Genomic DNA, 56,422 nt, shown 5'->3' on the forward strand with positions numbered 1-56,422 from the left:
GTTGGCCATGATGGCCTGAGGTCTACTTTTGAACCCCGTTAAAAATGGGGGGATTACCCACTGGCACCCGTAACAATAACGACTTTATTCTTTAGTGTAGTCATGTGTTCGACCTCTTTCTCTCTGTTCTAAATGATTGGTATCTAACCGGAACAGAGGCAATTCTAAGAGGCCCCTCACAGACTGCCGACCCGTATCTTGCTATGTTTATGTTGCATTGACGTTATAAAGCCGCATTAAAGCGCCTTTTTTGGGGAAAGCATCCCCACATCTTTTCTACTAATCACCCCCGAAGCCGCTAATCCAAGCAAACGTCGAAACTTCGGACATTCCATATGGCTTGGGGCAGAACAAACGGCGGCATGCCGGAGACCGTCTCGTACCGTTATCAGGCTTTTGATAGTTTTATCAAGTTCATCTGCCTTGTTCACCAGTAACTCTCTGTCAATATTAGGGTCTCCTTTAGGTCCTATCATTCTGCCAATTTCATCTAGAGAGAATCCCGCTGCACGTCCCAGCGCAATCAGTGCCAGCCGCTCCAATATATTGTCATTGAAAACTCGGCGTAACCCTTGCCTTCCAAGCGATCTGATTAACCCTTTCTCCTCATAAAAGCGCAACGTTGAGGCAGGAACACCCGAACGTCTGGCTACTTCAGCGATATCCATAATTACTCCTTGACCTCAAGTCGACTTTAAGTCGTAGGCTACCCCCAGTTAGAAATCAAGGCGACAAAGGAGGGGCTATGAACCACGTACTATTCATATTAATAATCGGGATTGGAGCTACTGCAGTGATGGACGTGTGGAGCATCGTGCGAAAGCCATTGCTCGGAGTCCCTCTCCCGAACTATGGGATGGTGGGACGCTGGATAGCCCACATGGCACACGGACAGTTTCATCATGACAATATTGCCGCATCCAGCCCCAAACGGGGAGAACGCATTATAGGGTGGACAGCTCATTATCTGATAGGCATCGCGTTCGCTGCCTTATTAATCGGTATATGGGGAGAGTCATGGATTCAGAGTCCAACGCTTGGCCCCGCACTCGCAATTGGCATAGGTACCATTGCAGCCCCCTTTCTGCTGATGCAACCGGGTATGGGTGCCGGAGTTGCCGCATCCCGAACGCCGCATCCTGCCTCTGCCAGACTGCAGAGCCTCATAACACATACAGCGTTTGGGCTCGGCTTATATGCATCTGGCTGGGCAATACAGCTTTTAAACTGAAGTTAATTCATCGCCGTCCGAAGCCTTCTTTCAGAATGATGGGGGAAATCAGTGCGGCGGACAGTACGCTGGTTTCTCGCATCGCGACCCGGCGACGTTTCTGCTTTTGGTGGGCACGTCGGCGGAGGTGCCGAGGAAGAGTAAGTTCATAGCTTGGTTGTGATCCCTCTAGAATCCAGGACACCGGCTGTCAGCATATGGATTTTCAATACGTTCGGCTTTTTGGCCTTTTACGACAGGAGGGTTAGCGACCACAGACGCTTTCGTTAAGCGGCTTCAAAATCCAAAGGGTGAAGATCGTCCAAATTAATTGTGCCGCGTCTGCTTAAATTGCTATTGCTCACCCTCAAGGCCATGCCATACCCGGAGAATAATGATGGCACTAGCATGAATTGAATATCGAACGACGTATTTTCCGAAAACCATATCTCGAATAGAATCAGGCACCGGCGCCATGTCGACCGGCGTACCCATTTTGGGAAAGTCTGGTAGCAATTCGATCTTGCCAACCAGCTCTGAGGCTATCCTGCCTGCCGCAGAGGGGTTGTGCACTAAGATAAACTCCCTGAGGCGCTTCAGGTCTTCAACGGCTTCGTCCGTGTAAACCAGTTTCACTTACCTGACCTCGGCGCGTCCTGCTCGTTTTCGGTTCCCCAACTATTCAGCCAACTATGAACCTCGCTGGCATCAACTATCTTTCCTTGGGCGGCCAACTCCATTGCCTCCAGCGTTTGCTGCCAACGAGCCTGCTCACGCTGTTGCTTTTCAATGTATTCTGATAGTGCCTGATTGATCACCCAACCTTTGCTCCGGTGGAGCCTGCTGGCGATTGCTTCTAGGTGCTGTTCAACGTCTGCTTGAAGACGAACGGTAGTGACGCTCATGACTGTACCCCCAATGCTATCGACTACACTGTATTACATCATAGCCGATGAGGTGCAGCAAAATACTTCAACGCCCGCCATCACCGGTGACAAAACCGGAGCAAAGCGGAGGTTTTGGCATCCGCGGTGCATGGCCTGGTTATATGGTTAAAGGCAAAAACGGCACCACCGCTCGCCGATATTATCTTGTGCTAGTAGCCAGACGCGCGCCCAAGGCAACGAACAAGGCTCCAAGGCCGCGATCCATCCATAAGCCAACTCGCCGATTTTGTCTCAAGAAAACGCCTAACCTTGACCCCAGCATAACCAAAGGTGGCTCTATGCAAGCCGCGACAACAATGATCAGGCTTCCGTGCAACAGCAACTGAACACTGGGCGGGCCAGCACCTTCCACGACGAACTGAGGCAGGAAAGCCAGAAAAAATACGGCCACTTTCGGGTTAAGGGCAGACACCAGCGCTCCCTGCCAATAAATTGAATGCATTCGTTGCTGGCTGACGCTCCCGCTGGGCTCGAAAGAGTCACCACGCGACAGGAGCATTTTGATACCCAGCCATATCAAATAGGCGGCGCCGACCCACTTAACAATAGAAAACGCCAGAGCAGACGTGGCAAGGATTGCGGAAAGCCCCACCGCCGCCATCACGACATGCAACGCTGCCCCGGTCCAAATGCCAAACATCGCAGCGAATCCATGCTGACGTCCGTTACGCAATGTTTGCCCCAAAATGAAAGCAATATCTGGGCCTGGGGAAAGGTTTAGCAGGACCGCCGCACCAAGAAATGTCACCCAGTGAATTATTGTGTAATCAAACATTTTGACACTCCTATGTCCTTAACCAAGGCCAACTCTATCGTGCTACTGATGACATCGGCTGGATCACTTAATAATCAAGCGTCTTTACGCTAGCGCTTCCGTTTCTGGTGTCCAGTACCACCACGCCCTCTGATTCAGCATCCATCTGGGCAAGCAGTTCCCCGCTGACATTCCAGGCGGCCGACTGCCCAACGCTGATAAAGTCGTCGCTAGGCCCGACGCAATTCGCCATGATCACAAGCATATTATGTTTGCTTGCGACCGCAGGATAATGTGTCATTGCCTTGGCAAGACCACCAGCCGGTTTGGCAACACTGGCTAGATACATATCGGCAGACAAGGTGGCTGCACGGTCAGCATGATTCATTTGAAGCGACTCGTAGCAGATAGCAGGCACAAGCCTGGAGCCGCTTCTCTCCACTACAAGCTGTTTGCCACCCGCGACAAAGTAAGGAAGTTCATCAGCGTGCAGCTGTTGTTTCGCGTATAGGCGGCGAGTATCACCAGGCGAGAACCACACCATGCCGATAGACACACCGGAGCCAATGGAGATTGGCATGCCGACGCCGATCAGCATGTTAGTTTTGTCGCTGTGTTCCTGAAACACGTCAAGCCGCTGATCCGCTATATCCATGGCAAGGGCATCCGCGAGCCGGGGCTCGAAACCCGTGAGCGACAACTCAGGGAAAAATACCACATCGGCCTGCTGCGAAACCGCAAGCTCGATGAGTTCAAGATGCTTAGCAACGTTGGCTGCCAGATCACCGGCCACGGGTTGCAACTGAGCGGCACACAGCTTCATGAAAGGACTCCTGACTAATGCTGCTTCTTATGCGCCAGCCTTACGTGAACGATTAACCGTTGTACTAATGAATAATAAGTCATCCGTGGATTCCGACTCGATGACGGAGAAGCCAAGGCTTGAATATAAAGAACGAGCGGCAGGGTTGTCCCGATAGACGCGCAGCGTCACCGTCGACGCGCCTGTTGCTTCTCTGGCCTTTGCTATCAGCTTTTCGCAAAGCAAGCGGCCTGCGCCGCTCCCTCTTACCTCAGGCGAAACAATAATCCTGCCGATATGAACCGCGCCCTGCTTTCCGGGCCAGAACTGGCCGAAACCAACGCAGCGGTTATCGCTATCGGATAAACAATAGCTAGAACACCCTTCAACGGCGAGTAGCTCAGGCAAATTGGCTGCAGCAAAGGGAAACGGCACGGATGGCCCAGCCCAGCGGGAACAGGCTTTCTTATCACTGATCCAAGCCACGATAGCCTTATAATCGGCTTTTTCTGGTGTTCGTAGAGCTGTTTGCATATGTCTAACGCTCGCCATCACCGGTGATAAAACCAGAGCAAAGCCCAGGTTTTGGCATCCGTTGGATAGCTGGATTAGCTACCGATCCTCATGCAAACGACCTTCGACATATTTATGGAGGATGCTAGCAACAAGTGTTTGGTAGGGGATGCCCTCCGCCAGAGCTTTCTTCTGAAGACCACGAAGATCCTTGGAAGAAAGCCTGATGTTGATACGGGCATCCTTCTTAAACATCGCCTCGGCATACTCTTGATGCTGTGCTTTCCTATTCTCACTATCTGGCGACCGCTGCAGCTCTCCTGCATCAAATGCATCCAGAATTTCCTGCTCTTCTTTATTCAGCCTGCTCATTTCGGACCTCCCAAATAGGTTTTGGTCGCTTTCCTGCTAGGGATGATCGTTTTCAGAAAAACCTCATCCTCTGACTCCACAAAGGGTACCAAATACGCATACCCTTCTATCTCAATCACATGAATTTGTTGACCAGAATACCGCTCCTGATTCGGATGCTCGAACGTATCCAGGATACCTCCAACCGAGATGTGCAAAACCACATCCTCGAAAGATATGTTTCTTTCTGCTTGGAGAAGCTTGTTCTTCTCTGGGTTCCATGTGATAGGTTTCATGGGTCAAAGGGTAGCACATTGTGTGCCCTTTGTACTCACTAACTAACGCCAAGCGCACCGGTGGCCTTCATCACACCAGCGCTACGCGCTCCAACCGCTCACCCAACCACTGCTGCCTTAGCCCGCGCTGCTGGTCGAGTAGCAGCGTTAGATACGGCTGTAACGGATGTACGGCGGGTAGTTGGTCGCGGTGGCTCTCAATCCGGCGCCGGTGTTCGAGTTGTTTGGCGGGGTCGTGAAGTGTGGTGGCCTGCTCGGTGAGCCATGCCAGCGGCGGGAGTAGAAGGTGCGAGGCGCCGCTGAAAAGCGCGATGCTGAGGCCTTTGACATCGAAGTCGCCTGCGTAGAGGTGCGGTTTTTGGGTCGCGTTCCAGGCGTTGGCGAGTTGCTTGAAAGCGCCGCCGTAGTGGCTGTCGCCGCGGTACACCACCAGCGGCTGTTTGTAGTCGCTTAGCGCGGGGATTTGCGGTGAAAAGGCGTAAAAGCTGTCCAGGTTTTCGACTTGGATGAGTACGTCGCACTGTTCAATGTTTATATCTCGCCAGTCGACGTCGTGCATCGAGCGCGGCTGGGCCGAGAGCCAAGCGGGGGCGCTGGCGGGCGTGTTCACCAACACCCGCCGGGCGCGCGGGCCCTCGCGGTTGGTTTTATCTTCATTGATGCCCTGCTCCGCTTGCGCCGCACTGGTCAAGCCGCTCTGCCATTGCTCAATGGTGGTGAGTCGCTGGCTACCAAGCGCTTCGTTCACCTGCTGGATAAGGGCGCGATCAAAACGCAGTGATTGATGGTTCACCCGAGGGCCAAGCTCAATTTCCTGCGCATCGCACCAGTGGATGAAGGCTTCTACCCACTGCTGGCTGCGCTTCTTGTCGACCCACGACTGCTTGCGCAGTTGGCGGTCGACATCGCCTAGCTTGCTGTAGACCTTGGCCGTGAGCGTCTGGTCATCCATCGTTACACCGTCAGGCCTAACGACACGTCACGAATCAATTTCACATCGTTGTAGGCGCTCGCCCTTTCTTCCTGCTGATGAAGATGAAACGCGCGCTGCTCGCTATGCGGCAGGCCCTGGTGCTCGGCGATGACCTGGAACAGCCAGATTTCTGGAGGCCACTGCAGCTCGCTTTGGTGCAGGTAGTCCAGGGCGCTGATGGGGGCTTGCTCGGCGCGGTCCACTACGCTGAGGTAGAAGGTTTCGACGTCATCCTTGAGGGCCTGCTGGCGGGCGGCGATGAGCGTGTCTTCGACGTGTTCCGCCGGGCGGGCCGCGGTGACCGACTGGGCGGCACGTAACGGCGTGGGCACGTTTTCCAGCAGCGCGCTAAGGGTTGGCATATCCTGGGCGCGGTCCAGCGCGACGGCCCCGGCGGCGGTGAGGGGCGCTGCGTGATTGAACAGCGCGGGCACCTCGCTGCGGCGGGCGTAGTTGCCGGGGGTGAAGCCGGGGTGTTCGCGCAGGAAGGCGGCCATGCCTGAGACCAGGCGGCTGCGTGCCTGCATGCGGCGAAAACGCGCCATCAACTCGATCAAGCGGTGCTGCACTTCACGCAGGCTGGTGTAGTGCTGGCTGAGCTGTTGTTGCAGTTGGCTGATCAACACCTTGCGCAGCGTGCCGTCGCTGCCCACCAGTTCGATCAACTCGTCAAAGTCGATCAGCGCCAGCCCATCGAGCAGGCGGACCACCTGCTTTTGCGCGCGGTCGTTTTCGCGCACCTTGTCGTTGAGCTGGCTGACAAAGCCAAAGTCGCTGTTGAGCCGCTGCCATAGGCTGTCGATGGCGTCGGCAAAGCGGCCGTTCATGTCATCCACCGCCTGGCGCAGGCGCAACAGTTGCTGCTCCTGCTGCCAGTAGTCGCCGCGGCCGCTGGAGTCGCGATAGCTCTGGATCAGGCTGCGGATCAGCTCAAGCGCCTCGGCCACATCGGCGTTGACGTGGCGCCGGGCTTCATCGGACACCATTTCGGCGATCAGCTCGCGCACCTTGGGGGTCAGCTTGAGGCCGCCCTGCTCGTCGGGCCGCCAGACAATCCGCGCGCTCAGCAGCTTGCGCAGCGCGGTTTGACTCAGCCCTTCCAGAGGGACTTGATCGTTGGCGTAGCCCTGCATCAGCGCCTCGGCGTGGCGGCCCAACAGGGCCAGGCGCTCCACCCCGGTGGTGATCAGACGGCTTTCCAGCCCTGGCGTTTCCGCGTCGTTCACAGCAGCGCCTCCTGGGTATCCTCGCCCTCGTCGTCCACCGGCAGGTGCTCTTCGTCGCGAATAAAGCGCACCAGTTCGAGCAGGTAGTCGACCTTGCCGGTGACCAGGAATACCTGGCGGTCGGCGTGGGGCTGCAGCAGGTAGCCGTGCTCTCTCAACCGCTTGAACACCTGCTTAACCTGGGCATCCAATTGGTCGCTTTGGGAGCCGAAGAAGCTGTCGGTTGCCAGGCGCTCGATGCGTTCGCGCAGGCTGGGGTTGTCTTCGCTTTTGGCCTGTAGCTCGCCGGGCTTGAGCACATCGCCGGGGGACAGCACGCTGTCGCGGCCCAGGGCTTCCTGTACCAGCTGTAGCCATTCCAGCAGCGGCAGCAGGCTGTTGACGGTGTCGCCCAGCTGGCGGGCGAGCTGGTCCCGTGCGGTGTCATCCAACTGACGCCAGGCGAGAAAATACACGCCTTCCTCCTGGCTGCTGGCCACGCGGCGGTTGAGCGGGCGCAGGTAGCTGTCAATGGCCTCCCGCGTGGCGTCATCCTGCAGGCGCTTGAAGGCGCTTTCGTCGCTCACCGCGCAGATAAACTCGCCCGCCAGCAGCCGCTCCAGCAGCGGGCCATGGGGTAGAAGACTCATATCGCTCATACCGGCACCTCCTCATGGCGGGCTTTAAGCCGCTCGGCCAGGCGGCTCTGGCGGGGCTCGATGCGTTTTAGCCGTCGTTTGGCGGGGTCGTCGGCGTCGCGGTCGATCAGGTAGCGGTTATGGAACAGCAGCAGCACGTCGGATTCCGGGTTGGGGAAGGCGCCGACAATATGAATCTGGTTGCTGTCACAGGCGTCAAACAGCTTTTCGACGTTGTGGTAAGCCAGCGTGCCGATCTCGTCGATGGGCCAGTGGATGGCGATCGCCGCCCGGCCGCGCAGCAAACGGGTAAACGCTAGCAGGAACTTGCACAGAATCAGATACGCCATGCCGTGGCTGGACGATTCGAGCAGTTGGCGGTCGTTCTTGATGATCAGGTCGGTGCCGCCTTCGTTGAGGTGCAGCTCCAGGCGCAGCAGGCTTTCAAAGCTGTACTGCTGGTCGCTGCGCAGCAGATCGACCACGTCCGCCAGGGCGTTGAGGTAGTCATCGCTGGGCAGGGTCTGCTCGGAGTCGCGCCACGCCTTGTAGCGCTGGGCGAATAGCTTGAGCGGCTCCCAGAAGCCGAGTTCGTCGATGGTCGACTGGATACGCACCTCGGCCTTGCTGATTCCATCCAGGCGCAGGTCGTCGGCCACTTCATCGGAGAGGCGCTTGCTCTGGGCGCTGATGCGGCGGTTGAGGTCGCGGAACACGGTGAAGAATTTGTCCAGGTCGTCGCTGAGATTGCGCCCCTGCTGAATCAGCTGCTGCTGCTGGTCTTCCAGCAGCTTGAGCATGCCGCCAAGCAGTGGCAGCAGCGCCCGCGGGTCGTCGGGGTCGGCCAGTCGGGCGCGCTCGCTTTCCAGCGCGTCGACAAAGCTGGTGCTGGCCCCTTTGATCAGCTGGCTCTCCGCTTCCTGGCAGCCCTTGCGCAGCGTGTCGCGTTCCTGGGCCCGGCGCGAGAGTGCCTGACGGGTGCGCGACAGCCGCTCGGCGACATCGCCGGGGGCCTCCTGTTGGGGTGTGGCGTCCGAGGTCAGCGTGAGTTCATCGAGCTGCTTGAGCAGCGGCTTGAGGTCGTTGAGCACCTCGTGACTTTCGCGGCGCTTGGTTTCAAACGCGGCAACGTACTGCTGGTGGGCCGCCTTGGTGGCTTTGAAGGCCTGCTGGTGTTCCTCGCGCTTACGCTGGGCGGTGTCTATCTCACGGCTTAAACGCCCTTCCTGCTCGACCAGTTCGGGTTTGCGCTGCCCCCAGCTTACGCGCATAAAGCGCTTGTAGGCGTCCAGCTCGTCCTGACGGGCGGCAGTGTGGCGGATGTGCTCGTCCAGTTGCTGCAGCCGGGTGCGGGTATCACGCAGTTTTTCCGGGTCGACGCCCTGAGCCTTTAACTCCTGATCGAACGCCTCTTCCAGCTCAGCGCACTGGCGCTTGTGCTCGGCCTTCTGCTCGGTGAGCTGGGTCTTGTACTGCTGAATCTGCCGGTCGATGGACTCCAGTTGGCTTTGCGCATCGGCTTTTAGCTCCAGTAGTTCGGCCTGGTGAGCGGCGTTTAGCTTGTCCAACGCGGTCTGGCGTTCGTCGCGCAGGGCTTGCTGCTGCGCTTCCTGCTCCGCCAAGGCGGCTTCGTGGTCGGCCTTGCGCTGGCGTTGCGCCTGGGCATGGCGCGCCTGGCACTGGCGGCGGGCCTCCTGGGCGTATTCGACTTCTTCATCGGCACGCTTCACCGCCAGTTGAGCCTGGCTTAGTGCTTCCTCGGCAGCCTGGACGCGCTCGTTATGTCGCTTGAGCTGCTTTTCGCAGTTGCCGAGCTCGGCCTCGGCGCGCACCACGGCGTCGTCCGCCGCTTCAATAGCGGCCAGCAGGCTGGCTTCATCCTGAGCGTAGTCCGGCGGCTCAATCAGGTGGGTATCCAGCACCAGGCCGTAAAGGTCGTCGCTGGGTTGCTCGGTCAAGGTCGGCGACAGGTCACGGCGCTCCAGCAGCTCGGGGGCAATCACTTTGCCTAGCTGCTGCTCCCATTCGGGCAGGTGGTAGCGCAGGAAATGGCGTAGCGAGCCTTGGGCGGGGTCGCGCTGGCGGTGCAGCGCCTGGCTGGTTTGCTGGGCACGGCTAAGCGTGCGGCGGGCATCCGCGTGGGCCTGTTCGGCGCTGTCGCGTTCGCGCTTCAGGCTATCCAGCTCGCGGCGCTGGCTTTCCCGCTGGCTGCTGGCGGCGTTGTGGTCGCTTTGCGCCTGGTCGATCCGCGCCTGAACCAGGGTGGCTTCTTCGCTTTCCTCCGCCGTGGGGCCGCTGTGGCTAAGCGCGGCTTTCAGCGCTGCCAGTCGCTCGACCCCTTGGTTGAGGCGTTCCTGAAAGTCGGCTTCCGCCTCTTCACGCTGGCTCTGGTAGCGGGCGTCCAGGTGGCGCTGGGCCTCCCAGTGGGCTTCCTGATGCGCGGCCTTTTCTTCGTTGAGGGCATCGACCAGCCCCTGGATCTCCTCGCTTTGGCGGGCCAGCACTTCGCCCAGCTCGCGCAGTCGCTCTTCCTTGCGGATTTGACTTGCCTGGTGGGCCTCTTGCAAGTCGGACAGGTGGCGTTTTAGCTGCTCGAACTGCGCACGCTTTTGGGGCAGCGCGTTGAGGTCGCGCTCAAGGGCGGGCATGTCCGCCGCCTCATAGGCTTCATACTGGTCCTGAAGGTCGCTCAGGTCGCGCTGGGTTTGTTTGAGGCCGCTTTCCAGCTCGCTGAGCTGCTCGTTCAGCTCATCCCGGGCCGCCTCGTAGGCGTTTTTCTCGGCGTCGAAGGCTTCTTGCCGCGTGCCCATCTCGGCTTCGGCATCGGCCAGGATGCGCTCAATGCGGTGGCGGTCGGCTTCCAGTTGCGGTTTCAGCTGCCAGAGTGCCGCCTCCACATCCGCCAACTCGCGGTCAACGTCGTGCAGCTTGGCAAGTGAACGCTGCAGCGGCTCCAGGCGCATGGATTGGCGCATCTGGTCGATCCACTCCCGCGCCTTGGCGCTGCGGATGCGCGTCACCGGCAGCTCGACGCCGTCCTCTTCAAAGATCGCCGCCAGCATGGTCTTGAGAGTGTCCATCTTGCCCTCTTTGGCGTGCACAGCCGAGACCAGCTTTTCGATATGGCGGATACGGTGCTCGGGCTTGACCAGGCTGAACTGCGCGGCCATCTGACGCAGCTTGAGGGCATCCTTGCGATTGCCGTGGGGCATGATGCCGGGCGTGGGGGTAAAGTCGTTCTGGATCACCGCGCGGTATTCGGAGGTGGCCGTGAGCTTGGACGAGACGTTGATGTTCTCACGGCGTAGGCCGTTGGCCCACTGGGCGTACTCCAGCGCCACGGCGCCGTCTTCTCCCTCCACCAGATAATCTTCTGGCCGGTAAGGCGCGGCGACGAAGCGATACTCCACCCCGCCTTCCGATTTGCGGGTCAGCACTACCTGGCAGATGTTGCCCGCTTCGCGGCGGTATTCGTAGACCAAGTAGCTGTTGCGGTGGGGCAGGTAAAACGCATCAAACTTCATGCGCGTCTTGGGGACGACTTTATTGGGTAGCTCGCCGTAAAACACCGGCACCAAGCGCTGAAGCGTGGTTTTGCCCGAGGCGTTGGTGCCGCAAATATTGGTGTGGCCATTCACACTCAGTTCGACCACGCCTTCCAGGTGGCCGTGAATCATCACGATGCGTAGCAGGTGGGCCATGCCGTGTCCTTTCGATGACTATACGGATCGTTTGCTGATCGCTGAAAGGTACTATCTTGCCAGACACTGATCAGAGCGGCTATCAGGTTGACGAATCGCGATAGTTAGAATAACTGAGTAAAGGATGGCAAAATATAGCACCTAGTGCTATAAATAGGGGTATGCACAAGGGAATAAGATGCGAATATTTAAAAATAAGGCGTTCAGCAAATGGGCAGCAAAGGAAGGATTAGACGATGCTGACTTGCTGGCCGCAGTTGATGAAATGGAGCGCGGTCTGATTGATGCCGACCTGGGCGGTCATGTCGTGAAAAAACGCGTGGCAATTGGTGGTCGAGGCAAGCGTGGAGGGGGCAGAACCCTATTAGCTTACAAAGTCGATAATAAGGCGTTCTTTGTTTACGGTTTTGCCAAAAACGCTCGCGCTAATATCAGCGCAAATGAATTGAAGGCTTTGAAATACCTAGCGAGAGAACTGCTAGGTTATAGTGACAAAGCAATAGACGAAGCCATTATGCATGGCGCGTTAATTGAGGTAGAAAACGATGGATAAATCAATCTTAGACATGGTGCATGAAACGGCTCAAGACCTGTACTCAGCTGGTGTAATGAAAGACACCACGCTGCGCGAGTTTGATGCACTCTGTCTGCCGCCTGTCAAAGAGTATACCGCTATACAGATCAAGCGTATCCGCACCAAGAACCATGCCAGCCAAGGCGTGTTCGCGGCCTACCTGAATACCAGTGTGTCCACGGTTCAGAAGTGGGAGCAGGGCCATAAAAAACCCAACGGCCCTTCACTGAAGTTGCTGAATCTGGTGGCTGAAAAAGGCTTGGAAATACTGGCTTAATCGTCAGCGCGTTTTGTTGCCGAGCAGCCCCTCAAAAAAACTAGTCGCATTGGCTTCCAGTCCTTCCAGGTAGTAACCGCCTTCCTGTACCACAAGCGTGGGCAGGTTCAGGCCCGCCACCGTGCGACCCAGTTCTCCAAACCCCGCCGTGGAGACGGCCACTTTGGCTTGGGGGTCGCGCTCGTCGATGTCAAAGCCCAGCGCCAGCACGATCGCGTCCGGCTCAAACAGGCGAATGGCCTGGCAGGCCTGTTCGAGACGGTCAAAAAACACCGATTCTCCTGACCCGTGGGGCATCGGCAGGTTGATGTTGTAACCCAGCCCCGCTCCCTGTCCGCGCTCGTCCTCGAAGCCGGTGACCACCGGGTAGAAGTTGGTGGTATCGCCGTGGATCGAGATATACAGCACATCGTCGCGTTGGTAGAAAATTTCCTGAACACCCTGCCCATGGTGCATGTCCGGGTCCAGCACGACCACGCGGGGGTAGCGCGAGGTAAGGTGCTGCGCGGCAATCGCCGTATTATTGAGGAAGCAAAAACCACCGGCGGTGTCGATGCCCGCATGGTGGCCCGGCGGGCGCGTTAACGCGTAGGCGAACCGCTCGCCGTTAAGCAGGGCCTCAGCACCGGCGACCGCGCTTTGCGCTGACCAGTATGCCGCCTGCCAGGTATGCTGACCCACCGGCGCGCTACCATCGGCCAGGTAGCGCGCGGCTTCCGCCAGGATGCCGCGCAGGGCGTTGGGCGAACGCACGAAGATGTTGGAGATAACCTCGTCTCCCCAATCTTCCCCAAGGGCATGCCAACGTTGATAGGCACTTTCCAGAAAGCGCAGGTAAGCCAGCGAATGCACCGCCCTTATCGGCGCCACGCCATAGTCGGCGGGAGATTGTATTTCGAAGCCAAGCTTCTGCGCAGCGGACAGCAGGTGAGTAGTGCGTTCCGGCACTTCTTGGGGCGTTCGCATCTTCCCGCGGGAGAAGTAGACTTGCGGCCGGTGAAGCATTTGGTCAGCGTGATAAAAGGCTTTCATCCGTTACTCCCCCGTTTCGCCAACGCCCTTGACCACGAAATCCCGGGCCACCCCAATATGGTAATCAATGGCTTCACGGCAAGCCTCGGGGCGGCCGCTATCCAGCGCGTCGAGCAACTTAAAGTGGCTGGTGGCGATGGTCTCGGGGGCTTCATGGGTTTTGGTAATCAAGGTGATGCATAAGCGCAGTTCATGGCTGAGATCATTAAACGCCCGCAGCAGCCGCTCGTTGCCAGCGTAGTGCAGCATCAGGCGGTGAAATTGCAGATCCTCTTCAATGCGGCGGGTGCCATCGTTGCCTTCGGCTGCCTCACACAACACCTCTACCTGTTGCTTGAGCGCGCACTGGGCCTCGGGCGTATAGCGCTCGGCCAGGCGCTGAATCGCGTGGCGTTCCAGGCACAGCCGCAAATCAAACACGTCTTCGAGTTCAACGGCATTCAACGCGCGAACAAAGAAGCCACGCCTGGGTTTCGAGATCAGCAAGCCGCGGCTTTCCAGCAAACGTGCGGCCTCTCGAACCGGTGCGCGGCTAACCCCCAAGTCGCGGGAGAGCTGCACTTCAGAAAGCCGTTCGCCGGGTAAAAAGTGTTGTTGAATAATCGCTTGGGTTAAATAGTCAGCGACCTGTTCGACCAGGTTCTGCTGTTGGATAAAGGCCCTGGGAGCCGCCGTTGATAAGGCCATATAACTCTCTCATGGAGGGTACGCGTTGTCTTCAGTATGGCGAAAAATAGCGTTTTGTCGACGGACGACTGCCGACTGTCGACAGTTTTTTAAAGCGCTGCTATGTTCAAAAAGGCCCCTGACAAACACAACAATTGGGCCGATCCCATCACGCCTCGCTCGCCTAAACCACAACGTCGCTAGATGACGTGCTAATAACCGAGGAGCAGGAAACATGAAAACACCATTGGCTTTGGCAATTTCCGCTGCAGCACTCACCTTGTCATCGGCCACCCTGGCCGAAGACCCCCAACATGGGGGTACCGTCAATACGATTGTCCAACCGGAGCCACCAGGTCTGGTGCTGGGAATGATCCAGAATGCTCCCACCCGCACCGTGGCAGGCAACATCTACGAAGGGCTTTTGCGCTATACCACCGACCTTGAACCCATGCCGCAGTTGGCGGAGTCCTGGGAGGTCAGCGAGGATGGCCGCACCTATACCTTCCACCTTCGTGACGACGTTACCTGGCACGATGGCGAAGACTTTACCGCCGAGGATGTGGTGTTTTCCGCCGATGTGTTCCACCGCGAACTCAACCCCAGCGCACGCGCCGTGTTAGAGCATGTGGAAAACATCGAAGCTACCGATGAGCACACCGTGGAGTTTACCCTGACTCAACCCTTCGGCCCTTTTATGCTCTCCTTTGAAGCGGGCACCTTCACCATGGTGCCTGAGCATCTATACGCGGGCACCGACTTCCGCGATAACGAGCACAATGACCACCCGATAGGCACCGGTCCCTTCAAGTTCTCCAACTGGGAACGCGGCACGGTGATCGAGCTGGTTAAAAACGAGGATTACTACGAAGACGACCTGCCCTACCTGGACGGTGTGAACTGGCACATCATTCCTGACGGCGCTTCCCGGGCGGTCGCGTTCGAAAATGGCACCATTGACGTGCTGCCAAGCGGTACCGTCGAGAACTTCGATATTCCCCGCCTGGCCGAGATGGACAACGTCTGCATGACCGAAGAGGGCCACGAATACTTCAGCCCCTTCGCCATGCTGTGGATGAACAACCGCGAAGGCCCCACCGCCGATAAACGCTTCCGCCAGGCGGTCATGTACGCCATGGACCGCGAATTCGCCCGCGATGTGCTGTGGAACGGCCTGGGCAAAGTACCGCTCTCTGCCTTCGGCTCCAATGCGCGCTTCCAGAACGATGACCTGGAACCCTACGATCACAACCCCGAACGCGCCCGTGAGCTACTGGATGAAATGGGCTACGACGGTGAAGAGATCACTATTCTGCCGCTGCCCTATGGGGAAACATGGACACGCTGGGCCGAAGCCGTCCAGCAGAACCTGCGCGAAGTGGGTATTAACGTCGAAACCCAGGCCACCGATGTGGGCGGCTGGAACCAGCGCCTGGGCGACTGGGATTACGACCTGGCCTTTACCTACCTGTACCAGTACGGCGACCCGGCCTTGGGTATTTCACGCACCTACCTTTCCGACAACATTGCCAAGGGCTCGCCCTGGAATAACGTCGAAGGCTACGAAAACGAGCGCGTTGACGAACTCTTCAACGAGGCGGCCACGGCTTTCCCTGACGAAGAGCGCGAAAAACTTTATCACGAAGTCCAGGAAATCCTTCACGAAGATGTACCCGTTGGCTGGCTGATGGAGCTTGGCTTCCCGACGCTGTACCGCTGTGATGTGAAAAACCTGGTCACCTCCGGCGTGGGTGTCAACGACGGCTTCAAGGATGCTTGGCTAGACCGCTAGTTATTTCACCAAAGCCTAAGCCCTACCCAGGCGACGAAAGCCGCCTGGGTGTTTGAGCCACGTCAGGAAGGTGTCTATGGTTTACGCTCGTTTGATTATCATGCGGTTGATTAAAGCCGTCATTGTATTGTTTTTAATCGTTATTTTTAATTTTCTGCTGATTCAGCTGGCCCCCGGTGATCCCGCTGCCATTCTGGCGGGACAAGCGGGTGCTGCCGACCAGGAGTTTTTAAACCAGTTGCGCGAGCGCTTCGGCCTCGACCAGCCGATGTATGTGCAGCTGTGGCGCTACGTTTCTGGAATCGCCATGCTCGATTTCGGCTACTCCTACCGGTTGGGCGTCCCTGTGTTTGATCTGATCATGGATCGTTTGCCTGCCACCCTGCTGCTCACCGGCACGGCCTTTGTGCTGTCCTTGGTACTCGGCATTGTGGCCGGTTCGATGGCCGCGGCACGGGTCAAGAAGCCCTCAGGCTCACTGATTATGGCGCTCGCGCTGGTGTTCTACGCCACGCCACTGTTCTGGGTCGCGCTGATGTCGGTGGTGGTGTTCTCCGTCTACCTGGGCTGGCTGCCCGCCTACGGCCTCTATACCGTGGGGGCAGGTCACACTGGGTTTGCGCTGGTGCTCGATGTCGCCAAGCACCTGGTGCTACCAGCGACCACCTTAGCGCTGTTTTTTATGGCGATTTACACCCGTATGACGCGCACCTCCATGCTGGATGCCGCCCAGCAGGATTACGTCAAAACCGCCCGGGCCAAAGGCTTGAAGCCCGGCGTTATTCAGCGCCGCCATGTACTACGCAACGCGCTATTACCGATTATCACGCTGGCAGGCCTACAAGCGGGGCAAATGGTCGGTGGCGCCATCCTCACTGAAACCGTGTTTGCCTGGCCGGGCATCGGGCGGTTGATGTTCGAAGCCCTTGAACAGCGCGACTACAACCTGCTGCTGGGCATTTTCTTTTTTTCAGCGGCGCTGGTCATCGTCTTCAATATCATCACCGATTTGGTCTACAGCCTGGCGGATCCACGCATCAAGAAGGGGGCCGCATGAGCTTTTTTGCACGCTTTGCGCAAAACCGTGGCGCCCTCGTCGGGCTGATCATCCTGCTGCTGATTATCGCCATGGCCATACTGGCGCCGCTGCTGTTTCCTGAATCGCCCTGGCGCATGGTGCAGCGGCCGTTTTTGCCGCCACTCTCCCAGGAAGGCTTCCCACTGGGCACGGATACCATGGGCCGAAACGTGGCCTCTGGCCTGATGCACGGCGCCTGGGTGTCGCTGCTCATCGGGCTGGTCTCTACCTGTGTAGCACTATTGATTGGTGTGCCGCTGGGGGCTATTGCTGGTTACTACGGCGGGATCATTGATGATGTATTGATGCGCTTTACCGAGTTCTTCCAGACAATCCCCAACTTCGCGTTGGCGATTGTGCTGGTGGCGATCATGCAACCCAGTGTCACCTCGATCGTGCTCGCTATTGCGATTGTCAGCTGGCCGCCGGTCGCGCGCTTGGTGCGTGCCGAATTCATGTCGCTGCGCAACCGCGAATATGTCGAAGCCGCGCGCCTGGTCGGCCAGTCCAACAGCACGATCATTGTGCGCCAGATACTGCCCAATACGCTGTCGCCGATTATTGTGCTGGCCTCCTTGATGGTGGCCACCGCCATCTTACTGGAATCAGCGCTGTCGTTTCTCGGCTTGGGGGATCCGAACGTGATGTCCTGGGGCTATATGATTGGTGCGGCACGCACGGTGATTCGCCAGGCATGGTGGCTGAGCTTCTTCCCTGGGGTGGCGATTCTGCTCACCGTGCTGGCGTTAAATCTCGTCGGTGAGGGATTGGACGACGCCCTGAACCCCAAACTTTCCCGCGAGCGCTAGGAGCCTCTTATGTCTGCAACAGAGAATCAAAGCGCTGAAACGGTACTCAGCATTCGTGACTTGAGCGTTGCACTGCCCAAAGGTGCCGACCGCGCCCTGGCAGTGGAAGACGTCAGCTACGAGGTCAATCGCGGGGAGATCATGTGCGTGGTAGGCGAGTCGGGCTCCGGCAAGTCGATGGCCGCCAACGCCGTGATGGGACTGCTACCCAAAGGCGTGAACGCCACCCAGGGTGAGATACTGTTCGAGGGGCAGGATCTGCTCGCCCTGACAGAAAAGCAGCACCGCGCCCTGCGCGGGCTAAAAATCGGCATGATATTTCAAGAGCCAATGACCGCCCTGAACCCGCTGATGCGAGTCGGCGCGCAAATCGCCGAAGTGTTCGAGGCCCACGGCCAGCTCACCGCCAAGGAGCGCCAAACCCGCGCCCTGGAGCTGTTGATTGAAGTCGGGATTCCACAGCCGGAAAAGGCCATTCGCGCCTACCCATTCGAGCTCTCGGGCGGCCAGCGCCAGCGGGTCATGATCGCCATGGCCTTGGCGCTGCAACCCGTCTTGCTGATTGCCGACGAGCCCACCACGGCGCTGGATGTGACTACCCAGGCGCAGATTCTGGAGCTGATTCGTGATCTGCAAAGGCGGCGCGGCATGTCGGTGATGTTTATCACCCACGACTTTGGCGTGGTGGCGGAAATCGCCAACCGCGTCTGCGTGATGCGCCATGGCAAGATCGTCGAACTGGGGGAGGCTAAACCAGTGCTTGAACACCCACAGGATGCTTATACCCAGGCGCTGATCGCAGCGATTCCCAGCAATGCAGTACCGCCCCACCGGGAGACCAGCCAGGTAGCGCCGTTGCTGGAAATCAACCATCTGAGCAAGGTGTTCCGCTCACGGGGCGGCTGGTTTAAAGCTGCCCGTGAGGTACGCGCCCTTAACGATGTCTCGCTCACCCTGGCCCGGGGAGAAACCTTAGGCATTGTGGGTGAATCAGGTTCAGGAAAATCGACCCTCGGGCGCTGCGTGGTACGCCTAGAGCACCCCGACAGCGGCGAACTGCTGCTGGACGGGGTGAACCTCTCTCAGCTCAAAGGCACTGCGCTGCGCCGTGAACGCCACCGGGTGCAGATGATCTTCCAGGATCCCTACGCCTCGCTCAACCCACGCACCCGGGTGGGCATGGCGATTGCCCAGGGGCCGATGGCCAACGGTAAGTCAAAAGCCGAGGCACTTAAGCAGGCGGGCGAGCTACTCGACATGGTCGGCTTGGGCGCCAGCGCCGTGGAGCGCTTCCCCCACGAATTTTCCGGCGGCCAGCGCCAGCGCATCGGCATTGCCAGGGCGCTTGCGCTAAACCCTGAGCTGATCGTCGCGGACGAAGCCGTGTCGGCGCTGGATGTGTCGATTCAAGCTCAGGTACTGGAACTACTGGAAGAGCTAAAGCAACGGCTATCGTTATCGCTGCTGTTCATCACCCACGACTTGCGTGTCGCTGCGCATATTTGTGACCGCATTGTGGTCATGCAGCATGGTCGTATCGTCGAGCAAGGCAGTGCCGAACAGATCTTCCTCGCCCCGCGTGAGGCATACACCCAAGATCTGCTCAAGGCGATTCCCGGCCGCGAAGCGCCCGTGGCGGCCACTGCCTAATCACTCGAGAGTTTTTACATCTTGGTAAAGGAACTCCCATGCAGATAACCCTGGAGGCATTAGGTGCCATTGTCGGCCCGGCCCATATATTGACCGGCGACGATGTACGCAGCCGACGCGTAGATTGGATGACCGGTGCGCCCTGCCAGGCGGGAGCGATTGTTCGCCCGGCGGATACCGAACAAGTCGCTGCATTGATGCGCGCCTGCCATGCAGTGCAGCAGCCGGTGGTGACCCACGGCGGATTGACGGGGTTGGTGCACGGCGCGGAGGCAAGTCCTGATGAGTTGGTGATCTCCCTTGAGCGGCTCACCAAGATTGAGGAGATTGACCAGGTGGGCGGCACGCTTACCGTACAGGCGGGGGCACCGCTGCAGCGGGTGCAGGAGGCCGCTAAACAAGTGGGCCTGCAGTTTCCATTGGATCTTGGTGCACGCGGCAGCTGCACCATCGGCGGGAATATTGCCACCAACGCCGGTGGCGTTCGCGTTATCCGCTACGGCATGATGCGCCAGCAGGTGCTCGGCCTGGAGGCGGTCATGGCCGATGGCCGTGTGGTCAGCTCCATGAACCGCATGCTGAAAAATAATGCCGGCTTCGATCTGAAACAGCTGTTTATTGGCAGCGAAGGCACGCTGGGGATTGTGACTCGCGCGGTACTACGCTTGCAGCCACCCACGCCCAGTGAGCAGACGGCGCTGGTGGCCTGCCCTTCGTTTGAGGCATTGACCGGGCTGCTTAGCCAGATGGGTAAGGCGCTGGGCGGAAGCCTAGGCGCGTTTGAGGTCATGTGGCAAAACCACTACCGGCTGCTCACTGAAACGCTTGGGCGCCACACACCACCGATTGCCACCGAGCACCCTTTTTATGTGATTATTGATTGCCTGGGCAGCGATGCCGAGCGCAACGCCACCCAGTTTCGTGAAGCGTTAGAAAGCGCGTTAGAGGACGAGTTGATTGTCGATGCGGTCATCGCGCAATCGAGCACCCAGCGCGATGGGTTATGGGCGATTCGCGAAGATATTGAAGGGCTGATCAAGGGTCTGGCGCCCCTGCTCACCTTTGATGTCAGCCTGCCGATTGCTGATATGCAGCGCTACACCGATGCACTGGAAGCCCAACTCACCAAGCGCTGGCCCGAGGCGAGACTGGTGGTGTTTGGCCACTTAGGCGATGGTAACCTGCATATTTCCGTTAGCGCCGGAAGCGCTGACGCAGCGGTGCGCCGCGAGGTGGAAGCCATGGTCTACCAGCCGCTGGCGGCACTGGGCGGCTCGGTGTCCGCCGAACATGGCATTGGCCTGGAAAAGCGCCCCTGGCTAAGCACCTGCCGCTCCAGCGACGAGATCGCGTTGATGCATACCCTCAAGCAGGCGCTTGATCCGCTCAACTTGCTGAATCGCCATAAAATTTTGAGTTAATTAGTCACTTTCTAGGACACTGCTATGCCCAGCCATTCCAAGCCCACCAACATCCAGCCCTGCTACCCCGAACGTTTAACCGGCGAAGGCCCGCATAATCCCTTCCCCGGCATCAAGGTGCTTGAGCGCCGCATTGGAAAGGAGATTCCCCATCGGTTGGGTTCCAATGAAGGCCTGGACATGCCCCATCGCGCCCTGCGCGAGCACTTTGGCGATGCCTTGGCCGAGCACGTTTACTGCTACGGCGATGCCGAGGCGCTGGGTGTGCGCCAGCGGTTGAGTGCTCAGCAAGGTATTGCGCTTGAAACGATGCTGGTAGATGCCGGTGCTGACAGCCTGATGGCGCTGGCCTTGCGCACCACCTGCGAACCCGGCGATACGGTGGTGAGCACCGCGGGCACCTACCCCACCTTTGGCTACTTTGCCAAAGGCCAGGGCTGCCGTTTGATTGAACTCGGCTACCATGAGGCGCCTGGCGTGCTCGCCCCTGATCTGGAAGCGCTGGCCACCACCGCCCGCCAGGAAAACGCCCAACTGGTGTATCTGGCCAACCCGGACAACCCCAGTGGTCACTTGCATAGCGACAGTGCGATCCTCAAGCTGCGGGATGCGCTGCCCGACACCTGCTGGCTACTGCTGGACGAGGCCTACGGGGATTTTCGCGATGATGCGGGTAGCGAGTTCGCGGCCAAGGCGCTACCGGGCGTGATTCGCCTGCGCACGTTCTCCAAGGCCCATGGCTTGGCGGGGCTGCGTATTGGCTACGCCATCGCCGACCCCGAGGTGCTGGCGATGATGATGAAGGTGCGCATTCATTACGCGGTCTCCACCTTGACGCTGGCCGCCGCCGAAGTGGTACTTGACCACCCTGAGGAAGTGAACCAGCACGTCGCCGATGTGAAAGTCCGCCGCGAGCGGTTGGCAGATCACTTTCGTGCGCTGGGGGCCGACGTACTACCCAGCGCCACTAACTTTGTCGGCATTCGTCTGCCCAGCGCCGAACTTGCCGAGCGAGTTCACCGCGAATTGCTGGAAGCCGGTCGGTTAATCGCTCGCCCCGCGCATCCGTCGATTGGTCATGTGCTGCGCATTACCGCAGTCGCCGATGCCCTAGTGCCTGGGCGGTTGGCAATTCTCGAGCAGGCTATAAAAGAGCACGCCTGACTTCCCATATATCCCCGGCTTACGCCGGGGTTAGCCAGTGCCTGAAATCATCCAGCTCGCCACGCACCGCCTGGCGATATAAGCCCTGAAGTTTAGCGGTCACGCTGTCTGGGGTAATCGGTTCATGGACCGGTGGTGCACCCGCTCTCCCACCAATGCGCCGCCCATCCAGTTCGCGCAGCGGGAGTATTTCGGCGGCGGTGCCGGTCAGGAAGGCTTCGTCGGCGGTGTACAACTCGTCTCGGGTCATCCGCCGCTCGCGCACTTCAATACCCAGCACTTTTTGCGCCAGCTGAATCACGCTATCCCGGGTGATGCCCTGCAGGCAGGAGGTCACTTCCGGGGTGTGCAGCACGCCGTCGCGGAGCAAAAAGACGTTAGCCGCCGATGCCTCGGCCACGTAGCCCTCCGGGTCGAGCATGATGGTTTCATCAAACCCGGCTTTGAGCGCCGTATTCAGCGCCAGCATGGAATTGACATAGTGGCCGTTGGTCTTGGCGCGACAGAGGCTGATATTGACGTGGTGGCGCGCCCAGGAGGAGGTCAGCGCGCGCAACCCGTGGGTCGCCGCCTGAGGGGAAATGTAAGGGCCCAGGTCCCAGGCAGCGATCATCACATGGGTGGTCAAGCCCTGGGCGCGCAGCCCCAAGCCTTCCGCCCCGAAGAATACCGTGGGCTTCAAATACGCATTGCTCAGGCCGTTTTTGGCCAGGCACTCGCGCTGGGCGTCGATCAGCGCGGCTTCGCTGAATGGTAGCGGCATATCCAACGAGTGCGCGCTTTCCACCAGGCGGCGGCTGTGCTCGGCGGCCCGGAACAGGTGCGTGCCGCTGGTGCCAGCGTAGGCGCGCACGCCTTCGAAACAACCCATGCCGTAGTGCAGCGTGTGGGTGAAAACATGCACCTTGGCGTCGCGCCATTCACGCCATTCGCCATCGTGCCAAATCCAGCCATCGCGGTCATAAAGCGGTGTCATTGTTTGCGTTGCTCCCACTGTTGGCACCATTCGTCGATCAAGGTCTGCTGGTGCGGTTGCAGTGCCTGATAGCCCCAGGCGGCAATTTCATCGTTTTGCGGGTCGGGCACGGCAATTTGACTACCTGCCAGCGTCTGGATCACTGCGTGGCCACAGAGCGGTACGTAACCTTCTGAATAACCACCTTCATGTATGAATACCAGCTTGCCCTCGCAGCAGCGCTCGGCCAGGGCTTTTAGCTGGGCGGTCATGGTGGCGAAGGCCTGGCTGTTGAGCAACATCTTGCCTAAGGGATCTTTGGCGCAGGCATCGTAACCGCACGCCACCACGATCAGATCAGGTTTGAACCCCTCAAGCGCGGGCAATACCAGTTTTTCCATGGCGTACGCGTAGGCGCCCAAACCACAGCCCGGCGGCAGCGGCAGGTTGAGATTGGCGCCCCGGCCTGCGCCTTCGCCCTGCTCGTCAAAGCCACCGGTTTCCAGCGGGTAATTGGCCGCCTGATGCATTGATACGGTCAGCACCTCCGGCTCGTCATAAAACGCTGCCTGCTGGCCATTGCCGTGGTGAACATCCCAGTCGAGTATCGCCACGCGCTTAACCTGCCCCAAGGCGCGAGCGCGCATTACCGCGACGGGAATATTGCCCAGCAGGCAGAACCCTCGGCCCTGGTCGGCTTCCGCATGGTGGCCGGGCGGGCGGCAGAGGGCGTAGGCATTGTTCACCTCGCCAAGCGCCACGGCTTCCACAGCGGCAATGGCTAAACCAGCGGATTGGGTGGCTGCCGCCCAGCTGCCGGGCATGTAGGGGGCACAATCGCCTCCGTCGCCGCCTCGCGCTTTATCCCCGGCCTGCAGCTCGTCTAAATAACGCAGAGTGTGAAAGCGCAGCAGATCCTCCAGCGACGCGGCCGACGGTTTCACCACCTGAAGCTCATCAATCAGCCCGCTGACTTCCAGAATATTCTTCAGCCGCCGCTTGCTTTCCGGGCTTTCTGACGCAGCCTGGGGCTGTAAAAACTCGCCGGGTGCGGAAAACACCCCAATGGCGCCCTGGTCGTGCCAAAAGCAGCGCTCGTGCCAGTAAAAACCCGTCGTGCTCATGCCGTAAAGCCCTGCATGAAGGCGGCCAGGTTGGTGCTTAAATGCTCGGTGGGGTAGCCGCCTTCCTGCACAATCACCATGGGGTACGAGAGCGCCGCGAGGCGTTTACCCACTTCAACAAACGCCTCGGTTTCCACCTTGAGACCTGCCAACGGGTCATCCTTGTGGGCGTCTAACCCCAGCGCCACCACCACGGCTTCAGGTTCAAAGCGCTGCAGGCACTCAATCAACATTGTCAGGGCGTTGAGATAAACATCACCGTCACCGCCTAACGGCAGCGGCAGGTTAACGTTGGCCCCCTCGCCCTCGCCGCTGCCGATCTCATCAGCACCACCCCAAAAGAACGGATAGAAGTCGCTGGGGTCAGCGTGGAGCGAGCCGGTCCAGACATCGCACCGATCATAGAAAATATCCTGGGTACCGTTCCCGTGGTGCAGGTCCACATCGATGATGGCCACCTTGGCAAAACGTTCGCGCAGCACCGTGGCCGCCAGCGCCGAGTTATTCAACAGGCAAAAGCCCCCGGCGCGTTCGGGCCCGGCGTGGTGGCCCGGTGGGCGGCACAGCGCGTAGGCCGCAGGCGCCCCATCAAGCACTTTTTCTGCGGCCGCTTCGGCGCTGGCTGCCGAGGCCAGGGCGCCTTGAAAGCTGGTGGCACTTAGCGGGCAGGCCATGTCATGCAGATGCCAGCCTGCCTGGCCGATCGGGTGGCGTGGATAGTGGTGACCGCCGCCGCAGGGGTGAATATTGGGCGCGACAAATTCCGCTGCATCCGGCAGCGTCTGCCAGCGGGGGTAAATGGTTTCCAGAAACGTCAGGTAGCGCGGCGTATGAATCTGCTCCAGGCGCTTGCGCAGCGTCGGCGAATCCGCCTCTCTGGGTGCGGTCAGGGTCAGCCCTGCGTTGGCCAAGCCTTGAGTCAGCAGCTCGGCGCGCACCGGCCCTTCCGGTGAAGGCGCAGGCTGGCCGCGCAACAGAAACGTTGGCGGCGCGTGGTAGGCCTGGTCAGGATGGTAGAAGCATTTCATGGTCAAATTCGCATTCCTTGGCAGCCCGTTAGAGTAAAGAAGGAATCCAGGTAGAAAGCGCGGGGAACGCCGCCAGCAGCACGATCACCACCAAGAACGAGATGTAAAACGGCAGCGAGGCTACAATCGCCCGCTCGTAAGGCACCTCGGCGATTCGCGCGGCGGTCATCAGCGTCATGCCCACGGGTGGTGTTACATTGGAGATATTGAGCACCACGATCATCAGGATGGCGAAGTGCAGCGGGTCGAACCCCAGTTGGATCATCGCGGGCACGAGGACCGGGGCAATCACCACCAGCGCGGGCAGCACATCCATCACCGTACCAATCACGATGAGCAGCAGGCAGACCAGCATCAATTGCACAAAGGCCGCATCGCTGACGGTGGTGATCATGCTCGCCGCATCCCGGGCAATGCCCGAGCGGGTGACAAACCAGCCAAGCACCGCTGACGTGGCCAGAAGAAAAAACACCACCCCGGAGAAGCGTACCGTGGTCACCAGCGAATCCCAGATCTTGCGCCAGGTCAGATTGCGGTAGAACACCACGCCGATCACGATGGCGTAAACCGCCGCAAAGCCCGAGGCTTCGGTAATCGTGGTGAGCCCCGAAAGAATACCGCCCAGGATAATCAGCGGCACCACCATGGCGGGAAGCGCCAGCAGAAACGACATGACCGCCATCTTGAACGGCGTTGGCGCCTGCTTGGGGTAGTTGCGCTTCCAGGCCAGGAAAAAGCTCACGCCCAGCAGCGCCAATGCCATGATCAGGCCGGGAATAATGCCACCGGCAAACAGGTCGATCACCGAGATATCCCGCAGCAGCGTGGCGTACACCACCATCACGACGCTGGGCGGAATAATCGGCCCGATGATTGAGGAGCAGGCCGTGACCGCCGCGGCGTACTCGGCATCGTAGCCCTGCTTTTTCATCTCGGGGATCATGATCTTGCCGATTGCCACGGTGTCGGTCACTGCCGCGCCGGTCAGCCCGGCAAAAAACACCGAGACGGAGATATTCACGTGGGAGAGCGAGCCACGCACCCGGCCAAACAGCGCATTGTTGAACGCGATCAGCTTGTGGGTCAGCCCACCCTGGTTCATCAACTCAGCGGTGAAGATAAAGTAGGGCACGGCGATCAGCAAAAAGCCGGAAACGCCCGAGAACATGCGGTCGGCAATGATGCCCAGCATGCGTTCGCCGCCCATGGCAAAACCGCCCGCCAGCCCTGACATGGCCATGACCACGGCCACCGGCGCGCCGATGAAGAGCAGCAGTACGAAGACGATAATCGCAGGCGTCATGAGCGGTGCTCCCCGTCGGCCGAGTCGATGAGCTCGCCGATCACGTCGTCATCATCGATAAAATGCTCCAGCAGTGAAAAACCATGCACCAGGTGCAGCAGCATGATGATGCCGCTGAGAGGCACCACGATGGCAGTCACCTTGCTGGGAATTTGAATTTGCGCGGACACCATGTAGACCTGGGTGGCGCTGGTGAAGTAATCCCAGCCGTACCAGGTCAGCATCAGGGCAAACAGCGCAATCACCGCCAAACAGAGCCCGGCAGCGATTTGCACCAGGACTCTTGGCAGGCTGCGAACCAGCAGCGTCATGGCAACATGTTCGCCATAGCGCAACGAGATGGTCATGGATAAAAAGCCGATCCATGGCAAAAACAGTCGCGCCAGTGAGTACGTCCAGCTTAGCGTGCTGCCGGTCACCAGCTTGTAGATAAACGCGGTAAACGAAATGCCCAGCATCGCCAGAATACAGCCCACACACACCACGATAGCCACCTGATTGACGCTATCGCTCAGGCGGCGCAACGGTTGTAATACGCCCATAAAGCCCCCTCATGACAACGCCCGCTAATCACGGTTTACGCCGGGGCGGTAATTGCCGCCCCGGCGTCGATCAGCAGCGCGTCGTTCTGGACATGCGTTTATTGGCCATAAACCCGGTAGTCTTCCTCGGCAACTGTCTGGCCAACGCTTTCGACTTCGTCCAGCAGCCCCTGCACACGGGCTTCGTCCATGCCGAAGTCATCGACAATCCATTCCTGCCAGGCAGGGCGGGCAATCTCGGCCATGCGTTCGCGCTCTTCATCGGGCATCAGGTAGCACTCTTCAAAGCGTTCGCAGGATTCCACCCAGCTGGCGGTGGCCAGGGCGCCGGACATGCCGTGGCTCATCTGGATCGCCTCACGCGCGGAGTTGATCAACACCTGCTGTTGCTCTTCGGGTAGCGATTGATACCACGATTCGCTGACCATCCAGGGGGCGCTGTTGTATACGTGCCCGGTGAGTGTGGTGTAGTCGGTGACGGCATCGAAGTTGAAGGTGGTGTTGAGCACCGGGGCATTGAACTGGCCATCGGCAAGGCCGGTCTCCAGCGCGGTGATCAGCTCACCCCAGGGCAGCGGCGTGGCAGAAGCCCCGAGGGCTTGCATGATGGCGACGTGGGCGGGGTTCTCTTCAGTGCGGATGTTGAGCCCTTCCAGGTCTTCGACGGTCTCGATCAGGCGGACGTTGTTGGTAAACGCCACGAAGCCACCGCCATCATCGAAGGTGCCGAGGTAACGCATATCGGCGTCTTCAATGGTGCCGGACATGAAGTCAGCGAACCATTCACTGTCGAAGAAGGTCCAGGCCTGGCGCCAATTAGTGAACAGGAAGGGTGCCGTGACCACCTGGTAATCATCATAGAAAGACGACATGGCCCCGGCCGACATGATCGTCGACTGCAATGTACGTCCGCCCTGTACTTCCGAGCCATTCTCAACCTCGGAGCCTAACTGGCCGCCACCGAATATGTTGACCGTCAGATCCCCGTCGGTACGTGCCTCGACAAGATTTTTGAAGTGCACCAACGCCGGATAAATCGCGTTATTGCTCATGTCCTCCGGCAGTTGGGTGGCGATCACCATTTCATTGGATTGCGCCTGGGCATTAGCGCTGGCAATGGCCAGGGGGAGCGCTGCCAGGGCGGCAATCAATATGGATTTGCTAGTGTTCATAACATACCTCGTTTTGGTTGTTGGTCGGTCTTGGTTATGACTGGCGTTACCACCTAATGGGTAGCGATTTCTTTGTTGTGTGGGTTATTCGGGAAGTGACTCCCATACCTCAATGGCGGCGGCAAGATCTTCAAGCGACGCGCCTACCGATTTGAACAGCGTAATCGCCTCCTTCCCCGAGCGTCCGGGCTTGGTGTCAGATAGCACTTCGGCAAGCTCTGCCTGAATCTGGTCGAACTGGAATTCCCCTTCGTCAATCGCCTGCAGAATATCCCCCGCCTCGCCTTGAGCACCGGCGTAGGTATCCACAAATACTTCGGCGCGGCGTAAACACAGCGCATCGGTTTCGCGCATTTGCGGGCGGAACGCTCCGATCAAATCCAGATGCGTGCCGTAGGTCAGCCATTCACCCTTGATCAGCGGCTGGGTGGAAAGCGTCACACAGCTGATGATATCGGCCTCGGCCACGGCATCGGCCAGCTCGTCGACCACCTGGACCTCGAAGCGGTCAACGTAATCGTCGGCAATCGCTGCTGCCTTACTGGGGTTGCGCCCCCAAATCAGTACCCGCTTGATAGGCCGCACGCTGGCGTGGGCTTCGATCACCATCGGCGCCAGCTTGCCAGTGCCGACGACCAGCAGGGTCTCTGCGTTTTCATTCGCCAGGGCCTGGGCGGCAAGCGCTGACGCCGCCGCCGTGCGACGCCGGGTAAGCTCGCTGCCATCAATACATGCCAGCGGCTGACCGTGTTTGCCCTCGCTGAGCAGATAAAGCCCGGAGATAGCGGGAACACCGTGGTCGGCGTTTTGCGGAAACACATTGACCATCTTGACGCCGATATACCCGGCTTCTTCCCAGGCGGGCATCAGCAGCATGGTGGCTTCGCCATCCGGCCGATGCATGGCGTGATGGTGGCGCGGCGGCGACTCCACGCCATTCACGAAGGTGGCATGTAGCCGCTTGACCAACCCCTCCCAGCTCAGCGCTCGAGCGACGTCTTGTGCAGATACAACCCGCATGTCAGGCCTCCGGCAGTGCGGCAATCACCATGATTTCAACCTTCCACTCGGGTTTGGCGAGTTTGGCTTCAACGGCAGCGCGCACGGGCGGGCGGCCCGGAACCACCCAGGCATCCCAGGCGGCGTTCATCTGGTCGAACTCTGCCATGCTGGTGACCCAGATTTGCGCTGAAAGCAGATGTTCTTTGGAGGTACCGGCCTGGGCCAGTAGTTGATCGATGCGTGCCAGCACTTGTTCGGTTTGCCCGCGCATATCCGCCGAGGCATCCGTGGGGACTTGGCCCGCGAGGTAAACGGTGCCGTTATGAACCGCCACTTGGCTCATACGCGCATTGCTGTCTTGGTAGGTAACGCTCACTGGGTCTCTCCATCAAAAGGGCTTCTTCAGAGACTAGAACGCTATTGGGCAAATTACTTGCCCGACACTGCGGCAAATTTGCCCGTAAGTCATGCAAACCGATCTCAGGATGGAGCCGGTTCGAGGCTACGCCTATCGGTCAGACGAGGGAGAGATTTCAAAATAGCGCCGGTACGCGCGGGAGAAGCTGCCCTGATCGCGAAAGCCGACCAGCATGGCGACATGCCCCAGGCTAAGCGTGCTGTGCCGTACCAACGTACGCGCGTGCTCCAGGCGTCGGCGCTGGACATAGGCCAGCGGCGTCACGCCGGTCAGCTCGCGGAAACAGGTGTGGAAATGCCCTGGGCTCAAGGCGCAAAGGGCGGCTAGCTGCTCCACGCGGATTTCATCGGCAAGGTGCTGATCCAGCCAGGCATCCAGACGGGCGAGGTCGAGGCGTTCGCTGATACAGTGCTGTCCCAACTGCTCAACGGCTTCAGGCCTGGCGTCGTGCAGATACATCGTCAGCGCGCGCAGCAGCAGAATGGCGATTTCATTCTGCAACCCGGGGCACTGCTCGAGCTGACTGGCCAGGGCGTGGGTAAGCTGATTTAACGCCGGGGGGACGCTGAAAAAACGCGGCCTATCGAACAGGCGCTCAATCTCGCTGCCTTTTTCAAGCGTGGCCAGTTGAGCCACGGGAACATCCAGCACCAAGGTACGGTTACTGCCATCGCCCTGGTACTCATGGTGGCGCGACGAGGGAATCAAACAGCCACGCCGGGCCGTCACTCTTTCCCCCCGCCCCTCCATCGAAAGCTCCGTGACACCACAGGTCGCCAGTATCAGCTGATGGAAATCGTGGGTATGGGCCACCTGCTCCTGGGATAAGTTGCGGCTATGCAGCTCAAAAAGGGCCATGGTGGGTTACCGTGTTTCGTCGAATGCGATTCATTCACTATAAAACGGCTCGGCGACAAAAAGCGAGGGGACAGCCAACTGTGCGTTAACGCTCTACCGAGGTGCAATAGGGATGACAAGCTGTCATCAGCAAGTCATGGGCTCGGGTTAGGGTGGCAATAAGCTGCCATAAGAGTTTAGACAACATGCCACAGCGTCGACGCCCTCCTCTCAACTCCCCGCTCAGTGACCAGGAAGTCGCGGTGCTGACTCACTTAGCCAACGGCAATGCTCTCCACCTGCAGCGTGAGGCTGACCGCGAGGCTCGGCGGGAATCGGCGTTGGCGCTGCTTCACTCAACGACGTCGACGGCTAACGCGCAGCCGGGATGCATGAAAGTACTGATGATTTCGGATGTCTACTTTCCCCGCGTCAATGGCGTCTCCACCTCCATTGCCAGCTTTCGCGGTGCCCTTGAACGCCTGGGTCACTCCGTCACACTGATCTGCCCCGACTACCCGTTGGGCCAAGTGGACGAACCGGGTGTACTGCGCATCCGCTCGCACCGGGTACCCGGTGACCCGGAGGATCGCATGATGCGCTACCGCGATCTGCTCGCTCTGACACCGCAGCTTGCAGGCAAGGCGTTTGACCTTATTCATGTCCATACGCCCTTTACCGCCCACTATGCCGGTGTTGCCCTGGGTCGCCGACTCGGGCTTCCGGTGGTCGCGACCTACCACACACTTTTTGAGGCGTATGTTCAGCACTATATTCGCTGGTTACCAAAACGCTGGCTACGCTTGGCCGCACGGCGGCTTTCGGCACACCAATGCCATCAGCTAAGCGCCCTGGTAGCTCCCTCCCAAGCGATGCAGCATGCACTGACTCGCTACGGCGTGACCACGCCCACCACGGTGATTGCTACCGGCCTGGCGCTGGAGGCGTTCTGTTCGCCTCAGCATGACAGCGACTTTCGGGCTCATTACCGCTTGCCCCGGGAAGCACGACTGCTGCTCTATGTAGGCCGCACCGCCTTCGAGAAGAACATCGACTTTCTGATCGACATGCTGCCCAGGGTACTGGACGAACACCCCACCACCCGGCTGATTATTACCGGCGAGGGCCCGGCCCATGACTCGCTTGTCCGGCGTGCTCAGGCGCTTGGCGTGGCGGAATCGGTGCTATTTCTCGGTTATCTCGACCGCAGCGGCCCTTTGCAAGCGGCCTACCGCGCCGCCGACGTTTTCGTCTTTGCATCACGCACGGAAACCCAGGGGCTGGTACTACTGGAAGCGATGGCGCTGGGCACACCGGTGGTCTCCACCGCCACCATGGGCACGCTTGATGTCTTAAAAGAAGGTGAAGGCTGCCTGATCGCCGAGGAAGACCATAACGACTTCGCCACTAAGGTTAACCAGCTATTGAGCGATGAAACACGCCGAGCACAGCTCGCCGAGCGCGGCCAGATCTATGCCGCCAGCTGGCACGAAGACGCAAAGAGCGCAGAGCTGGTTGCTCTTTATCGAAAGCTGGCGACTGAGCGTTTGGCTAATGCGAGGAAGTAAGTAAGACAGTAAGGGCTGGAATCGCTGTTGACACTTTGTAGGCACACTCAAGCATCTTGAAGGAGAAAAGCTCGACGTCCAGACACAAAAAAGGGGCCTAAGCCCCTGATTTTAAAGATGGTGCCGGTGGCCAGACTCGAACTGGCACGCCTGTTACAGCGGTGGATTTTGAATCCACTGCGTCTACCAATTCCGCCACACCGGCAATGGCTGCGCATTATACGTAGATCACCTTCTAGGTCAATCACATTGACTGACTTTATCGCCACAAAGCGCTATCCTATGCCGCCCGTTTGGTCACCGACATAGAGCTTTTTCATGCAGCGTGCGGATTTTCATTTTGAGCTACCCGACGAGCTTATCGCCCGTTACCCGTCTGAACAGCGTAGCGACTGCCGTTTGCTGTGCGTAGATGGCCAGAGCGGCGCGCTCGAACACCGCCGTTTTCCCGATTTGCTTGAGCTTCTCGAGCCCGGCGACCTGCTGGTGTTCAACGACACGCGAGTGATCCCGGCGCGCCTACACGGCCAGAAAGCCAGCGGTGGCAAGGTGGAAATGCTGCTTGAGCGCCCCCTTGATACCCACCGTGGCCTCGCGCATCTCCGGTCGAGCAAATCCCCCAAGCCCGGCACCGAGCTGGTCTTTGAAGGCGATATTCACGCCGTGGTGGAAGGCCGTCGTGAGGCGCTGTTCGAACTGCGCTTTCTGGGCGACACGCCAATGATTGCGCTGCTCGAAGCCCACGGCCATATGCCCCTGCCGCCCTACATTACCCGGGAAGACGAGCTCAGCGACCGCGAGCGCTATCAAACCGTCTATGCCCGGCGCGATGGTGCGGTGGCAGCGCCTACGGCAGGCCTGCACTTCGATCAGCCGCTGCTCGATGCGCTGGCGGAAAAAGGGATCAACAGCGCCTTCGTGACCCTGCACGTCGGCGCTGGCACTTTCCAGCCGGTGCGCGTGGACAACATTCTTGAGCACCACATGCATAGCGAATGGATTGATGTCTCAGAGGACACCTGCCAGCAGGTGCGCGCCACACAGGCAGCGGGCAAGCGGGTGATTGCGGTGGGCACGACCAGCGTGCGCTGCCTGGAGAGCGCCTGCCTCAAGAGCCCTGACAATCAAATTGCCCCCTTCAGTGGCGATACCGATATCTTCATCTATCCCGGCTATGAATGGCGCTGCGTGGATGCGCTGATCACCAATTTCCACCTGCCCGAATCAACACTGTTAATGCTGGTCTCGGCATTCGCAGGTTACGATAACATCATGCACGCCTATCAAGCGGCGGTTGACGAGCGCTATGCGTTTTTCAGCTATGGCGATGCCATGCTGCTGACCCGCTGATCATGTCGCGCTTTAACCGCTTTCTGAACGAGTAACAACGATGCGAAACGAATGCTTTATGCGCTTTGAGCGCCTGGCCGAGGACGGTCGCGCGCGCCGGGGTCGCCTTCACTTCCCGCGGGGAACAGTAGAAACACCTGCCTTTATGCCGGTAGGTACCTACGGCACGGTAAAAGGCATGACGCCCGAATCCGTCAAAGAGATCGGCGCCGAGATCATCCTGGGCAATACCTTTCACCTCTGGCTACGCCCCGGTACCGAGGTCATCGAAGCCCATGGAGACCTTCACGACTTTGCCCAGTGGGACAAGCCGATCTTGACCGACTCCGGCGGTTTTCAGGTGTTCTCGCTGGGCGAGATGCGCAAAATCACCGAGCAAGGCGTGCATTTCCGCTCGCCGGTGGACGGCAGCAAAGTGTTCATGGGCCCGGAAGAGTCCATGGCGGTTCAACGCTCGCTGGGATCCGATGTGGTGATGATCTTCGACGAGTGCACGCCTTACCCGGCAACGTTCGAAGAGGCCGAGAAATCCATGGAACTGTCGCTGCGTTGGGCCAAGCGTTCGCGAGACGCCCATGGCGATTCCCCCTCGGCGCTGTTCGGCATCATCCAGGGCGGCATGCACCCTGAACTTCGTGAACGCTCGTTGAAGGGTTTGCTCGATATCGGCTTTGATGGGCTGGCGATCGGCGGTTTATCCGTGGGCGAGCCCAAGGACGAAATGATCAAGGTGCTCGACTATTTGCCCACCTGGATGCCCGACGACACGCCCCGTTACCTGATGGGCGTCGGCAAGCCCGAAGACCTGGTGGAAGGCGTACGCCGCGGCGTGGATATGTTCGACTGCGTGATGCCCACGCGCAATGCGCGTAACGGCCATCTGTTCACCGCTGACGGTACCGTCAAGATCCGCAACGCTGTCCATCGCTTTGATACCCGGCCGCTTGAAGAAGACTGCGATTGCCATACCTGCCAGCATTTCTCACGTGGTTACCTGCACCATCTTGACCGCTGCAACGAAATGCTTGGCTCAATGCTCAATACCATCCACAATCTGCGTTATTATCAGAGGGTGATGGCTGATTTGCGCGCGGCAATCGAAGCGGGTACATTGACGAACTTTGTGGAAGGCTTCTATGCACGGCGCGGCCTGCCGGTGCCTCCCCTTGCGAATTAATCGGCGCGCGTATTAAGCGGGCGCTATCTTTTGCTCATTCATTGAGTTTATAACCCAGGAGTTCTCTGCAATGCTGGATTTCTTTATCTCACCAGCCCACGCCCAAGCAGGCGGTGCTGGCGGTGGTATTGCGCAAATCGTGATGCTGGTCGGTTTTGTGCTGATTTTCTACTTCCTGCTTTGGCGCCCCCAGGCCAAGCGCGCGAAGCAGCACAAGCAATTGATCAGCAACCTGGACAAAGGCGATGAAATCGTCATCGGCGGCGGCATGGTAGGTCGCATCACCAAGGTGAGCGATGAGTTTCTGACCATGGAAATCGCCGAAGGCACCGAAGTCAACGTGCAGAAAAACGCCGTTGCCACCGTACTGCCAAAGGGCACCATCAAGTCCATCTAATGTAATGATGTAGCACCCCTGCCTTAATGCCAGCCATCCCGGCAGGGGTGACATGGTATCCACGATGGTGAACCTTGCTGTGCATAGCGAGTCTGTGCACAGCATTCCGTTTGTAATTGAAGGCAGGGCTTGCATGCTCAACCGTTACCCCCTGTGGAAGTATCTCTTGATACTGGCCGTTTTAGTGGCCGGCCTTATCTACGCGCTTCCCAACCTGTTTCCTGAAGATCCCGCCGTCCAAATCAGTAGCGCCGAAACCGGCGAAACGCTGGATGAGAGCGAAATCGAGCGTGTCGAAAACGCCCTCGATGAGGCCGGCATTGCCGTCAAATCCATCGAACAAACCAACCAGCAGTGGCTTATCCGGCTACCTGATTCCAACGATCAGCTGCGCACCAAAGAAATCGCCAGCGACCTGCTAGGCGACGATGCCACGGTTGCGCTTAACCTCGCCGAAGCCACCCCCGGCTGGCTGCAGGCGTTTTCCGCCTCACCCATGACGCTGGGCCTCGACTTGCGCGGCGGCGTTCACTTCCTGCTGGAAGTGGATATGGAGGCGGCCCTGACCCAGCGGCTGGAAGTTAATGCCAGCGCCGTTCGCGAGATGCTGCGTAGCGAGGGCATTCGTTATCGCAATACCGAGATAGACGAGCGCAGCCTGTCGCTTGACTTCGCAGGCGAAGAAGATCGCGATGAAGCGCGCCGCCTGATCAGCCGCGAGTTCCCTGACTTTGAATACAGCAACGAAGAAGAAGGCCGCGCGGCGCGCCTGGTGATGTCACTGACCGACGAGCTGGTCAATGAAATCCAGGACTACGCGATCAACCAGAACCTGACCACGCTGCGTAACCGGGTGAATGAGCTAGGTGTCGCGGAGCCACTGGTACAACGCCAGGGGCCTAACCGAATCGTCGTCGAACTACCCGGCGTTCAGGATACCGTGGCCGCCAAGCGCGTTGTGGGCGCGACGGCTAACCTTGAGTTCCGCCTGGAAGCGCGCCCCGACACACCCGAAAGCGAAACGGAAACCTTCAGCTTCCGTAACCAGCCATCACGTTCTGCCGACCTGATGCGCGACGTCATCGTCACCGGCGACAGCGTTTCCAACGCCAGCCGCAGCTTTGACGAAAACGGACGCCCACAGGTCAACATCGATCTTGATGGCACCGGCGGCACCCTGATGAACCGCGCCACCCGCAGCAATATCGGGCGCAACATGGCAGTGCTGTTCATCGAGCATAAAACCGAAGAGCGCACGGTGATTGAAGATGGCGAGGAGACGACCGTTCGCGAACCCTATGTGGAACGCGGTCTGATCAGCCTGGCCACCATCCAGAGCGCGCTGGGTAACAGTTTCCGCATTACCGGCCTTGAGTCGCCCACCGAAGCCGCCGAGCTTGCCCTGCTGCTGCGTTCGGGGTCGCTTGCCGCCCCCATCTACTTCGTGCAGGAACGCACTATCGGGCCAAGCCTGGGGGCCGACAACATCGAGCGCGGTTTACTGTCGGTCCAGATCGGCTTGTTACTGGTCGCCCTGTTCATGCTGATTCGCTACAAGGTCTTCGGTATTTTTGCCAATATCGCGCTGGCGCTGAACCTGACGTTGCTGGTCGCTGCCATGTCGCTTTTGGGCGCCACGTTGACACTGCCGGGGATCGCCGGGATCGTGCTCACGCTGGGCATGGCCGTCGACGCCAACGTGCTGATATTCGAGCGAATACGCGAAGAATTGCGCAATGGCATGTCGATTCAGCAAGCCATCTACTCGGGTTACGAACGTGCGTTCACCTCGATCGTCGACGCCAACATCACCACGCTGCTGGTGGCGGTCATTCTGTTCTCGATTGGCACCGGACCGGTCAAAGGCTTCGCCGTCACCCTGTCCATCGGTATTTTGACCTCGATGTTTACCGCACTGCTGGTGACGCGTGCCATGGTCAACCTGACCTACGGCAGCAAGCCCGTCAAAAAGCTCTGGATCTAATGCCAATGCTCAGCCCAGATTTCACGAGGTGGTCATGAAACCTTTAACACAACGGCAAATCGACTTTATGGGGCGCCGCAAACTGGCGTTCATCGTCGCTGCCGTCATGCTGATCGTGTCGATTGGCGCGATTTTTTTCCAGCAGCTGAATCTAGGCCTGGACTTCACCGGCGGCACCCTGATTGAAGTGCGCTACGCCGACGCCCCGAGCCTCGACACGGTAAGGCAACTGCTTCAAGACAATGGTTTTGAAGACGTGGCCGTACAAACCTTTGGCGCTTCCAGCGAAGTACTGATACGCCTGCGTCAAGCCTTCGACCCGGATATCGGTAATCAGGTCGTCAGCTTGCTTAGGGACGATGGCGCAAGCGTCGACCTGGTGCGCGCCGAATTCGTCGGCGCCCAGGTGGGTGACCAACTGCGCGACCAAAGCGGCATGGGGCTACTGGTCGCACTGGGCGTGGTGATGCTCTACGTGGCGCTGCGCTTCCAATACAAGTTCGCCATTGGTGCGCTGCTTGCATTGATGCATGACGTCATTATCGTGGTCGGTTTTTTCGCCATATTTCAGCTTGATTTCGACCTTACCGTGCTGGCGGCAATTCTCGCCGTCATCGGCTACTCACTGAACGATACCATCGTGGTGTATGACCGCATGCGCGAAGAAATCCGCATGTCGCGCATCGATGATATGCCGCAAATCTTCAACGATGCGATCAATGCCACCCTCTCCCGGACGCTGGCAACCTCAGGCACCACCCTGCTGGTACTCATCGCCCTGTTGTTGCTGGGTGGCGACATGATCCAGAACTTCGCTATCGCCCTGCTGGTGGGTATCGTGGTGGGGACATTTTCATCCATCTATGTCTCCGGCGCACTTTTGCTCCCGCTCAAGCTGTCGCGGGAAGACTTGATTCCCCCCCAGAAAGAAACCGACGAAGAAGAGGAAGAACTGCCCTGATCAGGCAGACCCTGCTTCCAAAAAAACGCCCCTGCCGTTTCCACGGCAGGGGCGTTTTGTTTCGATGATGGTATCTTGATAATCGTGTCTAGATGGGCAGCACTTAAATCTAGATGGTTAGAACTTAAACGTGTGGCGCAAGCTGTTTGATAATCGATTTATACAGACGCGGCCCCGCCGCCAGCAGCTGACTTTCGGCTTTCACGTTGGGTTGCCCGTCCGGAGTGCCCATCAATGCACCCGCCTCTTTTAACAAAAGACTGCCCACTTGAAGATCCTGCTCTTCAAGGCCCAGCACAAAGGCACTGTCGACCCGTCCCGTCGCCAACTCACAAATATCCAAGAGTCCACTGCCCGTGGCTACCAGTGTATCTATCTGGGGAGCCAACTGCTGGGTAATGGTCAGATAGGCAGGTAAATGACGGGGGCGCAGCCATGCTTCGGGAAGACTCATCGCCAGGCGGGTCGCGCTGATCGCCTTGGCTTGGCTAACCCGCATACGCTTACCGTTATGCTGGGCACCCCGGCCGCGGCTGGCGATGTACTCGTCATCGGCAAAGGGGGCGATAATCACCGCATGCTCGGGACGCCCTTTAATCAAACACACCACTGACAGCGCAAAGCCCTTACCCGCCACGGCCAGGTTGGAATAGCCGTGCAACGGCTCAATTTTCCAGACGATATCTTCGCTTTCATCCTGCCCGGGCTTGAAGGTCGTGTAACGACCGATAACGCCGTGCTGGGGATAACCACGCTCCAGCTGCTGAACAATCGTACCTTCGGCTTTACGCGCCGTGTCTTCGAGCAACTTGTCGAGGTTGAATTCGTCGTGGGCATTTTCAATGCGCTCACGCACCTTCAAAAAATGCTCAACAGCGCTACGCGCCGCGCGCAGCGTAAATTGGACCATCGGATTCATGGTTGGGCCTTGTCACAGTGATGTTAAAGAACGTTAGGCGTAGAGATCGCCTTTGGCGCGCAATTCTAGCAGACCGCTATCGGGCACGCTATCGACTCATGCTAAACTGCGCCTTTTCCGCTTTCAGGGGTCGAGTCCTATCATGCTTGAGCGTGTCCGCATTGTACTTATTGGCACCAGCCATCCTGGCAATATCGGGGGGGTGGCCCGCGCCATGCATAATATGGGGCTCGCCGACCTGGCACTGGTGGCGCCGCGCTGCGACACCATCACCCAAGACAGCATTTCCCGCGCCTCGGGGGCCGACCACCTGCTCCACAGCGCCCAGGTGTTTGCGACCATCGAAGACGCCGTGGCGGACTGTACGCTGGCAGTGGGCGCCAGCGCCCGATCCCGTACCCTGCCGTGGCCCATGCTATCCCCACGTGAACTGGCCGATCGTCTGCCTGCTGAATGCCAGCCAGCCGAATCTCGCGTAGCGCTGGTCTTTGGCCGCGAGGACAGCGGCCTCACCAATGCCGAGCTGCAGCGCTGCCATGCTCACGTGCATATCCCCACCAATGCTGATTTCAGCTCGCTCAACCTGGCGGCCGCCGTTCAGGTGCTCGCCTACGAATGCCGCATGGCCTGGCTGTCTCAAGCCAGCCATGAACCGAGCGCCAGCGGACCAGCCGCTACTGTTCAACCGGTCACGGTGTCCCAGGCAGACGATGACCTGGCGTCCCATGCGGCCCTTGAAAACTATTTCGAGCATCTGGAACGCGTGCTGATCACCATCGGGTTCCATGACCCCGAGAAGCCCCGCCAGCTCATGGCGCGCCTGCGGCGTCTTTACCTTCGCGCCCGTCCTGAACAGATGGAAATGAATATCCTACGCGGGATTTTATCCGCCACTGAAAAGGCGACGCAGCACAAGCAACCCCGTGAGTGAGGCGCTAGACTTGAAGAGAGCGCCAAGTGCCCCCAATATCAGACGTCTACTGCGCTTGATTACCCTGCGATGCGGGTCAAAACCGCCCGGTGACAAATCGAACTGCCAACGCCCAAGGGATCCCCATGTTTCAACGCCTGCGTGAAGATATTAACAGCGTCTTTGAGCGCGACCCGGCCGCCCGCAACTTTCTTGAGGTGCTGACCAACTACCCTGGGCTTCATGCGTTGCTGCTGCATCGTTGCAGTCACTGGCTGTGGCAAAAAAACCTCAAGTGGCTATCGCGCTCGATGTCGACATTCGGTCGCTGGCTGACGGGCATCGAAATCCATCCCGGCGCGACCATCGGGCGGCGGTTTTTTATTGACCACGGCATGGGCGTGGTGATTGGCGAGACCGCCATCGTGGGCAATGACGTGACGCTCTATCAGGGCGTCACCCTGGGGGGCACCAGCTGGCACAAGGGCAAACGCCACCCGACGCTGGGCGATGGCGTGATCGTCGGCGCAGGTGCCAAAATCCTCGGACCCTTTACCGTCGGTGCGGGGGCTAAAATCGGCTCCAATGCCGTGGTTACCAAGGAAGTGCCGGCCGGGGCGACGGTGGTCGGCATTCCGGGCAAGGTGGTGAAGCGTGCCGATCCGGATGTGGAAGAAGCCCTTGACGTCGACCCGGCTCGCCGCGAGGCCATCTGCCAGAAGTTTGGTTTTGATGCCTACGGCGTGAGCGAGGACATGCCCGACCCGGTCGCCCGCTCGATGCAGGCCATGCTGGATCACATGCACGCCGTGGACGAACGCATCGAACGTATGTGCTCGACGCTTCGCAAACTGGATGCCAGCTATCGCGACGGTCAGTTGCCAGCGCTGCGCGATGAGGATTTCGCCGACATTCTGGATGAGGCAGACGGTGCCTGCTCAGGTTTAGGCAAGCGTACCTCTCCGACGGCCTCAACCGAGCAGGACGCCTCATCGGGTAATGGTTGACCAAAGCACTCGGGTTTTCCCATAATGGCAACACATTTGCCGTTAGCGCTGAGCCACCGGCGTCGAGGTACCTGTCATGCGTTTGACTACCAAAGGGCGTTACGCTGTAACCGCCATGCTGGACTTGGCACTCAATGCCCAGCATGGGCCCACCAGCCTTAGCGATATTTCACAACGTCAGGAAATATCGCTGTCGTATCTTGAGCAGCTGTTTGCCCTGCTGCGCCGTTACGGGCTGGTGAATAGCGTGCGCGGCCCGGGTGGCGGTTACCTCCTCGCCCACGCGCCCGACAGCATCAGCGTTTCCCAGGTGATTGACGCGGTTAACGAAACCGTTGACGCCACACGCTGCCAGGGGCTTTCAGACTGCCAGCAGGGAGATACCTGCCTGACACACCATTTATGGTGTGATCTATCGGCGCAGATCCGCCATTTTCTCAACGACGTCACGCTGGCTCAATTGATGCAGCGACCTGATGTAATGCAGGTCGCCGAACGCCAGCAGCAACGGGTCGCAGCGGGTATTCTTGCTTCGTCAACTTGATAATCAAGCGACCTCTTTCCACCACAGGTACATGACCACGATGACTGCTGCTTCGCTTCCCATTTACCTTGATTATGCCGCCACGACGCCGGTCGACCAGCGCGTGGCCGAGGTGATGCAGCGCTACCTGACCGTGGATCAGCTGTTCGCCAACCCTGCTTCGCGCAGCCACATGCTTGGCTGGCAGGCGGAGCAGGCCGTGGAGCAGGCACGTCGCCAAGTGGCTGACACAATCGGCGCCGACCCACGCGAAATCGTCTGGACCAGCGGAGCCACCGAGGCCGACAACCTGGCACTGATCGGCTTCATGCGCGCCAATCGCGAACGCGGCATGCATCTGGTGACGTCAGCCATTGAACACAAGGCGATTATCGACACCGCCCTGGCGCTTGAACACGAGGGCTTTGAGGTTACCTGGCTGACGCCGGGACCCGACGGCTGCATCCAGCCCGATCAACTACGCGAGGCCATGCGGGATGACACCGCGCTGGTCTCGCTGATGGCGGTCAACAACGAGCTCGGCAGCATCAACGACATCGCCGCCCTGGCCGCCGTGGCCCATGAGTTTGGCGCGGTTTTCCATTGCGATGCCGCCCAGGCCGTCGGCCGCATCGAGCTCTCGGTAGCCGCCCAGCAGGTGGACCTGATGTCACTGTCGGGCCACAAGTCCTACGGACCGAAGGGCGTGGGGGCGCTCTACGTGAAGCGCCATCCGGATATCCGCCTCGAAGCACTGATTCACGGCGGCGGCCACGAGCGGGGGATGCGCTCCGGCACCCTGCCCACGCATCAAATTGCCGGCATGGGCGAAGCCTTTGACCTGATGCAGCAGCAACAGGCTGCAGACCAGGCGCATATCACCCAGCTGCAGCAACGCTTTTTAAAAGGACTGGAGGGGTTGGACGGTGTCTATGCCAATACCCCTATTTCCCGGGCAGTCCCCAACATCTTGAACCTCGCCTTTGAAGGCGTGGAGGGTGAATCGCTACTGATGGGGCTGCGCGATATCGCTGTTTCGACCGGTTCTGCGTGCAACTCTGCCAGCGTAGATCCATCATACGTATTACTAGGCATTGGCGTACCGCGACGTCTTGCCCTCTCGTCGATTCGTTTCAGCTTCGGGCGCTTTACCACCGAGGCTGACATCGACCACGCCATAACGCTCATCCGCCACGCGGTGAGCGGGCTGCGCGCTTAGTAGCGCTAAGCGGCTGACTACTTACAGGAGGACGCCTCAATGGCCACACTCAACATTACCCCAGCTGCCGCCCAGCAGATCCAACATGTGCTCGACGAACGCGGTCAAGGCCTGGGCCTGCGCGTTTCCGTCAAGCCCAGCGGCTGCTCGGGCTATAGCTATGTACTGGACTTCGCCGACCAGGTGAACGACGAGGACGTTCGCTTTGAAGCCAACGGGGCGAGCGTTTACGTTGCCCCGGACGCCGTGGAGATGCTCGACGGCAGTGAAGTCGATTACGTTAACGAAGGGCTGAATCGCTTTTTCCGTTTCAATAACCCCAACGTAAAAGACGAATGCGGCTGCGGCGAAAGCTTTACCGTCTAGTGCGCGTTACAGGCTCATGGCAGGGCGGTATTCATCCCCCGGCTTAAGCGCTATAATCGCGCCACTCGTTAGCCAAGATGGCTGACGACCCCTTATTTGTACCGCCCCGGCCCACCGGGGCGGCAATCTTTTTCATCCTTTCAGGAGACGCTGAACATGGCAACTGAACGCACGCTATCCATCATCAAGCCCGACGCCGTAGCCAAAAACGCCATTGGCGAGATCATCGCCCGTTTTGAGAACGCCGGGCTGCGCGTGGTCGCCGCTAAAATGCTGCACCTGTCTGAAGAAAAAGCTGGCGGCTTTTACGCTGAGCATAAAGAGCGTCCGTTCTTCAAGGACCTGGTCGGTTTCATGACCTCAGGCCCGGTTGTCGTGCAAGTGCTTGAGGGCGAAGGTGCGATTGCCAAAAATCGCGACTTGATGGGGGCCACCAACCCCAAGGAAGCCGCCGCTGGCACAATTCGCGCCGATTTTGCGGAAACAATCGACGCCAACGCTGTCCATGGCTCTGACTCTGTGGAAAGCGCCGAGCGCGAAATCAACTACTTCTTCAGCAACGACGAAATCTGCCCGCGCTAGCCTCGAAGGTAGCGCCGCCGTTTCAACGTCTGTTGCCGGCCATTTACGCGGGGGCCTTTCGCCCCCGCCATTTCCCTATACGCTGACCGCCATGACCACCACCGTAGCCCAACATACGCCTAGCTCTGCCCCCCAACGAACGCCCAGCGTGCAAGCGACGCCCGAGCGTCAAAACCTGTTGGGCATGTCGCGTGAGCAAATGGCGGCCTTTTTTGTCTCTATCGGCGAAAAGAAATTCCGTGCCGCCCAGGTGATGAAGTGGATTCACATCGAAGGGTGTGACGACTTCTCGGCGATGACCAACCTGTCAAAACCGCTGCGGGAAAAGCTCGCCCAAGTGGCGGAGATCCGCGGGCCGGGGGTGATCTACGAGGGTACCTCGAGCGATGGTACGCGCAAGTGGGTGCTGGAAGTGGAGGACGGCAGCTACGTCGAGACCGTGCTGATCCCCGCCGAAAACGGCAAGCGCCGCACACTGTGCGTCTCGTCGCAGGTGGGCTGCTCGCTGGACTGCAGCTTCTGTTCCACCGGCAAGCAAGGCTTTCAGCGTAACCTCACCGCCGCTGAAATCATCGGCCAGGTCTGGGTCGCCCAGCGTAGCGTCGGGCCACGCCGGGACACCGCAAATCGGCCGGTGACCAATGTGGTCATGATGGGCATGGGCGAGCCGCTACTCAACTACGACAACGTTGTGTCGGCCATGAAACTAATGCTCGACGATGACGGTTATGGCCTGTCCAAGCGTCGGGTAACGCTCTCCACCTCGGGCGTGGTCCCCATGCTCGACAAACTCGGCGATGAGCTCGACGTCAGCCTGGCGGTGTCGCTTCACGCCGCCAACGATGAGCTGCGCAACGAACTCGTGCCGCTGAATCGCAAGTACAATATCCGGTCATTGATGGATGCCTGTCACCGCTATTTGGCCAAATGCCCCGAAAACCGGCTGGTGACCATCGAATATACCCTGATCAAAGACGTCAATGATCAGCAAGAGCACGCCGAGCAGTTAGCAGCGCTGCTTGACGAGCTACCCTGTAAAATCAACTTGATTCCGTTCAACCCGTTCCCCCACTCCGGGTATGAAACACCATCACGGAACCAGACGATGCGTTTCCAGCAGTGGCTGCACGACTTGGGCTACACTGCTCCCATTCGCTCGACGCGCGGCGACGATATTGATGCCGCCTGCGGACAGCTTGTCGGTCGGGTGAAAGATCGCACCAAACGCAGTGCCCGCTATATCCAATCGATTCAACTGGATGCTGACTAATGAGACGTCTTCTTGACTTCCGGTTAACACAGCGCTTTGATGGACACGGTTTAATTTAGCGATCCCTCTTTTTACTGTTACCTTGCGAGGATCTACATGATGTGTCACCGCAGGCTTTACCACCCATCTCGGGTGCCCTTGCTCGCCGCGCTGGTCGGCAGCATGTGGCTAGCCGGCTGTGCCTCTTCCTCCAATGTACCCTCCTCGCCGTCAACACCCGAGGCCGCCTCCGCCTATACTCAGCTGGGCGTTGCCTACCTGGAGCGCGACAACCTGCCAAGGGCCCTCAATGCCCTGGATCGAGCGCTTGAGATTGCCCCCGACAACGCAGAAGCGTTGCAGGCCATCGCGCTGGTCTACCAGCGCCAAGGGGAAAGCAACCTGGCTGATCAGCACTTCCAGCGGGCGATAGAGACGGCGCCTGATTTTACCCGTGCGCGTAACAATTACGCCGCGTTTCTTTACCAAGAGGGGCAAGTGGAAGCCGCCTGCAACCAACTGGAAATCGCTTCCCGGGATGCCCAGTACGATAATCGCACCCAACTTTTTGCCAATTTAGGGCAATGCTATATGGCCCTGGGCAAGACCGAATTAGCGCGCGAGCGATTTAAACGCGCGCAACAAATCGATCCGCGCAACCCACGCGGCTATTTAATGTTAGCTGAACTCGAATATTCACAGGGCAATTACGCCGAGGCATGGTCTCCGTTGCAAAAGCACCTGCAGCTTGCCGGGCCGAGCCAGGAGGCGTTGACGCTGGCCATTGATATTGCCGAAGCCCGAGGCGATCGCGCCGCTGTGGCCGACTATCAACGTCAGCTGAGAGCCAATTGAGCGATGGACGCCCTGATCACCGATTATTTAATGAAGGATGCTCAGCCATGAGCGAGACACTGTCACAATCGAGCGATACCCCAGACGTTAATGACTCCCCCGGCGAGCTGCTGGCCCGCCGACGTAAACAACTCGACATCAACCTGAACGATGCCGCTCGGGCGCTGAACCTGCGCCCTGCCGTCGTGGATGGTCTCGAGCGCGATGATTACAGCGAAATCCCGGTGGTGACCTATCGCCGCGGCTATCTGCGCGCCTATGCCAAGTATCTCGACCTCGATGAGCGACAGATACTCGAAGCTTACCGGGCACGCTTTGGCGAAGCCGATGTTGAACGCAAAGTCACGCCGGTAGCCGTCACCAAGCCGCCCTCACGCCTGGGCGCCTGGTTATTCAAGCTGGTCACGTTGTTGGTCATCGTGGCGTTGATTGCCGTTACCGTCATGTGGTGGCAGAGCCGCGGGGGTAGCGAACTCCCCGACCTGGATTCATCGTCATCAATGGACGCACCCGCAGAGCAGGATCAGGCAGGGGATTTATCCAGCGAGCCCACGCAGACTGAACCGGCTGTTTCGTCCAGCGACCCCGAAGAAGAAGCACCGACATTTGACGACCTGGTCGCTGAAGATGACACCAGCACAGCACAGAGCAACCTTGCCGCTGAAAACACCGCGGACGATACCAGCGAAACCAGTAACGATACCTCCTCAACCGAGCCTGACCCTGCGTCGCTGACCGATGGCGATGAGGCGACTCAGGCCAGCAATCTGGCAACCACGGATAGCGAGGATGATGACAGCAGCAACGATGACGGCAACAACGACGCCAACCCTAACCTTCTGACGCTGACCTTCAACGAACAGTCATGGACCGAAATTATCGATGCTGACAACCAGCGCGTGCTGGTAGGACTTCAAGAACCTGGCACGTCTGCCAGTGTCGAAGGTCAGCCACCGTTCCGGCTCACAGTGGGCAACGTCACTGGCGTTGAAATGCGCTATCAAGGCGAAGACGTCGACTTGACCTCGCGCGCAGGCGCCAACAACGTGGCTCGCTTCACTCTGGGAGAGTAACCGACTTATGCACGCTCATTCGCCCATCAAGCGCCGGGCTTCGCGCCAAATCCATGTGGGGAACGTTGCCGTTGGCGGCGATGCGCCCATCGCCGTTCAGAGCATGACCAACACGGACACACTGGACGTCGAGGCAACCGTTGCGCAAATAGCCCAGTTAGAGAAAGCCGGGGCTGATATCGTTCGCGTGTCAGTACCCGACATGGACGCTGCCGAGGCCTTTGGCAAAATCAAGCGCCAGGCCAACGTGCCGCTGGTCGCCGACATCCACTTTGACTATAAAATCGCCCTGCGCGTGGCCGAGCTGGGCGTTGACTGCCTGCGCATCAACCCTGGCAACATTGGTCGGGAAGACCGCGTCCGCGCGGTAGTCAGCGCGGCTCGCGAGCACGGCATTCCCCTGCGTATCGGTGTGAACGCGGGGTCTCTCGAGAAAGACCTGCAGAAGAAATACGGCGAACCGACACCGGCAGCCCTGGTCGAATCGGCGATGCGCCATATCGACTACCTGGATCGCCTGGATTTCCCCGACTTCAAGGTCAGCGTCAAGGCCTCGGATGTCTTCATGGCCGTGGCCGCCTACCGCGACCTGGCCACACGCATTGAGCAGCCACTCCACCTGGGTATTACTGAAGCCGGCGGACTACGCTCCGGCACGGTCAAATCCTCCATCGGCCTTGGCATGCTGCTGATGGATGGCATTGGCGATACGATTCGCGTCTCGCTCGCGGCTGACCCGGTGGAGGAAATCAAGGTCGGCTACGACATGCTGAAGAGCCTCAAGCTGCGCTCCAAAGGCATCAACTTTATTGCCTGCCCAAGCTGCTCGCGGCAGAATTTCGATGTCATCAGCACCATGAACCAGCTTGAAGAACGGCTGGAAGACGTCATGACACCGCTTGACGTGTCGGTCATTGGCTGTGTCGTCAACGGGCCTGGCGAAGCCAAGGAAACCGACATTGGCCTGACCGGCGGCAGCCCCGCCAATCTGGTGTATATCGACGGCAAGCCGTCCAGCAAATTGCGCAACGACCACCTTGTCGATGACTTGGAGCGGCTGATCCGCGACAAAGTACGTGAAAAACAGCAGCAGGAAGACAACACGATCGCCCGCAGCGTTTAAGTACGACGCGGGATAGCCGACCCAGGGAGTTTGCCTTGAGCAAGTCTGTAGCAAAAAAAATTCAAGCCATTCGAGGCATGAACGATCTATTGCCCAGCGAGAGCCCTCGCTGGCAATTTTTTGAAGGAATAGTCCGCCAGTTGATGCAGCGTTATGGTTTTGCGGAAATCCGCACGCCGATCGTCGAGCAGACGGCGCTGTTTGCACGCTCCATCGGCGAAGTCACCGACATTGTCGAAAAGGAGATGTATACCTTCGAAGACCGAAACGGAGACAGCCTTACCCTGCGTCCCGAAGGTACCGCCAGCTGCGTACGCGCGGCCATGGAAAACGGGCTTCTGTACAACCAGACCCAGCGGTTGTGGTACCAGGGGCCGATGTTCCGCCATGAGCGGCCCCAGAAGGGCCGCTACCGCCAGTTTCACCAGGTCGGTATCGAGGCTTACGGTTTTGAAGGCCCGGACATTGATGCCGAGGTGATTCTGCTCTCTGCTCGGCTGTGGAAAGAGCTGGGGCTGATGGAGCATGTCACCCTCGAGCTTAACTCGCTGGGCTCAAGCGAAGCCCGCGCGGCTTACCGCGACAAGCTGGTCGCCTATTTCGAGCAGCACCGCGACGTCCTCGACGAGGACGCCAAGCGGCGGCTGAACAGCAATCCGCTGCGCATTCTCGACTCCAAGAACCCTGCCATGGCGGAGATGCTCGACGGCGCACCACGCTTGCTGGATAACCTCGACGAGCCCTCGCAGGCCCACTTTGAGCAGCTAAAAGCCATGCTCGACGCGGCGGGTATTGCCTATGTCATCAACCCACGGCTGGTTCGCGGTCTCGACTACTACTCGCGCACCGTCTTTGAGTGGACCACGACAGCGCTGGGCAGCCAGGGCACCGTATGCGCTGGCGGCCGCTACGACGGCCTCGTCGAGCAGTTGGGCGGCAAACCCACTCCAGGCGTTGGTTTTGCCATGGGTGTTGAGCGCCTGATTCTGCTGCTCGAGACCCTTGATTTAATACCCGACGAAGCGGGTAGCGACGTGTATTTGCTGGCGATGGACGATACCGCGACGGTCGCCGCGATCACCCTGGCCGAGCAGCTTCGCAGTGAACTGCCCTGGCTTCGCCTGCAACTGCATTGCGGCGGCGGCAGTTTCAAGAGCCGCATGAAAAAAGCCGATAAAAGCGGTGCCGCGTATGCCCTGCTGCTTGGCGAAGACGAAATAGCCGAGCACACCGTCACGCTCAAGGCCCTGCGCGACGACCAGGCACAGCAACGCGTTCCCCAGGCAATGCTGGCCCACACGCTCAGCGAGCAGCTGCCCAACACACCATAAACGGGTGGCAGGCATCGCCTGCCTCTCAACCCATCATGACCGTTGCCGTAAGCGGCGGTTATTGCTGAATAGGAGACCGCCCGTGGCGGATAGAAGCGAAGACGAACAGCTGGATGTGATCAAGCGCTGGTGGAAAGAAAACGGCACGTCACTGATCGCTGGCGCTGCACTGGCGGCAGCCGGCGTATTCGGCTGGAACGCCTGGCAGGATTATCAAGCCGACAAAGCCGAGGCGGCCTCAGTACGCTATCAGCAGTTGGTTAGCCTCGCCGCTGGCAACGAACTCGAAGGCGACCAGCTCAGTGAAGCCCGTGAGATGGTCGACGAGATCGTCAGTGAGCATGACGACACCCTGTACGCTGAATTGGCCTTGCTGCTTGATGCCCGCCTGGCTGTCCAGCAGGATGACCTGGACAGCGCCGTTGAGTCGCTTACCCAGGTGGCGGAATCCTCATCGCGGCGCTATGTGCAAAGCCTTGCCTGGCTGCGGTTAGCGCGTCTCGCCATTGCCAACGAGGACCCCGAACGCGCGCTCGAATTACTCGATGAACCGATCACCGACCCCCTGGCAGCCCAACAAGCCAACGTGCGAGGCGACGCTTACATGGCACTTGGCCAGAACGATCAGGCTCGCAACGCCTGGCAGGATGCTCTCGAGCTGGCACAGCAACAAGGCCAGCCGCTATACGGCGTGCAGTTCAAGCTTGACGATCTCGGCGCTGAGGAGACAGCTCAATGACCCCCCTGTTTTCAACATCAATGTTTTCAAGATCTACATTTTCGAAACGCACCTTTTCAACCCCCGTCATGCGTGTGGCCCTGGGCGCCGCTGCACTGGCCCTCCTGGCTGGCTGTGCGAGCAAAAGCGAACCCGCCTACACGCCCAAAGAGCTTAAAAGTTTCGAAGCAACCTCAACCCTTGAGACGCTTTGGCAAGAGGACGTAGGCGACGGCCTGGGTCGAGCGCGTTACCCCATTGCACCAGCGCGCGAAGGCGATAACGTCTTCGCCGCCGACGCGCAAGGCGTGGTGATGTCGTTTAGCGCCGACGACGGCGAAGAACGCTGGGAAGTCGACCTGGACACGCCGATTTCCAGTGCCTTGACCGCGATTGCCGGACAGGTCTATCTGGGCACGCGCAACGGCGAAGTCATTTCCCTGGACCAAAGCGACGGCAGCGTTAACTGGCGCTCGCGGGTCTCCAGCGAAGTGCTGGCAGCCCCCCAGGCCAACCCGGAATTGCTGGTCGTGCAAAGCATCGACGGCCAGGTGACCGCCCTTGACCGCGCAAGCGGTGACGAACGCTGGGTCTTTTCCAGCTCACTGCCGTCACTGACACTGCGCGGCACCGGCACGCCGATGGTTATCGAGCCAGTCAGCTTTGTCGGCCTGGCCAACGGCCGGTTGACGACCATCGACAACCGCAACGGCCAGCCATTGTGGGATATGCAAATCGCCACGCCGCAAGGTCGCAGCGAAGTCGAACGCCTTGTCGATCTTGCCGGTCAGCCAGTGCTCAGCCGGGAAGGCCGCCTGTTCGTGACCAGTTATAACGGCCAGCTGGTGGCACTGGAGGCAACTCGCGGCAATGTTATATGGGAACGCGAGCTCTCCAGCCGCCACACGCCCCTACTGGTGGGTGACCTGCTGTTTGTGGTCACCGACGACAGCCACGTGGTCGCCATTGACAGCACCAATGGCCAGGAAGTGTGGCGCAACGACGCCCTGGAAGATCGCTGGCTGACGGCCCCCGCCTTCGCTGACGGGCGTGTGGTGGTGGGTGACTTTGAAGGCTATGTGCACCTGATCGACGCCCGCGAAGGTGAGCTGGTGGGTCGCACCGAAGTCGACAGCTCGGGCATTAGCGTCCCGGCGGTCACTGAAGGCGACGTGATTCACGTGCTGGCCAATGACGGACATTTTGAAACGCTGGAAGTCTCTCCATGACACCTGTGATTGCGCTAGTTGGCCGCCCTAACGTGGGCAAGTCGACGCTGTTTAACCGCCTTACCCGCTCGCGGGATGCGCTGGTCGCCGACTTTCCTGGCCTGACCCGTGATCGCAAGTATGGCAACGGCATGCTGGGCAATAAAGCCTATACGGTGATCGACACCGGCGGCATCAGCGGCGACGAACAAGGCATCGATGCGGCCATGGCGGAGCAATCGCTGGCCGCCATCGACGAAGCGGATATCGTGCTGTTCATGGTTGATGCGCGGGCCGGTTTGAACATGGCCGACGAGGCCATTGCCAACCACCTGCGGGTCAACCAGAAGAAAACCTGGCTGGTGGTCAACAAGACCGATGGGTTGGAAGAACACTCGGCCATGGGCGATTTCTGGTCGCTTGGCCTGGGTGACCCATGGCCGATTGCGGCGGCTCACGGTCGCAACGTCTCGACCCTGATGGATACGGTGCTCGAGCCCTTCCCCGAACGCGATGCCGACATACCCGCCGACACCGGCACCAAGGGCATTCGTATCGGCGTGATCGGGCGGCCCAATGTGGGCAAATCGACGCTGGTCAACCGCCTGCTGGGCGAAGAGCGTGTGGTTGTCTTCGATGAAGCCGGTACCACGCGTGACGCCATCGAGATTCCTTTCGAGCGCCGCGGCAAGCCTTATGTGCTGGTTGATACCGCCGGGGTCCGGCGACGCAAGAACGTCAGTGAAGTGGCCGAAAAGTTTTCCATCATCAAGACCCTGGATGCCATTAAGGAATGCCATGTGGCGGTGATGGTGCTGGATGCGCGCAGTGGGCTGGTCGAGCAGGACCTGCACCTGCTCGATTACGTGCTTACCTCCGGCCGTGCCCTGGTGCTGGCCGTCAATAAATGGGACGGACTGGAAAGCGAAGCCAAGGACAAAATGCGTAACGAGATCAAGCGCCGCCTGGGCTTTGCCGACTATGCCGAGATGCACTTTATCTCGGCGCTGCACGGCACGGCGGTAGGCGATCTCTATCCGTCGATCGAGCGAGCCTTCAATGCCGCCAACGCCCACTGGTCCACCAATCGCCTGACCACACTGCTTCAGGATGCCGTCAGCCAGCACCCGCCGCCGATGATACATGGGCGACGCATCAAGCTGCGCATGGCCCACCAGGGCGGCAGCAATCCACCGATCATCGTCGTGCATGGCAATCAGACCGAGGCACTGCCGGACGCCTACCGCCGCTACCTGACGAACACCTTCCGCAAGGTGTTGAAAGTGCGCGGCACGCCCATGCGCTTCGAGTTTCGCTCCGGCAACAATCCCTTCGATCACATGGCAGGCGCCAGCGACAAGGAAAAAGCCAAAAAGCGCGAGCTCAACCGTACCAAAGAGGCACGCAAAAGCCGCCGTTAAACGTCTAAGCCTTGTCGTGCAATCCCTTGCGGCCTACCCAGTGGGCCGCAAACTGCCAGGCAGTGCGGCCGCTGCGACCGCCTCGCAGGGTCGCAAAGCGCAGCGCTTCAGCACGCGCCTCATCATCCCAGCTGACGTTTCCGCTGCTCACCCGCGCGACCCAATGAGCGCACACGTCCAGGTAGGTTGCCTGATTAAAGGGATGAAAGCTGAGCCATAGCCCAAAGCGGTCCGACAGCGAGATTTTCTCCTCCACCGCATCGCCATGGTGCAATTCCTCACCGACCAGCTGCGAGCCGCTGTTGTCGTCCATCGATTCGGGCAGCAAATGACGACGGTTCGAGGTGGCATACAGCAATACGTTTTCCGGCGGGCCGGTGAGCGCCCCATCGAGTACGCTCTTGAGCGCCTTGTAGGCATCGTCGTTGCCCTCGAAAGAGAGGTCGTCACAGTACACGACGAAGCGTTGTGGCTGATGACGCAGCTGTTCGACCAGTACCGGCAAGCTGGCGAGTTCATGGCGGTCAATCTGAACCAGGCGTAGCCCCTCACCTGCCAGTGCGTTAAGCAGCGCGCGTACCACCGACGACTTGCCGCTGCCTCGCGCGCCCCACAGTAGCGCGTGGTTGGCGGGCAAGCCTTGTAGAAACGCCCGGGTATTATCCACCAGCGCCTGCTTTTGCCGCTCAATGCCCAGCAGGTCGTCCAGCGTTAACGCGTCCCTTGGCGGCACCGCCACCAGACGCCCGCCCAGCGGGTGACGCTGCCACAGTGCGGCGACTTCCGTCTGCCAGTTAACCGGTTCAGCCGCGGGTGGTAACCAATGATCCAGTCGATCGAGTAAGCGGGTTAAACGCTGGCTTAATTCGGCATCCATAACGACTCTCTTGGTGAATTATTCGCATGAGGATTGATTTACCCTGTACAGCCGTTATCTTGGGGCAAGGAATTCACTTTCACAAAAGGAAATACGCCATGCGCTGGTTACGCCCTCTCGCCATTACGGCTCTGTGTCTTGCTGTTGCGGCCTGTTCGACATCGCCTACCGGGCGCTCACAGCTGTTGTTGTTATCCGACGAGGAACTCAACAACATGGGTAGCCAGGCCTTCAACCAGTATCAGCAGGAATTGCCCAGCGCCGGTCAGGCGAGCCAGCGCTACGCTCAGTGCATTGCCGATGCCATTGTCGCGGAACTCCCGCAGGACCAGCAGCAGCTGGACTGGCAAATCCGTGTCTTCGAGGCTGAAGAGCCCAACGCCTTTGCCCTGCCCGGCGGCTATATGGGCTTGCATACCGGCATGCTGGATATCGCCACCAACCAGGACCAGGTGGCGTCGGTGGTCGCCCACGAAATCGGCCACGTGCTCGCCAAGCACTCCAATGAGCGGGCCTCGACCCAAAGCGCCACCCAGCTGGGGCTTTCCGTCATTTCCAGCGCTTCCGGCCTTCAAGGCCCAGGTGGTGAGCAGCTGATGGGCGTTCTCGGCATGGGGGCGCAATACGGCATCATGCTGCCCTTCTCGCGGCGCCACGAAAGCGAAGCGGATACCATTGGTCTGGAGTTGATGGCCCGGGCCGGGTTTGATCCCCGCGAGAGCGTCGCCCTTTGGCAAAACATGCAGCAGGCATCGGGCGGCGGCGCACCGCCGGCCTGGATGTCGACCCACCCCAGCCAAGGGCAGCGGATTGAAGGGCTGCAAGCGAACATGAGCGATGCCATGGCCACCTTTGAACAGGCGCGCAATAACGGCCGCACACCCAACTGCCCACGCCCGTAACAAACAGCCGCCGCTGCCTTTCGGCAGCGGCGGCTCATCGGGGTTACTCACTCGGGTGAACGCGAAAAGTCGTTACTTAGCCATATTCAGCTAGCATACAGCTAGTCCAAGCTCAGCTAGCCATTAATCCCGCTAACCGTCGTTCAGCTACCATAGTTCAGCTGCCATAGTTCAGCGACTGACGCAGCCGCGCCCGTACCGGCGCTGTATCAGGGTGCTGGTTGCGCCAGAGGTAAAACGATTCTGCCGCCTGCTCGACCAGCATGCCCAGCCCATCCAACAGCTTCGCGCCGCGGGGCCCGGCCCACGTTAAAAACACCGTCGGCTCGACACCGTACATCATGTCGTAGGCCCAGGCGCCGTTGGCAAAGAGGTCATCGGGCAACGGCGGCAGGTCGCCCGAGAGGCTGGCACTGGTGCCATTGATGACCACGTCGAATTTACCGTCCAGGCTGTCGAAACCGCCGCCCTTGATCGTCCCCAAGTCGGCAAAATCCTCGGCCAACTGCCGGGCTTTTTCCGCCGTGCGATTGACCACGACCACTTCGCTGGGCTGCTCGCCCAGCAGGGGCTCCAGAATACCGCGCACGGCGCCGCCCGCACCGACTATCAAGACACGCTTTCCAGCCAGCGCAACGCGATGATAAGCCAGATCACGGACCAGGCCAACGCCATCGGTGGTATCCCCGTAGGTGCGGCCATTACCGCCCAGAATCAGCGTATTCACCGCCCCCGCCCGTCGGGCACGGTGGCTCAGCGTATCGCACAGCGCGAAAGCATCCGCCTTGAACGGCACGGTCACATTGGCACCTCGCCCACCCTCGGCGCAAAACGCCTGCCACGCTGCCGCCAGCTCGCCTATTGGCGGTTCTATGGCGGTGTAGTCGATGTCCTGCCCGGTTTGACCGGCAAAGTCGGCGTGAATCATGGGCGATTTGGAATGGCCAACGGGATTGCCGAAGACGGCGTAACGATCGGTCATAGAACCTCCTCGCCACGCGTTGCGGCGGCTTCGTCGAGCCAGTCGCGGGGCACAAGATACGCATTGAGCTGCGCCTCAGGGCTATCGTTCTCCGGGGTGAACGCATATTCCCAGCGGGCCAGGGGCGGCATCGACATCAGAATGGACTCGGTACGCCCCCCGCTTTGCAGGCCGAACAGCGTCCCTCTATCCCATACCAGGTTGAACTCGACATAGCGGCCGCGGCGATAAAGCTGGAATTGACGCTGCCTATCGTTCCAGGCATCGCCACGGCGTCGCTCGACAATCGGCAGGTAGGCCTCCAGAAAGCTGTCGCCGACGGCGCGTTGAAAAGCAAAGCAGTCTTCAAAACTGCCGTCGTTGAGATCATCGAAGAACAAGCCGCCCACGCCCCGGGTTTCCTCACGGTGCTTGAGATAGAAGTACTCGTCGCACCAGGCCTTGTAACGCGCGTAAACGTCGTCGCCAAAGGGCGCGCAGGCCGCGCTGGCCACCTTGTGCCAGTGCACCACATCGTCGAACACCGGGTAGAACGGCGTTAGGTCATAGCCGCCACCAAACCACCAGACTGGCGGCTCGCCCTCTTTTTCGGCGATAAAGAACCGTACGTTGCCGTGGCTGGTGGGCACATGGGGGTTTTCCGGATGCAGCACCCAGGAAACCCCGACCGCGTGAAAACTGCGACCGGCAAGCTCCGGCCGTGCGGCCGTGGCGGAGGGTGGCAACTGGGTGCCGAACACATGGGAGAAATTGACACCGCCTTTTTCAAACACGCCGCCATTTTCGATCACCCGTGAGCGGCCACCGCCGCCTTCTTCACGGTCCCATTCGTCCTGCCTGAAGCTTGCCTGTCCGTCAGCGCTTGCCAGCCCCTCGCAAAGGCGTTCCTGCAGGTCCAGCAGGTAGTTCTTGACGGTATCCAGATGTTCGTGCGCCACGTCGTCTCCTGATGATCGGTTAACTGCGTATCACGCTGCCACTGACGAGATCGCGAATCTTGCTGGGCCGTTCGTTACCGCCCAGCTCGCCATCGATGATGGCCGCCAACTGGTCGCCAAACACCGCCCTGACGTCATCCGCACTGGTCGCCGGGGGGTCGCCGGCCACGTTGGCAGAGGTCGATACCAGCGGGCCACCAAAGGCTTCACAAAGCGCCTGCATCAGCGGGTGGTCAGTAACCCGCAGCGCCACTTTACTGTGCGCCCCCCGGACCAGACCGTGACTGCGGCCGTTATCCGGCACCAGCCAGGTATTCGGCCCCGGCCAACTGGCAATCAACGGCGCATGCAGGGCCAACGGCAACTGTGTGAGCCACGGCTGAAACTGGCCAATCGAGGCCGCCACCAGAATCACGCCCTTGGCGGGATCGCGGGCCTTTAAGCGCATTAACTGCGCCAGCGCTTCGTCGTTGTCGGGATCACAGCTTAATCCCCACACCGCTTCCGTTGGGCAGGCAATAACCCCGCCGTTGCGCAATGCGCGAACG

General features: G+C 59.4%; 57 protein-coding genes and 1 tRNA gene (1 of these 58 cut by a window edge). 30 read left to right on the forward strand and 28 right to left on the reverse strand.

The features are described 5' to 3' along the window. Positions 1-236: 236 nt before the first annotated feature. Positions 237-668, reverse strand: a complete 432-nt coding sequence (locus tag ADS46_RS16375; RefSeq protein WP_066321810.1) for a helix-turn-helix domain-containing protein — start codon at positions 666-668, stop codon at positions 237-239. Positions 669-745: 77 nt separating this feature from the next. Between ADS46_RS16375 and ADS46_RS16380 the strand changes: the two genes are divergently transcribed. Further along, positions 746-1,231, forward strand: a complete 486-nt coding sequence (locus tag ADS46_RS16380; RefSeq protein ID WP_066321813.1) for a DUF2938 domain-containing protein — start codon at positions 746-748, stop codon at positions 1,229-1,231. Positions 1,232-1,564: 333 nt separating this feature from the next. On the opposite strand, the gene ADS46_RS16385 is transcribed toward ADS46_RS16380, so the two are convergent. The 10 genes from ADS46_RS16385 to ADS46_RS16430 all read right to left on the reverse strand — a co-directional run bounded on the left by ADS46_RS16385 (position 1,565) and on the right by ADS46_RS16430 (position 11,390). Beyond that, complete coding sequence (locus ADS46_RS16385) at positions 1,565-1,846, reverse strand: type II toxin-antitoxin system RelE/ParE family toxin (protein WP_066321815.1); 282 nt, start codon at positions 1,844-1,846, stop codon at positions 1,565-1,567. Beyond that, positions 1,843-2,115, reverse strand: coding sequence for a CopG family ribbon-helix-helix protein (locus ADS46_RS16390; RefSeq protein ID WP_066321816.1), 273 nt, complete (start codon positions 2,113-2,115; stop codon positions 1,843-1,845). Before ADS46_RS16390 ends, ADS46_RS16385 begins: the two co-directional genes overlap by 4 nt. A 181-nt stretch (positions 2,116-2,296) precedes the next feature. Further along, complete coding sequence (locus ADS46_RS16395; RefSeq protein WP_066321817.1) at positions 2,297-2,932, reverse strand: LysE family translocator; 636 nt, start codon at positions 2,930-2,932, stop codon at positions 2,297-2,299. Between the two features lie 67 nt (positions 2,933-2,999). Beyond that, positions 3,000-3,734, reverse strand: a complete 735-nt coding sequence (locus ADS46_RS16400; protein ID WP_066321818.1) for a carbon-nitrogen hydrolase family protein — start codon at positions 3,732-3,734, stop codon at positions 3,000-3,002. A gap of 27 nt (positions 3,735-3,761) precedes the next feature. Continuing rightward, positions 3,762-4,247, reverse strand: a complete 486-nt coding sequence (locus ADS46_RS18655) for a GNAT family N-acetyltransferase (protein WP_199825258.1) — start codon at positions 4,245-4,247, stop codon at positions 3,762-3,764. A gap of 78 nt (positions 4,248-4,325) precedes the next feature. Beyond that, positions 4,326-4,598 (reverse strand): antitoxin, encoded by a 273-nt coding sequence (locus ADS46_RS16405; protein WP_066321819.1) that lies wholly within the window; start codon positions 4,596-4,598, stop codon positions 4,326-4,328. 345 nt (positions 4,599-4,943) lie between these two features. Continuing rightward, complete coding sequence (locus tag ADS46_RS16415) at positions 4,944-5,825, reverse strand: DUF7281 domain-containing protein (protein ID WP_066321823.1); 882 nt, start codon at positions 5,823-5,825, stop codon at positions 4,944-4,946. Positions 5,826-5,827: 2 nt separating this feature from the next. Next, positions 5,828-7,072 (reverse strand): hypothetical protein, encoded by a 1,245-nt coding sequence (locus ADS46_RS16420; RefSeq protein ID WP_066321825.1) that lies wholly within the window; start codon positions 7,070-7,072, stop codon positions 5,828-5,830. Next, positions 7,069-7,710: a condensin complex protein MksE gene (locus ADS46_RS16425; RefSeq protein ID WP_234346864.1), complete on the reverse strand. Its 642-nt coding sequence runs from the start codon at positions 7,708-7,710 to the stop codon at positions 7,069-7,071. Before ADS46_RS16425 ends, ADS46_RS16420 begins: the two co-directional genes overlap by 4 nt. Further along, positions 7,707-11,390, reverse strand: coding sequence for an ATP-binding protein (locus ADS46_RS16430; RefSeq protein ID WP_066321826.1), 3,684 nt, complete (start codon positions 11,388-11,390; stop codon positions 7,707-7,709). The genes ADS46_RS16425 and ADS46_RS16430 overlap by 4 nt, the downstream gene beginning before the upstream one ends. 178 nt (positions 11,391-11,568) lie before the next feature. On the opposite strand from ADS46_RS16430, the gene ADS46_RS16435 reads away from it, so the two are divergent. Both ADS46_RS16435 and ADS46_RS16440 read left to right on the forward strand, forming a co-directional pair. After that, positions 11,569-11,943, forward strand: coding sequence for a type II toxin-antitoxin system RelE/ParE family toxin (locus ADS46_RS16435; protein ID WP_066321830.1), 375 nt, complete (start codon positions 11,569-11,571; stop codon positions 11,941-11,943). Then, entirely contained in the window at positions 11,936-12,241 is a 306-nt protein-coding gene (locus tag ADS46_RS16440; RefSeq protein WP_066321831.1) for a helix-turn-helix domain-containing protein, read from the forward strand. Before ADS46_RS16435 ends, ADS46_RS16440 begins: the two co-directional genes overlap by 8 nt. Before the next feature lie 3 nt (positions 12,242-12,244). On the opposite strand, the gene ADS46_RS16445 is transcribed toward ADS46_RS16440, so the two are convergent. Beyond that, complete coding sequence (locus ADS46_RS16445; RefSeq protein ID WP_066321832.1) at positions 12,245-13,273, reverse strand: histone deacetylase family protein; 1,029 nt, start codon at positions 13,271-13,273, stop codon at positions 12,245-12,247. 3 nt (positions 13,274-13,276) lie between these two features. Then, complete coding sequence (locus tag ADS46_RS16450) at positions 13,277-13,960, reverse strand: GntR family transcriptional regulator (RefSeq protein WP_066321833.1); 684 nt, start codon at positions 13,958-13,960, stop codon at positions 13,277-13,279. A 214-nt stretch (positions 13,961-14,174) separates the two neighbouring features. Here ADS46_RS16450 and ADS46_RS16455 point away from each other — a divergent pair, with 214 nt between their 5' ends. The 6 genes from ADS46_RS16455 (at position 14,175) to ADS46_RS16480 (ending at position 21,853) form a co-directional block, all read left to right on the forward strand. Then, the gene (locus ADS46_RS16455; RefSeq protein WP_066321834.1) at positions 14,175-15,731 is read left to right on the forward strand and encodes an ABC transporter substrate-binding protein; all 1,557 of its coding nucleotides are present in this window, start codon (positions 14,175-14,177) and stop codon (positions 15,729-15,731) included. A 76-nt stretch (positions 15,732-15,807) separates the two neighbouring features. Then, on the forward strand, positions 15,808-16,788 hold the full coding sequence (locus ADS46_RS16460; protein WP_066321835.1) for an ABC transporter permease: 981 nt from the start codon (positions 15,808-15,810) through the stop codon (positions 16,786-16,788). Continuing rightward, the gene (locus ADS46_RS16465; protein ID WP_066321837.1) at positions 16,785-17,618 is read left to right on the forward strand and encodes an ABC transporter permease; all 834 of its coding nucleotides are present in this window, start codon (positions 16,785-16,787) and stop codon (positions 17,616-17,618) included. Before ADS46_RS16460 ends, ADS46_RS16465 begins: the two co-directional genes overlap by 4 nt. Positions 17,619-17,627: 9 nt before the next feature. Further along, on the forward strand, positions 17,628-19,268 hold the full coding sequence (locus tag ADS46_RS16470; protein ID WP_066321838.1) for an ABC transporter ATP-binding protein: 1,641 nt from the start codon (positions 17,628-17,630) through the stop codon (positions 19,266-19,268). A 38-nt stretch (positions 19,269-19,306) separates the two neighbouring features. Continuing rightward, a complete protein-coding gene (locus ADS46_RS16475) occupies positions 19,307-20,689 on the forward strand; it encodes an FAD-binding oxidoreductase (protein WP_066321840.1) in 1,383 nt (460 codons plus the stop codon). Positions 20,690-20,713: 24 nt separating this feature from the next. Further along, on the forward strand, positions 20,714-21,853 hold the full coding sequence (locus ADS46_RS16480) for a pyridoxal phosphate-dependent aminotransferase (RefSeq protein WP_066321841.1): 1,140 nt from the start codon (positions 20,714-20,716) through the stop codon (positions 21,851-21,853). 19 nt (positions 21,854-21,872) lie between these two features. On the opposite strand, the gene ADS46_RS16485 is transcribed toward ADS46_RS16480, so the two are convergent. From ADS46_RS16485 to ADS46_RS16525, 9 genes are all read right to left on the reverse strand, one after another. Then, positions 21,873-22,829, reverse strand: coding sequence for a branched-chain amino acid transaminase (locus ADS46_RS16485; RefSeq protein ID WP_066321842.1), 957 nt, complete (start codon positions 22,827-22,829; stop codon positions 21,873-21,875). After that, the gene (locus ADS46_RS16490) at positions 22,826-23,932 is read right to left on the reverse strand and encodes a class II histone deacetylase (RefSeq protein WP_066321844.1); all 1,107 of its coding nucleotides are present in this window, start codon (positions 23,930-23,932) and stop codon (positions 22,826-22,828) included. The genes ADS46_RS16485 and ADS46_RS16490 overlap by 4 nt, the downstream gene beginning before the upstream one ends. After that, positions 23,929-24,960, reverse strand: coding sequence for a histone deacetylase family protein (locus ADS46_RS16495; RefSeq protein ID WP_066321846.1), 1,032 nt, complete (start codon positions 24,958-24,960; stop codon positions 23,929-23,931). Before ADS46_RS16495 ends, ADS46_RS16490 begins: the two co-directional genes overlap by 4 nt. 28 nt (positions 24,961-24,988) lie before the next feature. Beyond that, complete coding sequence (locus ADS46_RS16500) at positions 24,989-26,263, reverse strand: TRAP transporter large permease (protein WP_066321847.1); 1,275 nt, start codon at positions 26,261-26,263, stop codon at positions 24,989-24,991. Continuing rightward, positions 26,260-26,805 (reverse strand): TRAP transporter small permease, encoded by a 546-nt coding sequence (locus tag ADS46_RS16505; protein WP_066321848.1) that lies wholly within the window; start codon positions 26,803-26,805, stop codon positions 26,260-26,262. The genes ADS46_RS16500 and ADS46_RS16505 overlap by 4 nt, the downstream gene beginning before the upstream one ends. A 98-nt stretch (positions 26,806-26,903) precedes the next feature. Next, positions 26,904-27,977 carry a TRAP transporter substrate-binding protein DctP gene (gene dctP, locus ADS46_RS16510; RefSeq protein WP_066321849.1) on the reverse strand — a complete coding sequence of 358 codons (1,074 nt, stop codon included), beginning with the start codon at positions 27,975-27,977 and terminating at the stop codon, positions 26,904-26,906. 84 nt (positions 27,978-28,061) lie between these two features. After that, on the reverse strand, positions 28,062-28,997 hold the full coding sequence (locus tag ADS46_RS16515; protein WP_066321853.1) for an ornithine cyclodeaminase family protein: 936 nt from the start codon (positions 28,995-28,997) through the stop codon (positions 28,062-28,064). A gap of 1 nt (position 28,998) precedes the next feature. Beyond that, positions 28,999-29,355: a RidA family protein gene (locus tag ADS46_RS16520; RefSeq protein WP_066321856.1), complete on the reverse strand. Its 357-nt coding sequence runs from the start codon at positions 29,353-29,355 to the stop codon at positions 28,999-29,001. A gap of 132 nt (positions 29,356-29,487) precedes the next feature. After that, complete coding sequence (locus ADS46_RS16525) at positions 29,488-30,255, reverse strand: helix-turn-helix transcriptional regulator (protein ID WP_066321858.1); 768 nt, start codon at positions 30,253-30,255, stop codon at positions 29,488-29,490. Between the two features lie 185 nt (positions 30,256-30,440). On the opposite strand from ADS46_RS16525, the gene ADS46_RS16530 reads away from it, so the two are divergent. Further along, positions 30,441-31,802 carry a glycosyltransferase gene (locus tag ADS46_RS16530; protein WP_082926130.1) on the forward strand — a complete coding sequence of 454 codons (1,362 nt, stop codon included), beginning with the start codon at positions 30,441-30,443 and terminating at the stop codon, positions 31,800-31,802. Between the two features lie 118 nt (positions 31,803-31,920). On the opposite strand, the gene ADS46_RS16535 is transcribed toward ADS46_RS16530, so the two are convergent. Beyond that, positions 31,921-32,007, reverse strand: a tRNA-Leu gene (locus ADS46_RS16535). A gap of 113 nt (positions 32,008-32,120) precedes the next feature. Between ADS46_RS16535 and queA the strand changes: the two genes are divergently transcribed. The 5 genes from queA (at position 32,121) to secF (ending at position 37,671) form a co-directional block, all read left to right on the forward strand. Then, on the forward strand, positions 32,121-33,152 hold the full coding sequence (gene queA, locus ADS46_RS16540; RefSeq protein ID WP_066321860.1) for a tRNA preQ1(34) S-adenosylmethionine ribosyltransferase-isomerase QueA: 1,032 nt from the start codon (positions 32,121-32,123) through the stop codon (positions 33,150-33,152). Between the two features lie 40 nt (positions 33,153-33,192). Beyond that, positions 33,193-34,329 carry a tRNA guanosine(34) transglycosylase Tgt gene (gene tgt / locus ADS46_RS16545; protein ID WP_066321863.1) on the forward strand — a complete coding sequence of 379 codons (1,137 nt, stop codon included), beginning with the start codon at positions 33,193-33,195 and terminating at the stop codon, positions 34,327-34,329. Between the two features lie 70 nt (positions 34,330-34,399). Then, complete coding sequence (gene yajC, locus ADS46_RS16550; protein WP_066321865.1) at positions 34,400-34,726, forward strand: preprotein translocase subunit YajC; 327 nt, start codon at positions 34,400-34,402, stop codon at positions 34,724-34,726. Positions 34,727-34,859: 133 nt separating this feature from the next. Continuing rightward, entirely contained in the window at positions 34,860-36,710 is a 1,851-nt protein-coding gene (secD, locus tag ADS46_RS16555; protein ID WP_066321870.1) for a protein translocase subunit SecD, read from the forward strand. 34 nt (positions 36,711-36,744) lie between these two features. After that, the gene (gene secF / locus ADS46_RS16560) at positions 36,745-37,671 is read left to right on the forward strand and encodes a protein translocase subunit SecF (protein ID WP_066321871.1); all 927 of its coding nucleotides are present in this window, start codon (positions 36,745-36,747) and stop codon (positions 37,669-37,671) included. Between the two features lie 124 nt (positions 37,672-37,795). On the opposite strand, the gene ADS46_RS16565 is transcribed toward secF, so the two are convergent. Beyond that, positions 37,796-38,590 (reverse strand): inositol monophosphatase family protein, encoded by a 795-nt coding sequence (locus ADS46_RS16565; protein ID WP_066321872.1) that lies wholly within the window; start codon positions 38,588-38,590, stop codon positions 37,796-37,798. A gap of 142 nt (positions 38,591-38,732) precedes the next feature. On the opposite strand from ADS46_RS16565, the gene ADS46_RS16570 reads away from it, so the two are divergent. From ADS46_RS16570 to der, 14 genes are all read left to right on the forward strand, one after another. Next, a complete protein-coding gene (locus ADS46_RS16570; RefSeq protein WP_066321873.1) occupies positions 38,733-39,521 on the forward strand; it encodes an RNA methyltransferase in 789 nt (262 codons plus the stop codon). A gap of 125 nt (positions 39,522-39,646) precedes the next feature. Continuing rightward, complete coding sequence (cysE, locus tag ADS46_RS16575) at positions 39,647-40,507, forward strand: serine O-acetyltransferase (RefSeq protein WP_066321874.1); 861 nt, start codon at positions 39,647-39,649, stop codon at positions 40,505-40,507. Positions 40,508-40,583: 76 nt separating this feature from the next. Further along, the gene (iscR, locus tag ADS46_RS16580; protein WP_066321876.1) at positions 40,584-41,051 is read left to right on the forward strand and encodes a Fe-S cluster assembly transcriptional regulator IscR; all 468 of its coding nucleotides are present in this window, start codon (positions 40,584-40,586) and stop codon (positions 41,049-41,051) included. 40 nt (positions 41,052-41,091) lie between these two features. Then, positions 41,092-42,249, forward strand: a complete 1,158-nt coding sequence (locus ADS46_RS16585) for an aminotransferase class V-fold PLP-dependent enzyme (protein WP_066321878.1) — start codon at positions 41,092-41,094, stop codon at positions 42,247-42,249. Positions 42,250-42,288: 39 nt separating this feature from the next. After that, positions 42,289-42,615, forward strand: a complete 327-nt coding sequence (locus ADS46_RS16590; RefSeq protein WP_066321879.1) for a HesB/IscA family protein — start codon at positions 42,289-42,291, stop codon at positions 42,613-42,615. A 156-nt stretch (positions 42,616-42,771) separates the two neighbouring features. Continuing rightward, complete coding sequence (ndk, locus tag ADS46_RS16595) at positions 42,772-43,197, forward strand: nucleoside-diphosphate kinase (RefSeq protein WP_066321880.1); 426 nt, start codon at positions 42,772-42,774, stop codon at positions 43,195-43,197. Between the two features lie 91 nt (positions 43,198-43,288). Further along, complete coding sequence (gene rlmN, locus ADS46_RS16600) at positions 43,289-44,467, forward strand: 23S rRNA (adenine(2503)-C(2))-methyltransferase RlmN (RefSeq protein ID WP_066321882.1); 1,179 nt, start codon at positions 43,289-43,291, stop codon at positions 44,465-44,467. A 96-nt stretch (positions 44,468-44,563) separates the two neighbouring features. Then, positions 44,564-45,301 carry a type IV pilus biogenesis/stability protein PilW gene (pilW, locus tag ADS46_RS16605; protein WP_066321883.1) on the forward strand — a complete coding sequence of 246 codons (738 nt, stop codon included), beginning with the start codon at positions 44,564-44,566 and terminating at the stop codon, positions 45,299-45,301. A gap of 47 nt (positions 45,302-45,348) precedes the next feature. Beyond that, entirely contained in the window at positions 45,349-46,374 is a 1,026-nt protein-coding gene (locus ADS46_RS16610; protein ID WP_066321884.1) for a RodZ domain-containing protein, read from the forward strand. Positions 46,375-46,381: 7 nt separating this feature from the next. Beyond that, positions 46,382-47,497: a flavodoxin-dependent (E)-4-hydroxy-3-methylbut-2-enyl-diphosphate synthase gene (gene ispG, locus ADS46_RS16615; protein ID WP_066321885.1), complete on the forward strand. Its 1,116-nt coding sequence runs from the start codon at positions 46,382-46,384 to the stop codon at positions 47,495-47,497. Positions 47,498-47,532: 35 nt separating this feature from the next. Continuing rightward, complete coding sequence (hisS, locus tag ADS46_RS16620) at positions 47,533-48,828, forward strand: histidine--tRNA ligase (RefSeq protein ID WP_066321886.1); 1,296 nt, start codon at positions 47,533-47,535, stop codon at positions 48,826-48,828. Positions 48,829-48,910: 82 nt separating this feature from the next. Further along, positions 48,911-49,567, forward strand: a complete 657-nt coding sequence (locus ADS46_RS16625; RefSeq protein ID WP_066321887.1) for a YfgM family protein — start codon at positions 48,911-48,913, stop codon at positions 49,565-49,567. Positions 49,568-49,635: 68 nt separating this feature from the next. Beyond that, the gene (bamB, locus tag ADS46_RS16630; RefSeq protein WP_234346873.1) at positions 49,636-50,775 is read left to right on the forward strand and encodes an outer membrane protein assembly factor BamB; all 1,140 of its coding nucleotides are present in this window, start codon (positions 49,636-49,638) and stop codon (positions 50,773-50,775) included. Next, entirely contained in the window at positions 50,772-52,175 is a 1,404-nt protein-coding gene (der, locus tag ADS46_RS16635; RefSeq protein ID WP_066321888.1) for a ribosome biogenesis GTPase Der, read from the forward strand. Before bamB ends, der begins: the two co-directional genes overlap by 4 nt. A gap of 4 nt (positions 52,176-52,179) precedes the next feature. On the opposite strand, the gene ADS46_RS16640 is transcribed toward der, so the two are convergent. Then, positions 52,180-53,052, reverse strand: coding sequence for an ATP-binding protein (locus ADS46_RS16640; RefSeq protein WP_066321889.1), 873 nt, complete (start codon positions 53,050-53,052; stop codon positions 52,180-52,182). Between the two features lie 98 nt (positions 53,053-53,150). Between ADS46_RS16640 and ADS46_RS16645 the strand changes: the two genes are divergently transcribed. Continuing rightward, positions 53,151-53,954 (forward strand): M48 family metallopeptidase, encoded by an 804-nt coding sequence (locus ADS46_RS16645; RefSeq protein ID WP_066321890.1) that lies wholly within the window; start codon positions 53,151-53,153, stop codon positions 53,952-53,954. A gap of 157 nt (positions 53,955-54,111) precedes the next feature. On the opposite strand, the gene aroE is transcribed toward ADS46_RS16645, so the two are convergent. The 3 genes in view from aroE to ADS46_RS16660 are tightly spaced (at most 19 nt apart) and all read right to left on the reverse strand, a layout consistent with a single transcriptional unit that may run on beyond the window. Further along, positions 54,112-54,936, reverse strand: a complete 825-nt coding sequence (aroE, locus tag ADS46_RS16650) for a shikimate dehydrogenase (RefSeq protein ID WP_066321891.1) — start codon at positions 54,934-54,936, stop codon at positions 54,112-54,114. Next, positions 54,933-55,874, reverse strand: coding sequence for an oxygen-dependent coproporphyrinogen oxidase (hemF, locus tag ADS46_RS16655; RefSeq protein ID WP_066321896.1), 942 nt, complete (start codon positions 55,872-55,874; stop codon positions 54,933-54,935). Before hemF ends, aroE begins: the two co-directional genes overlap by 4 nt. 19 nt (positions 55,875-55,893) lie before the next feature. Then, a protein-coding gene (locus tag ADS46_RS16660) for an L-threonylcarbamoyladenylate synthase (protein WP_066321898.1) crosses the window boundary here: on the reverse strand, positions 55,894-56,422 show its 3' portion. Its footprint extends 29 nt past the window's final position; 529 of the gene's 558 nt are visible here — the last part of the coding sequence; its start codon lies off the right edge, out of view; the stop codon is at positions 55,894-55,896.

Origin of the sequence: Halomonas sp. G11 (genome assembly GCF_001663515.1) — a bacterium.
Classification (GTDB): domain Bacteria; phylum Pseudomonadota; class Gammaproteobacteria; order Pseudomonadales; family Halomonadaceae; genus Vreelandella.

Coding starts and splice junctions, on each gene's coding strand:
- ADS46_RS16480 (WP_066321841.1), top strand. CDS start 20,714: ATGCCCAGCCATTCCAAGCCCACCAACATCCAGCCCTGCTACCCCGAA.
- ADS46_RS16425 (WP_234346864.1), bottom strand. CDS start 7,710: ATGAGCGATATGAGTCTTCTACCCCATGGCCCGCTGCTGGAGCGGCTG.
- ADS46_RS16590 (WP_066321879.1), top strand. CDS start 42,289: ATGGCCACACTCAACATTACCCCAGCTGCCGCCCAGCAGATCCAACAT.
- secF (WP_066321871.1), top strand. CDS start 36,745: ATGAAACCTTTAACACAACGGCAAATCGACTTTATGGGGCGCCGCAAA.
- ADS46_RS16565 (WP_066321872.1), bottom strand. CDS start 38,590: ATGAATCCGATGGTCCAATTTACGCTGCGCGCGGCGCGTAGCGCTGTT.
- ADS46_RS16465 (WP_066321837.1), top strand. CDS start 16,785: ATGAGCTTTTTTGCACGCTTTGCGCAAAACCGTGGCGCCCTCGTCGGG.
- dctP (WP_066321849.1), bottom strand. CDS start 27,977: ATGAACACTAGCAAATCCATATTGATTGCCGCCCTGGCAGCGCTCCCC.
- ndk (WP_066321880.1), top strand. CDS start 42,772: ATGGCAACTGAACGCACGCTATCCATCATCAAGCCCGACGCCGTAGCC.
- iscR (WP_066321876.1), top strand. CDS start 40,584: ATGCGTTTGACTACCAAAGGGCGTTACGCTGTAACCGCCATGCTGGAC.
- ADS46_RS16570 (WP_066321873.1), top strand. CDS start 38,733: ATGCTTGAGCGTGTCCGCATTGTACTTATTGGCACCAGCCATCCTGGC.
- ADS46_RS16400 (WP_066321818.1), bottom strand. CDS start 3,734: ATGAAGCTGTGTGCCGCTCAGTTGCAACCCGTGGCCGGTGATCTGGCA.
- tgt (WP_066321863.1), top strand. CDS start 33,193: ATGCGAAACGAATGCTTTATGCGCTTTGAGCGCCTGGCCGAGGACGGT.
- ADS46_RS16515 (WP_066321853.1), bottom strand. CDS start 28,997: ATGCGGGTTGTATCTGCACAAGACGTCGCTCGAGCGCTGAGCTGGGAG.
- ADS46_RS16435 (WP_066321830.1), top strand. CDS start 11,569: ATGCGAATATTTAAAAATAAGGCGTTCAGCAAATGGGCAGCAAAGGAA.
- ADS46_RS16390 (WP_066321816.1), bottom strand. CDS start 2,115: ATGAGCGTCACTACCGTTCGTCTTCAAGCAGACGTTGAACAGCACCTA.
- der (WP_066321888.1), top strand. CDS start 50,772: ATGACACCTGTGATTGCGCTAGTTGGCCGCCCTAACGTGGGCAAGTCG.
- ADS46_RS16530 (WP_082926130.1), top strand. CDS start 30,441: ATGCCACAGCGTCGACGCCCTCCTCTCAACTCCCCGCTCAGTGACCAG.
- ADS46_RS16640 (WP_066321889.1), bottom strand. CDS start 53,052: ATGGATGCCGAATTAAGCCAGCGTTTAACCCGCTTACTCGATCGACTG.
- pilW (WP_066321883.1), top strand. CDS start 44,564: ATGATGTGTCACCGCAGGCTTTACCACCCATCTCGGGTGCCCTTGCTC.
- ADS46_RS16485 (WP_066321842.1), bottom strand. CDS start 22,829: ATGACACCGCTTTATGACCGCGATGGCTGGATTTGGCACGATGGCGAA.
- ADS46_RS16585 (WP_066321878.1), top strand. CDS start 41,092: ATGACTGCTGCTTCGCTTCCCATTTACCTTGATTATGCCGCCACGACG.
- ADS46_RS16395 (WP_066321817.1), bottom strand. CDS start 2,932: ATGTTTGATTACACAATAATTCACTGGGTGACATTTCTTGGTGCGGCG.
- cysE (WP_066321874.1), top strand. CDS start 39,647: ATGTTTCAACGCCTGCGTGAAGATATTAACAGCGTCTTTGAGCGCGAC.
- ADS46_RS16495 (WP_066321846.1), bottom strand. CDS start 24,960: ATGAAATGCTTCTACCATCCTGACCAGGCCTACCACGCGCCGCCAACG.
- ADS46_RS16475 (WP_066321840.1), top strand. CDS start 19,307: ATGCAGATAACCCTGGAGGCATTAGGTGCCATTGTCGGCCCGGCCCAT.
- ADS46_RS16490 (WP_066321844.1), bottom strand. CDS start 23,932: ATGAGCACGACGGGTTTTTACTGGCACGAGCGCTGCTTTTGGCACGAC.
- ADS46_RS16380 (WP_066321813.1), top strand. CDS start 746: ATGAACCACGTACTATTCATATTAATAATCGGGATTGGAGCTACTGCA.
- ADS46_RS16440 (WP_066321831.1), top strand. CDS start 11,936: ATGGATAAATCAATCTTAGACATGGTGCATGAAACGGCTCAAGACCTG.
- ispG (WP_066321885.1), top strand. CDS start 46,382: ATGCACGCTCATTCGCCCATCAAGCGCCGGGCTTCGCGCCAAATCCAT.
- ADS46_RS16460 (WP_066321835.1), top strand. CDS start 15,808: ATGGTTTACGCTCGTTTGATTATCATGCGGTTGATTAAAGCCGTCATT.
- ADS46_RS16505 (WP_066321848.1), bottom strand. CDS start 26,805: ATGGGCGTATTACAACCGTTGCGCCGCCTGAGCGATAGCGTCAATCAG.
- ADS46_RS18655 (WP_199825258.1), bottom strand. CDS start 4,247: ATGCAAACAGCTCTACGAACACCAGAAAAAGCCGATTATAAGGCTATC.
- ADS46_RS16445 (WP_066321832.1), bottom strand. CDS start 13,273: ATGAAAGCCTTTTATCACGCTGACCAAATGCTTCACCGGCCGCAAGTC.
- ADS46_RS16430 (WP_066321826.1), bottom strand. CDS start 11,390: ATGGCCCACCTGCTACGCATCGTGATGATTCACGGCCACCTGGAAGGC.
- ADS46_RS16470 (WP_066321838.1), top strand. CDS start 17,628: ATGTCTGCAACAGAGAATCAAAGCGCTGAAACGGTACTCAGCATTCGT.
- ADS46_RS16415 (WP_066321823.1), bottom strand. CDS start 5,825: ATGGATGACCAGACGCTCACGGCCAAGGTCTACAGCAAGCTAGGCGAT.
- ADS46_RS16405 (WP_066321819.1), bottom strand. CDS start 4,598: ATGAGCAGGCTGAATAAAGAAGAGCAGGAAATTCTGGATGCATTTGAT.
- aroE (WP_066321891.1), bottom strand. CDS start 54,936: ATGACCGATCGTTACGCCGTCTTCGGCAATCCCGTTGGCCATTCCAAA.
- ADS46_RS16455 (WP_066321834.1), top strand. CDS start 14,175: ATGAAAACACCATTGGCTTTGGCAATTTCCGCTGCAGCACTCACCTTG.
- rlmN (WP_066321882.1), top strand. CDS start 43,289: ATGACCACCACCGTAGCCCAACATACGCCTAGCTCTGCCCCCCAACGA.
- secD (WP_066321870.1), top strand. CDS start 34,860: ATGCTCAACCGTTACCCCCTGTGGAAGTATCTCTTGATACTGGCCGTT.
- ADS46_RS16450 (WP_066321833.1), bottom strand. CDS start 13,960: ATGGCCTTATCAACGGCGGCTCCCAGGGCCTTTATCCAACAGCAGAAC.
- queA (WP_066321860.1), top strand. CDS start 32,121: ATGCAGCGTGCGGATTTTCATTTTGAGCTACCCGACGAGCTTATCGCC.
- ADS46_RS16645 (WP_066321890.1), top strand. CDS start 53,151: ATGCGCTGGTTACGCCCTCTCGCCATTACGGCTCTGTGTCTTGCTGTT.
- ADS46_RS16610 (WP_066321884.1), top strand. CDS start 45,349: ATGAGCGAGACACTGTCACAATCGAGCGATACCCCAGACGTTAATGAC.
- bamB (WP_234346873.1), top strand. CDS start 49,636: ATGCGTGTGGCCCTGGGCGCCGCTGCACTGGCCCTCCTGGCTGGCTGT.
- yajC (WP_066321865.1), top strand. CDS start 34,400: ATGCTGGATTTCTTTATCTCACCAGCCCACGCCCAAGCAGGCGGTGCT.
- ADS46_RS16375 (WP_066321810.1), bottom strand. CDS start 668: ATGGATATCGCTGAAGTAGCCAGACGTTCGGGTGTTCCTGCCTCAACG.
- ADS46_RS16500 (WP_066321847.1), bottom strand. CDS start 26,263: ATGACGCCTGCGATTATCGTCTTCGTACTGCTGCTCTTCATCGGCGCG.
- ADS46_RS16525 (WP_066321858.1), bottom strand. CDS start 30,255: ATGGCCCTTTTTGAGCTGCATAGCCGCAACTTATCCCAGGAGCAGGTG.